This is a genomic window from Streptomyces sp. NBC_00440, assembly GCF_036014215.1.
GTDB lineage: Bacteria > Actinomycetota > Actinomycetes > Streptomycetales > Streptomycetaceae > Streptomyces.
The window spans coordinates 7,578,549-7,635,466 of the sequence record NZ_CP107921.1 but is presented as its reverse complement, the minus strand read 5'-3'; the positions used below and the strand labels follow the sequence as shown (position 1 = coordinate 7,635,466).

General features: G+C 69.3%; 52 protein-coding genes (1 of these 52 only partly in view). 20 read left to right on the top strand and 32 right to left on the bottom strand.

Features of this window, described 5'->3' with window-relative positions; genetic code table 11:
* Positions 1 to 16: 16 nt before the first annotated feature.
* Both OHB13_RS33960 and OHB13_RS33955 read right to left on the bottom strand, forming a co-directional pair.
* Entirely contained in the window at positions 17 to 382 is a 366-nt protein-coding gene (locus tag OHB13_RS33960; protein WP_266862096.1) for a peptidase M23, read from the bottom strand.
* 192 nt (positions 383 to 574) lie between these two features.
* Positions 575 to 1,471, bottom strand: a complete 897-nt coding sequence (locus OHB13_RS33955) for a helix-turn-helix domain-containing protein (RefSeq protein ID WP_328379676.1) — start codon at positions 1,469 to 1,471, stop codon at positions 575 to 577.
* Between the two features lie 201 nt (positions 1,472 to 1,672).
* Here OHB13_RS33955 and OHB13_RS33950 point away from each other — a divergent pair, with 201 nt between their 5' ends.
* Positions 1,673 to 1,921 (top strand): ribbon-helix-helix protein, CopG family, encoded by a 249-nt coding sequence (locus tag OHB13_RS33950; protein WP_266862100.1) that lies wholly within the window; start codon positions 1,673 to 1,675, stop codon positions 1,919 to 1,921.
* A gap of 1 nt (position 1,922) precedes the next feature.
* A complete protein-coding gene (locus OHB13_RS33945; RefSeq protein WP_164263198.1) occupies positions 1,923 to 2,294 on the top strand; it encodes a toxin Doc in 372 nt (123 codons plus the stop codon).
* Here the strand turns inward: OHB13_RS33945 and OHB13_RS33940 are convergent.
* Both OHB13_RS33940 and OHB13_RS33935 read right to left on the bottom strand, forming a co-directional pair.
* Entirely contained in the window at positions 2,275 to 3,036 is a 762-nt protein-coding gene (locus OHB13_RS33940; protein WP_328379675.1) for a formylglycine-generating enzyme family protein, read from the bottom strand. The genes OHB13_RS33945 and OHB13_RS33940 overlap by 20 nt on opposite strands.
* Before the next feature lie 143 nt (positions 3,037 to 3,179).
* Entirely contained in the window at positions 3,180 to 3,398 is a 219-nt protein-coding gene (locus OHB13_RS33935) for a hypothetical protein (RefSeq protein ID WP_328379674.1), read from the bottom strand.
* 427 nt (positions 3,399 to 3,825) lie between these two features.
* Between OHB13_RS33935 and OHB13_RS33930 the strand changes: the two genes are divergently transcribed.
* The gene (locus OHB13_RS33930; RefSeq protein WP_328379673.1) at positions 3,826 to 5,778 is read left to right on the top strand and encodes a helix-turn-helix domain-containing protein; all 1,953 of its coding nucleotides are present in this window, start codon (positions 3,826 to 3,828) and stop codon (positions 5,776 to 5,778) included.
* Between the two features lie 386 nt (positions 5,779 to 6,164).
* Positions 6,165 to 8,228 carry an aconitate hydratase gene (locus OHB13_RS33925; RefSeq protein ID WP_328379672.1) on the top strand — a complete coding sequence of 688 codons (2,064 nt, stop codon included), beginning with the start codon at positions 6,165 to 6,167 and terminating at the stop codon, positions 8,226 to 8,228.
* A gap of 59 nt (positions 8,229 to 8,287) precedes the next feature.
* On the opposite strand, the gene OHB13_RS33920 is transcribed toward OHB13_RS33925, so the two are convergent.
* From OHB13_RS33920 to OHB13_RS33890, 7 genes are all read right to left on the bottom strand, one after another.
* Positions 8,288 to 9,358 carry a hydroxyacid dehydrogenase gene (locus tag OHB13_RS33920; RefSeq protein WP_328379671.1) on the bottom strand — a complete coding sequence of 357 codons (1,071 nt, stop codon included), beginning with the start codon at positions 9,356 to 9,358 and terminating at the stop codon, positions 8,288 to 8,290.
* Positions 9,359 to 9,379: 21 nt separating this feature from the next.
* Positions 9,380 to 10,330, bottom strand: a complete 951-nt coding sequence (locus OHB13_RS33915) for a carbohydrate ABC transporter permease (RefSeq protein WP_328379670.1) — start codon at positions 10,328 to 10,330, stop codon at positions 9,380 to 9,382.
* Positions 10,327 to 11,223: a carbohydrate ABC transporter permease gene (locus OHB13_RS33910; protein WP_328379669.1), complete on the bottom strand. Its 897-nt coding sequence runs from the start codon at positions 11,221 to 11,223 to the stop codon at positions 10,327 to 10,329. The genes OHB13_RS33915 and OHB13_RS33910 overlap by 4 nt, the downstream gene beginning before the upstream one ends.
* Before the next feature lie 97 nt (positions 11,224 to 11,320).
* Positions 11,321 to 12,586: an ABC transporter substrate-binding protein gene (locus OHB13_RS33905; RefSeq protein WP_328379668.1), complete on the bottom strand. Its 1,266-nt coding sequence runs from the start codon at positions 12,584 to 12,586 to the stop codon at positions 11,321 to 11,323.
* A gap of 156 nt (positions 12,587 to 12,742) precedes the next feature.
* The gene (locus OHB13_RS33900; protein WP_328379667.1) at positions 12,743 to 13,843 is read right to left on the bottom strand and encodes a substrate-binding domain-containing protein; all 1,101 of its coding nucleotides are present in this window, start codon (positions 13,841 to 13,843) and stop codon (positions 12,743 to 12,745) included.
* A gap of 137 nt (positions 13,844 to 13,980) precedes the next feature.
* Positions 13,981 to 16,002 carry a PQQ-binding-like beta-propeller repeat protein gene (locus OHB13_RS33895; RefSeq protein WP_328379666.1) on the bottom strand — a complete coding sequence of 674 codons (2,022 nt, stop codon included), beginning with the start codon at positions 16,000 to 16,002 and terminating at the stop codon, positions 13,981 to 13,983.
* 36 nt (positions 16,003 to 16,038) lie between these two features.
* Positions 16,039 to 16,881, bottom strand: coding sequence for a heparin lyase I family protein (locus OHB13_RS33890; protein WP_328379665.1), 843 nt, complete (start codon positions 16,879 to 16,881; stop codon positions 16,039 to 16,041).
* 336 nt (positions 16,882 to 17,217) lie between these two features.
* Between OHB13_RS33890 and OHB13_RS33885 the strand changes: the two genes are divergently transcribed.
* From OHB13_RS33885 to OHB13_RS33845, 9 genes are all read left to right on the top strand, one after another.
* Entirely contained in the window at positions 17,218 to 18,072 is an 855-nt protein-coding gene (locus OHB13_RS33885; protein ID WP_328379664.1) for a trypsin-like serine peptidase, read from the top strand.
* 586 nt (positions 18,073 to 18,658) lie between these two features.
* Positions 18,659 to 20,914, top strand: coding sequence for a heavy metal translocating P-type ATPase (locus OHB13_RS33880; protein WP_328379663.1), 2,256 nt, complete (start codon positions 18,659 to 18,661; stop codon positions 20,912 to 20,914).
* A gap of 17 nt (positions 20,915 to 20,931) precedes the next feature.
* Positions 20,932 to 21,213, top strand: coding sequence for a metal-sensitive transcriptional regulator (locus OHB13_RS33875; protein WP_266862130.1), 282 nt, complete (start codon positions 20,932 to 20,934; stop codon positions 21,211 to 21,213).
* 156 nt (positions 21,214 to 21,369) lie between these two features.
* Complete coding sequence (locus OHB13_RS33870) at positions 21,370 to 21,750, top strand: BlaI/MecI/CopY family transcriptional regulator (protein WP_266862132.1); 381 nt, start codon at positions 21,370 to 21,372, stop codon at positions 21,748 to 21,750.
* A 62-nt stretch (positions 21,751 to 21,812) separates the two neighbouring features.
* Positions 21,813 to 22,670: a M56 family metallopeptidase gene (locus OHB13_RS33865; RefSeq protein WP_328379662.1), complete on the top strand. Its 858-nt coding sequence runs from the start codon at positions 21,813 to 21,815 to the stop codon at positions 22,668 to 22,670.
* A 118-nt stretch (positions 22,671 to 22,788) separates the two neighbouring features.
* Entirely contained in the window at positions 22,789 to 23,262 is a 474-nt protein-coding gene (locus tag OHB13_RS33860) for a GNAT family N-acetyltransferase (RefSeq protein WP_266862136.1), read from the top strand.
* A 227-nt stretch (positions 23,263 to 23,489) separates the two neighbouring features.
* The gene (locus OHB13_RS33855; RefSeq protein ID WP_328379661.1) at positions 23,490 to 24,335 is read left to right on the top strand and encodes a class I SAM-dependent methyltransferase; all 846 of its coding nucleotides are present in this window, start codon (positions 23,490 to 23,492) and stop codon (positions 24,333 to 24,335) included.
* A gap of 70 nt (positions 24,336 to 24,405) precedes the next feature.
* Positions 24,406 to 25,497 carry a helix-turn-helix transcriptional regulator gene (locus OHB13_RS33850; protein WP_266862140.1) on the top strand — a complete coding sequence of 364 codons (1,092 nt, stop codon included), beginning with the start codon at positions 24,406 to 24,408 and terminating at the stop codon, positions 25,495 to 25,497.
* A gap of 108 nt (positions 25,498 to 25,605) precedes the next feature.
* Positions 25,606 to 26,043: a Fur family transcriptional regulator gene (locus tag OHB13_RS33845; RefSeq protein WP_328379660.1), complete on the top strand. Its 438-nt coding sequence runs from the start codon at positions 25,606 to 25,608 to the stop codon at positions 26,041 to 26,043.
* Positions 26,044 to 26,895: 852 nt separating this feature from the next.
* Here the strand turns inward: OHB13_RS33845 and mshA are convergent.
* The 5 genes from mshA to asnB all read right to left on the bottom strand — a co-directional run bounded on the left by mshA (position 26,896) and on the right by asnB (position 33,504).
* Entirely contained in the window at positions 26,896 to 28,230 is a 1,335-nt protein-coding gene (gene mshA / locus OHB13_RS33840) for a D-inositol-3-phosphate glycosyltransferase (RefSeq protein ID WP_405754833.1), read from the bottom strand.
* A gap of 91 nt (positions 28,231 to 28,321) precedes the next feature.
* On the bottom strand, positions 28,322 to 29,884 hold the full coding sequence (locus tag OHB13_RS33835) for a class I tRNA ligase family protein (RefSeq protein ID WP_328379659.1): 1,563 nt from the start codon (positions 29,882 to 29,884) through the stop codon (positions 28,322 to 28,324).
* A 41-nt stretch (positions 29,885 to 29,925) separates the two neighbouring features.
* A complete protein-coding gene (locus OHB13_RS33830; protein ID WP_266862144.1) occupies positions 29,926 to 30,663 on the bottom strand; it encodes an SDR family oxidoreductase in 738 nt (245 codons plus the stop codon).
* 130 nt (positions 30,664 to 30,793) lie between these two features.
* Positions 30,794 to 31,717: a PrpF domain-containing protein gene (locus OHB13_RS33825; protein WP_328379658.1), complete on the bottom strand. Its 924-nt coding sequence runs from the start codon at positions 31,715 to 31,717 to the stop codon at positions 30,794 to 30,796.
* Positions 31,714 to 33,504 carry an asparagine synthase (glutamine-hydrolyzing) gene (gene asnB, locus OHB13_RS33820; RefSeq protein WP_328379657.1) on the bottom strand — a complete coding sequence of 597 codons (1,791 nt, stop codon included), beginning with the start codon at positions 33,502 to 33,504 and terminating at the stop codon, positions 31,714 to 31,716. The genes OHB13_RS33825 and asnB overlap by 4 nt, the downstream gene beginning before the upstream one ends.
* A gap of 156 nt (positions 33,505 to 33,660) precedes the next feature.
* Between asnB and OHB13_RS33815 the strand changes: the two genes are divergently transcribed.
* A complete protein-coding gene (locus tag OHB13_RS33815) occupies positions 33,661 to 34,401 on the top strand; it encodes a PIG-L deacetylase family protein (RefSeq protein WP_328379656.1) in 741 nt (246 codons plus the stop codon).
* Between the two features lie 24 nt (positions 34,402 to 34,425).
* On the opposite strand, the gene OHB13_RS33810 is transcribed toward OHB13_RS33815, so the two are convergent.
* A complete protein-coding gene (locus tag OHB13_RS33810) occupies positions 34,426 to 35,043 on the bottom strand; it encodes a TetR/AcrR family transcriptional regulator C-terminal domain-containing protein (RefSeq protein WP_328379655.1) in 618 nt (205 codons plus the stop codon).
* Between the two features lie 62 nt (positions 35,044 to 35,105).
* Here OHB13_RS33810 and OHB13_RS33805 point away from each other — a divergent pair, with 62 nt between their 5' ends.
* A complete protein-coding gene (locus OHB13_RS33805) occupies positions 35,106 to 36,572 on the top strand; it encodes an FAD-dependent monooxygenase (RefSeq protein WP_328379654.1) in 1,467 nt (488 codons plus the stop codon).
* A gap of 219 nt (positions 36,573 to 36,791) precedes the next feature.
* On the opposite strand, the gene OHB13_RS33800 is transcribed toward OHB13_RS33805, so the two are convergent.
* The 15 genes from OHB13_RS33800 to OHB13_RS33730 form a co-directional block, all read right to left on the bottom strand.
* Positions 36,792 to 37,454 carry a maleylpyruvate isomerase family mycothiol-dependent enzyme gene (locus OHB13_RS33800; RefSeq protein WP_328379653.1) on the bottom strand — a complete coding sequence of 221 codons (663 nt, stop codon included), beginning with the start codon at positions 37,452 to 37,454 and terminating at the stop codon, positions 36,792 to 36,794.
* A 23-nt stretch (positions 37,455 to 37,477) separates the two neighbouring features.
* A complete protein-coding gene (gene ahcY, locus OHB13_RS33795) occupies positions 37,478 to 38,881 on the bottom strand; it encodes an adenosylhomocysteinase (protein WP_328379652.1) in 1,404 nt (467 codons plus the stop codon).
* Positions 38,871 to 39,728: a methylenetetrahydrofolate reductase [NAD(P)H] gene (metF, locus tag OHB13_RS33790; RefSeq protein WP_328379651.1), complete on the bottom strand. Its 858-nt coding sequence runs from the start codon at positions 39,726 to 39,728 to the stop codon at positions 38,871 to 38,873. The genes ahcY and metF overlap by 11 nt, the downstream gene beginning before the upstream one ends.
* On the bottom strand, positions 39,725 to 43,255 hold the full coding sequence (gene metH / locus OHB13_RS33785; protein ID WP_328379650.1) for a methionine synthase: 3,531 nt from the start codon (positions 43,253 to 43,255) through the stop codon (positions 39,725 to 39,727). Before metH ends, metF begins: the two co-directional genes overlap by 4 nt.
* Positions 43,213 to 44,196, bottom strand: a complete 984-nt coding sequence (locus tag OHB13_RS33780; protein ID WP_328379649.1) for a carbohydrate kinase family protein — start codon at positions 44,194 to 44,196, stop codon at positions 43,213 to 43,215. The genes metH and OHB13_RS33780 overlap by 43 nt, the downstream gene beginning before the upstream one ends.
* A gap of 5 nt (positions 44,197 to 44,201) precedes the next feature.
* On the bottom strand, positions 44,202 to 45,395 hold the full coding sequence (metK, locus tag OHB13_RS33775) for a methionine adenosyltransferase (protein WP_266850588.1): 1,194 nt from the start codon (positions 45,393 to 45,395) through the stop codon (positions 44,202 to 44,204).
* 1 nt (position 45,396) lies between these two features.
* Positions 45,397 to 45,639, bottom strand: coding sequence for an acyl carrier protein (locus tag OHB13_RS33770; protein WP_328379648.1), 243 nt, complete (start codon positions 45,637 to 45,639; stop codon positions 45,397 to 45,399).
* Positions 45,640 to 45,750: 111 nt separating this feature from the next.
* Entirely contained in the window at positions 45,751 to 46,191 is a 441-nt protein-coding gene (locus OHB13_RS33765) for a holo-ACP synthase (protein ID WP_266850592.1), read from the bottom strand.
* A 1-nt stretch (position 46,192) separates the two neighbouring features.
* Positions 46,193 to 47,158, bottom strand: coding sequence for a hypothetical protein (locus OHB13_RS33760; protein WP_328379647.1), 966 nt, complete (start codon positions 47,156 to 47,158; stop codon positions 46,193 to 46,195).
* A gap of 21 nt (positions 47,159 to 47,179) precedes the next feature.
* Positions 47,180 to 48,070, bottom strand: coding sequence for a diiron oxygenase (locus OHB13_RS33755; RefSeq protein ID WP_328379646.1), 891 nt, complete (start codon positions 48,068 to 48,070; stop codon positions 47,180 to 47,182).
* Between the two features lie 66 nt (positions 48,071 to 48,136).
* Positions 48,137 to 49,222 carry a class I SAM-dependent methyltransferase gene (locus OHB13_RS33750; RefSeq protein ID WP_328379645.1) on the bottom strand — a complete coding sequence of 362 codons (1,086 nt, stop codon included), beginning with the start codon at positions 49,220 to 49,222 and terminating at the stop codon, positions 48,137 to 48,139.
* Positions 49,219 to 50,058: a class I SAM-dependent methyltransferase gene (locus OHB13_RS33745; protein ID WP_328379644.1), complete on the bottom strand. Its 840-nt coding sequence runs from the start codon at positions 50,056 to 50,058 to the stop codon at positions 49,219 to 49,221. The genes OHB13_RS33750 and OHB13_RS33745 overlap by 4 nt, the downstream gene beginning before the upstream one ends.
* A 42-nt stretch (positions 50,059 to 50,100) precedes the next feature.
* Positions 50,101 to 50,622, bottom strand: a complete 522-nt coding sequence (locus tag OHB13_RS33740) for a MaoC family dehydratase (protein WP_328379643.1) — start codon at positions 50,620 to 50,622, stop codon at positions 50,101 to 50,103.
* Positions 50,623 to 50,733: 111 nt separating this feature from the next.
* Complete coding sequence (locus OHB13_RS33735; RefSeq protein ID WP_328379642.1) at positions 50,734 to 51,906, bottom strand: trans-sulfuration enzyme family protein; 1,173 nt, start codon at positions 51,904 to 51,906, stop codon at positions 50,734 to 50,736.
* Between the two features lie 250 nt (positions 51,907 to 52,156).
* Positions 52,157 to 53,842: an IclR family transcriptional regulator domain-containing protein gene (locus OHB13_RS33730; RefSeq protein WP_328379641.1), complete on the bottom strand. Its 1,686-nt coding sequence runs from the start codon at positions 53,840 to 53,842 to the stop codon at positions 52,157 to 52,159.
* Between the two features lie 143 nt (positions 53,843 to 53,985).
* Between OHB13_RS33730 and OHB13_RS33725 the strand changes: the two genes are divergently transcribed.
* The 5 genes from OHB13_RS33725 to pcaB form a co-directional block, all read left to right on the top strand.
* A complete protein-coding gene (locus OHB13_RS33725) occupies positions 53,986 to 54,771 on the top strand; it encodes a CoA transferase subunit A (RefSeq protein ID WP_328379640.1) in 786 nt (261 codons plus the stop codon).
* A complete protein-coding gene (locus tag OHB13_RS33720) occupies positions 54,771 to 55,424 on the top strand; it encodes a CoA transferase subunit B (RefSeq protein WP_328379639.1) in 654 nt (217 codons plus the stop codon). Before OHB13_RS33725 ends, OHB13_RS33720 begins: the two co-directional genes overlap by 1 nt.
* An 80-nt stretch (positions 55,425 to 55,504) precedes the next feature.
* Complete coding sequence (pcaH, locus tag OHB13_RS33715; protein WP_328379638.1) at positions 55,505 to 56,257, top strand: protocatechuate 3,4-dioxygenase subunit beta; 753 nt, start codon at positions 55,505 to 55,507, stop codon at positions 56,255 to 56,257.
* Positions 56,254 to 56,814: a protocatechuate 3,4-dioxygenase subunit alpha gene (gene pcaG / locus OHB13_RS33710; protein ID WP_328379637.1), complete on the top strand. Its 561-nt coding sequence runs from the start codon at positions 56,254 to 56,256 to the stop codon at positions 56,812 to 56,814. Before pcaH ends, pcaG begins: the two co-directional genes overlap by 4 nt.
* 88 nt (positions 56,815 to 56,902) lie before the next feature.
* Positions 56,903 to 56,918 carry the beginning of a 3-carboxy-cis,cis-muconate cycloisomerase gene (pcaB, locus tag OHB13_RS33705; protein ID WP_328380455.1) on the top strand. 1,328 nt of this gene lie beyond the right edge of the window, so only the first 16 of its 1,344 coding nucleotides appear in the window; it begins with the start codon at positions 56,903 to 56,905; its stop codon lies beyond the right edge, outside the window.

The window sequence follows — 56,918 nt, the reverse complement described above, 5'->3', positions numbered from 1 at the left end:
CCGGTGCTGGGAACTCTCAGCAGTCGGGAACGCCTGCGATCTTGCGTCCGCCCTGCAGGAAGACGTTGCTGACCCAGGCGTCGTCACTGCCTGTCGTCAGCGTGACCTTGCTCCACCATGTGTTGGTCCCGCCGCTGGGGTCGGCCACCGGCGTCGTGTTCTTGTTGGTCTGGCACCAGTCGGTGAGGTGGATGTGCGAGACGGTGGCGAGAACGGTCGCGCTGGTACGCGGTGCCTCGCGCAGGTGGACACTGGTGGCGTAGACGTAGACCGTCTTCGACGCCAGCTGCGCGTCGGCCGCCTGGGCGCTGGGCGCCACGAACAGCGCTCCTGCTGTGAGTGTGACGGCTCCCGCCGCTATCAGCGCACGTCGGTACAGCATGGTGTGAACCCCCGTAGAACTGAGTGGAACTGAGTGGAACTGAGTGGGCTCAAGTCGGCGTGAGCCGACCTGGGTCGAATTGACGGGCCTGCCGGATCGCGGACCCGTACGTGCCCTCCACGGTGCCGCCGGTCCGGCCGCGCGTATTGGAGAAAATCGCACCCAGCAGGCGAACGGCGGAAAACCAGCGTCTTATCCGGCCAGGACGAGGCTGGTGCTCTCCCCCGGCAGCCGGTCCACCGGAGGCCCGCCGCGCCGGAGGGGGACGCGGCCTTCGATGAACTCCGTCGAGGTCAGCCCCGTCATGGCCTTGAACTCACGGCAGAGGTGCGCCTGGTCGTAGAAGCCGCACGCCGCCGCGACCTCTCCCGGCGGCTGCCCCCGGGAGAGCTGCCGACGGGCCCGCTGCATACGCAGCACCCGCGCCGCCGCCTTGGGACGCTGTCCGATCTGCTGCTGGAAGCGGTGTTCCAACTGTCGTACGCCCCAGCCCACTTCGTCCGCCAGACGAGGGATGGGCAGCGTTCCACCGGACCGGCTGAGCAGGGTCCAGGCCCGTACGATCTGCGGAGCGGGTCGCGGTCCGGTGGCGGCCCAGTCCGCCAGCGCCACGTCCAGCATCCTGAACCGCCGCCGCCAGCAGGGTGCTTCGGCCAGTGCATCCGTGAGGGCAGCGATCCGGCCACCCGGCAGCAGGAGCGGATCGACGGATTCGGCGGCCAGGTCGTGCTGGTCCGCGTCGAAGAGGGCGAACGCCATCCACGGGGCCAGGCTCACCTCCATCCCGTACAGCCGTCCGCCGTGCTCGGCCAGGGTGGCGCAGGTCCGCAACCCCGAGAGGACGGACATCCGGCGGAGTGGGCGCTCCGGACGGTCGGAGCGCGTGAGCGTGATCGGGTGTTCCTCGAAGGCCAGGACCAGGGTCGCGGCGCTGATCGGCGCCTCCAGGCGTATGCGCGGGTGGTCCAGTGCCAGCCGGAAACCCCGGTAGGCGAGCACCCCGGGCCGTAATCGGGGATGCGGTAACGCGTCGGCGGCCTCCCAGGTGCCCATCGGACAGGCCCGGAGGTCCATGTCTCTGCTTGTCATGCCAAAGGCGACGTGAGGGTCCGACGGAGCGGTTCCCTCCTGTTCCCGTCCGGAACGTGACCGCACAGGAGCCCCACCGTCCCCACGGTGAGCCCGCCGTAAGCCCGCTGTGAGCCCGCTGTGAGCCCGCTGTGAGCCCGCTTCCTGGCCGCATTCGACGGTCCCGTACCCGTGCTGTACGCCTTGCTGTACGGTCAGGATATGTCGAAGCCAGTGACGATCCGGGTCGATGACGAGTTGCACGCGTTGCTCAAGGAACGGGCCGAAGCCGAGGGAACAACGGTGACCGCGCTCATCACCCGCGCCGCGCACGACGCCGTCCGCGACCCCCGCCTCGAAGGCGCCGCCGAAGTCTTCCGCGCGTTCGTCACCGACAACGCCGACGCGTTCGACAGCGCGTTCCCCGAGGACGCCCCGGCCTTGCTCGACGCACCGGGGCGGGCCGCCTGAGGTGGAGCTCCATGTCGACATCCGCTGGCTGCTGGAGCGCCAGGCGGAGGCCCTGCCCAAGCATCCGCACATCCACGACTTCTCCAGCCTGGTGGCCGCCGTCGGCCGGCACCGCGTCAACACCCCGAGAGTCGGCGCCACGGTCGACAACTCCTGGCGCGCCGCCGCTCTGATGCACGCCGTCATCCGGCTGCGTCCGCTGCCCGCCCGCAACGCGTTGTTCGGCGTGGGCCTGGTCGTCGCGTACATGGACGCCGCCGGTGAAGGCATCGACGCACCCTACGGCGCACTGATCGACCTCGCCCGGGACATCGACACCGGCCGCTGCGACGCCTACGACGCGGCAGACCGCATCAGGTCGTGGCGGATCTGACCAGCGCCTGGCCGGCACGGCTCCGGGCGAGCCGGAACCCGAGGTCGTCGACGCGGAAGGTCGGGTGGCTCTTGCGGCGGCACGACGCCCTGCATCCTCGCGGATGGTCGTACGCCCCACCGCCCCGGAACACCCGGTACGGGCCGTAGACCTCGGGATCGAAGAGATCCCAGCACCACTCCCACACGTTGCCGAGCATGTCGTGGAAGCCCCACGCATTCGGCGCCCTGGTCGCGACAGGGTGCACCTGCTCCCCGGAGTTCCCGCGGTACCAGGCGATGTCGTCCAGCTCTCCGTAGCGGACACCGGAAGTCCCGGCCCGGCACGCGTACTCCCACTCCGCCTCGGACGGGAGGCGATAGCCATCGGCCTCCCAGTCGCAGTGCACGTCCCGCGAGTCCGGGTCGCGGCCCAGTACGTAACAGGGTTCGAGCCCCGTCGCTCGCGAGAGCAAGTTGCAGAAGCGGACGGCTTCTTGCCAGGACACCTCGGTCACCGGAGTACGCGGCCCTGCCTGATGCGCAGGCGCCTCCGCCCCCGAAGGCCGCTCCGCCCCTGAAGGCGCCTCGCCCACGACGGCGCGGTACAGCTCCTGGGTCACGGGGTACGGCGCCAGGCTGAAGGCATCGAGGGTGACTCTCCAGTCCGTCCTGGTGCCTTCGTCACGGAGGACGATCTCCCCGGCCGGTATGCCGATCATGCGCTCGGCCACGACCTCGTGCAGAGCCGGTTCGGACATCATCGCAGCGCCTGCCCGCAATCGACCGGGCCGCCGACCGGGCCGACAGCACCGACTGGGCCGACAAGGTCTTCAGGTTTCATGTCCTGATCATATGGGTCAACGTCCCTGCCCCACCCGCCCGTTCGCCGCGGGTGGTCCCGGCTTCAGGCGGAGGCGCCCGACCTGCCGTCCCCGGTCACGTACGACGTCAAGTCGCTGCCCAGGATCTCGGAGACGAGCCGGTGACCTGCCTCGTTCGCCTGGCCGGACGGCTTGTGCTGTCCTGACGCCGGGCCCGAGTCGGCGTCCGCTGCGGCGGCGCTTCCCAGAACGGCCTGAGCGATCAGTGCACTTGCGGCCAGAAACTTGGGGAACGTTCGCATGTGACGCGCCTTTCTCGGCAGAGGTCCGGACGACGGAGCACGACCCGTGGCCCGCCGCTGTCCGCGGGACGACGTCCAACGGCAGCCCAGGGGCGCCCGTTGGCGTCCTTTCGCCCGCGGTCTCCCTCCCAGTGTGTGCGCGTATGTCGCCGGGAGCCGTCGCTGGGATTGGTCCCGGTACGTCGTTCACTCGAACGGGGCCGCGCAGCCGGCGCACGGCCACCCCCCACCACCCCGTCAGGACCGGCACCCAAGCGACGGGGATACCCCCTCGCCTCCGGTACGTCGGGAGACATCTGGCACCCTTCGTCGTCCGGGCCGGGGCCCGGGCGGACGTACAACGGACGTACACACGGGGGCGTACACGCGGCGACGTACACGTGAGAATGAAGCAGGCGGGCGGGAAAGAAGACCGACGATCATGGTGATGGCTGTGGACAGAGCAGATTGCAGGGGCGCCCTGCCGACGCTGGGCGAGTTCCTGCGGCGCATCGGACCGCACCTGGTCGCCGGCCAGGACCATGCTGACCCGGCTGCCCTGGCCGACCCGGCTGCCCTGGCCGGCCTTGCGGACGTCGCCGGTCACAGAAGCCGGCCGGTGGCAGGGGCGGTACCCGCGAGCGAGCCGTACACCGGCGATGACATCAAGGATCTGCTGGTGGTCGCGGAAGCCGACGAGCCGTGGCTGCGGGACCCGTGCGCCGCCGGCCTCCGGCTGAGTGCGCTCGCCGGCGCGGGTGCCGCCGGCCTCCTGGTGAACGGGCCGGCCGAGGCCACCGCTCACGCGCCGGTGGTGTCCGCCGCCCGGCGCGGCGCCGTACCAGTGGTCCTCGCGTCCGGTATGCCCTGGCTCCGTGCCGCCCGGGTCATCGGCGATCTCCGCCACGACGCGGCCGGGGTCCGGGCGGCTTCGCTGAGTGACCTGCTGGAGGCCGCCCGTCCGGACCGGGGCGGCGATGCCAAGCCGCTGCTGGACTGGTTGTCCGCCGCCGTGGAGGGCACCGCCGAGATCCTCCCGCCCCACGAGGACGCCTCCCGGGTGCCCGCGCCCGACGCCGTCGACGCGCTGCGTGAGGGACGGGTCGCGGCCTCCGGGGCGAGCAGCGGCTCCACCGAGATCCGGATGTACGCGATCGGATCCTCGAAGCCGCATCCGGTGCTCGTCGTGAGCCGGCCCGTGGACTTCCCGCCCGGGGCGGTGGACGAGGTACGCCGGGTGCTCCCTTTCCTGGAGAGTGCCGTACGGCATCCGCTCACCGGACCCGAAGGCCTGGAGAGCGCTCAAGTCGCCGTGCTTCAGCTCCTGATGGGCGGGCTGGTCACCTGGGCCAGGAGGACGGCCCACGCGTTGCGGCTGAGCCGGACGGCCATGGCGGCGTCCGCGGTCCGCGTCCACATCCTCCAGTGCCCACCGGGGCTGCGCGACACCGCCGCGGGCCAGTGCAGGCAGCGGCTGCGCGAGACGGGACTGGTGGTGCGGTGCCCGGTCGACGACGGTCAGGTGATCATCATCACCGCCGCGCCGGACAGGGACCGGGACGACGACCCGGCCCGGGACGCCCTGACCTCCCTCGTGGCCGAAGCTCCGGACTACCGTCTGGGGACCAGCCGCCAGGCCCCGCTGGCGGCGACGGCGGGCGCGTACGAAGAGGCGACCCAGGCGCTCGCCGTGGCACGGAACCGGGCGGGCCGGGTCGCCGAGTACGAGGAGGAGGCGGGTCTGACGCGGCTGCTCCCGGCGGCCGCGCACTCCTGGGCGGAGCGAGTCCTCCAGCCACTCGCCCGGCTCCCGGCAGGCAGAAGGCCGGAGATCACACACTCCGTACGTCTGGGCCTCGCCTTCGGTGTCAGTGGCGCGGCGAAGCTGAGCGGACAGCACCGCAATACGGTCCGGGCGCATCTCGCACGCACCGCTCTGCTGCTCGGACTCGATCTGCAACGCCTGGGCGACCGGGCGGTACTGAGTCTGGCGCTGCGCATCCAGGACGACCTGGCGGCGGACAGCACAGCCTCCGTGCCGGACGCCGGTCTGCGCGAACTGCTGCGGCACCCGCTCTGCCGGGAGTGGGCCACCCGTTTCCTGGCCCCGCTCGATACGGCCCGGCGCCTGAGTCTCCGGCGCACGGTGACGACGTGGGTCCTCCATGGCGCCCGGACGGAGGAGACCGCAGGCCAACTCCACCTGCACTACAAAACAGTGCTGGCCCATCTGGCCACGGCGGAGCAGGTGTTGCAGCGTCCCCTCATCGAAACGCACCGGCGGATCACGGAGGGTGACGACAGCGCGAACGGATTCGACGGGCCGCACGACGTCGTACTCGCGCTGCACATCGCCTCACCCGAGCTGGGCATCATCGACAGCAGGCTGCTCGACGGCTGACCTTCCGGCTGCTCGCGTACCGGCTTGTGCAGCGGTGACAGGCGGCGGGGGAAACTTGTGCACCGGCGCCGTTCCAGGAGCCCGGAGTGAAGGCTAGCGTCCTCCGGGAGATCGCTCCCGCCTGCGGTTGTGACGTCGTCGTCGCTCCGGGCGGACCAGCGCATCGCACTTGGGCCACCGGCCCGGCCCTGACCGGTACAGGGGTTCGGTCAGGGCCTGCCGGTGGGCCGCCCCGCATCACCCGGCGGCCGCGTCCGCCCGCCCGTCCCCCGGCCCCGCCCGAGCCGAGCAGCTCCGAGGGGCACGGAACGCCGTGTCCACGGACAATGGGGTACTCGGGCCCGGAGAGGGCAGCCGGGCACGTGGCACACGCGCGGAGGTGCGGCATGGAGGCGGGCGGACAGCAGGAGCGAGCCACCGGCGACACAACGCAGACCGGGCGCACCGCGCAGACGGCGCAGTCCCGGCGGAACGGAGCCGCGCACGGCACCGTGACCCATCAGCTCATCGCGGACCACCTGGTGGAAGGGCGGATGGAACCCGGCACCGAGATCGGACTGCGGGTGGACCAGACGCTCACCCAGGACGCCACCGGCACGCTGGTCATGCAGGAGCTGGAGGCGCTCGGCCTCGACCGGGTGCGCACCGAGGCGAGTGTCCAGTACGTGGACCACAACATCATCCAGACCGACGAGCGGAACGCCGAGGACCACGCGTTCCTCCGCTCGGCGGCCCGGCGCCTCGGTGTCTGGTACTCGAAGCCGGGCAACGGTGTCTCGCACCCCGTCCACATGCAGCATTTCGGGATTCCGGGCCGGACGCTCGCCGGTTCCGACTCGCACACCTGCGCCGCCGGGGCCATGGGCATGTTCGCGGTCGGCACCGGGGGCCTGGAGGTCGCCTTGGCCATGGCGGGCCGTCCGTTGCGCATTACGATGCCGCACATCTGGGGCGTCCGGCTGACCGGATCGCTCCCCGAGTGGGTCAGCGCCAAGGACGTCGTACTGGAGATGCTGCGCCGGCACGGTGTGAAGGGCGCGGTGAACCGGGTCCTGGAGTACCACGGTCCGGGGCTGGCGTCGCTGTCGGCGATGGACCGGCATGTGATCGCCAACATGGGGGCCGAACTGGGCGCCACCACCACGGTGTTCCCCTCCGACGATGCCGTACGTGACTTCCTGCGCAGCGAGGGCCGTGAAGACGTCTGGACGCCTCTGCGGGCGGCGGACGACGCGGTCTACGACCTGGACGAGGAGATCGATCTCGCAGCGCTGGAGCCGCTCATCGCCCGGCCCACTTCGCCGGGCAACGTCATGCGGGTGCGTGAGGTCGCGGGTGAGCCGGTGGGGCAGGCGGTGATCGGTTCCTCCGCCAATCCCGGTCTGCGCGACTTCGCCATGGCGGCGGAGATGGTCCGCGGGCGGCAGACCCCGCCAGGGGTGAGTTTCGACGTCAATCCGACCTCCCGGGAGATCCTCCAGGACCTCAGCCACTCCGGCGCGGTCTTCGACCTGATCGCGGCGGGGGCCAGGATCCACCAGGCGGGCTGCCTGGGGTGTATCGGCATGGGCCAGGCACCGGCTGTCGGCCGCAATTCGCTGCGTACGTTCCCGCGCAACTTCCCCGGTCGTTCGGGTACCGCGGACGACGCGGTGTGGCTCTGTTCACCGGAGACGGCGACCGCCTCCGCGCTGAACGGTGTCATCACCGATCCGCGGGACTGGGCGGCGGAGACCGGACTCCCGTACCCGGTTGTCGGGACGCTGCGGGCGGAGCCGGTCAACACCGCGATGCTCGAACCTCCGCTGCCGCCCGAAGAGGCTTCCCGCGTGGAGCTGGAACGCGGTCCGGGCGTCTCCGCCCTGCCCGACCTGGATCCGCTTCCGGACACCGTGTCGCTGCCGGTGCTGCTGAAGATGGGCGACAACGTGTCGACCGACGAGATCTCACCGGCCGGCGCCAAGGCGCTGCCGTACCGCTCCAACATCCCGCGCCTCGCGGAGTTCACCTTCACCCGGATCGACCCCGACTACCCGTCCCGCACGGCGGATTGCCGGGACGCGGGCGGACACCTCGTCGTCGCCGGGGACAACTACGGGCAGGGGTCCTCCCGCGAGCACGCGGCGCTCACGCCCCGTTATCTGGGACTGCGGCTGGTGATCGCCAAGTCGTACGCGCGGATCCACTGGCAGAACCTCGCCAACTTCGGTGTCCTCGCTCTCGAATTCGACGATCCCGCCGACTACGACCGCATCGAGCAGGGCGACGAGATCCGGCTGGAGGGTCTGCACGCGGCCCTCGTGCCGGACGCCGATCCGTCGCTGGTCGCCGTCAACACCACGCGGGACGAGAGCTATCGGGTGCACCACCGGCTGCCGGACCACCGGCGCCGGACGGTGCTGCTCGGCGGCATCATCCCGGCGGTGGCGGCGGAGGAGGCCGGACGCTGACCCGGGCGGCCCCATCGCGTACCGTCCCGGAGCCCTCACCCCAGGGAGGAATCACCCACTCAGGCCGACGTGGTCAGTACGTCACGCGTCACAGCATGAGCGAACTCCTTTCCGGCGCAGTAGCGTTCGACCTCGTCCAGGGCGCTGCGGGTGATGCGCTGGAGCTCGCCGCCCAGCGATCCCGCGATGTGCGGTGTCAGGAGGACGTTGGGCAGCGAGTACAGCGGTGACGCCGCCGGCAGCACCTCGGGATCGGTGACGTCGAGGACCGCGTGGATACGTCCTGCCGAAGCCTCAGCGGTGAGGGCCTGGGTGTCGACGAGCGAACCCCGTGCCGTGTTGATCAGTGTCGCGCCGTCCCGCAGGAGCGACAGTCTCCGGGCATCCATCAGATGGTGGGTCTCGGGCAGCGCGGGGGCGTGCAGGGAAACGACATCGCAGACCGCCATCATCTCGTCCAGTCCGGCGAGCCGGGCTCCCAGCGACCGGGCCCGCACCGGGTCGAGGTGGGGATCTGCCACCAGGAGGTCGAAGTCGTAGGAGCCCAGCAGCTCCAGCACCCTGCGCCCCACCAGGGACGCGCCCACCACGCCGACCGTCCGGCGGTAGTTGCCGAAGCCCGGATAGCGCGCTGCCCAGTCCAGAGCGGCCCGGTGTTCCCGGTAGAGCCCACCGATCTCCCGTACGCGTTTGTTGGCGAAGAGGACAGCGGCAACCGTGTACTCGGCAACGGGCAGGGCATTGGCGGCGGCTGCCGTGGAGACGAGAAGTCCGCGGTCCCAACAGGCTTCCGTCACATGGTGTTTGACGCTTCCCGCGGCGTGTACGACCGCTTTGAGCGCCGGCATACGCTCCAGCGCGGCGTGGTCGAGCACGGGGCACCCCCAGGACGTGATCAGGAGTTCCACGGCTGCCAGGTCCGGGGCTGTCAGGTCCGGTACCCGGTCGAAGCCGTCGGTGACCAGCCAGGGAGCGATGTCGACGTGCCGGGTCAGCTCTTCCAGCACGGCCGGCGGGAAGAGTGCGTCGCGGTGCGGGCGGCCCATGGCGAACAGGGCGCGCGGGCGGGACGGAGCGGAGGGCAGCGAGGTGGAGGGCAGCGGGGTGGAGGGCAGCGGAGCGTGTGGCATGGGAATCCTCATGACGATGGCCTACTTGACGGCGCCGGCTGTCATGCCGGACTTCCAGTACCGCTGGAGCATCAGGAAGAGGACCAGCAGGGGAGCCACCGACACCAGCGATCCGACGACGGCCAGGAGATAGTCCTGCGGGTGCCCCTGGGAGAGCGCGGACGAGTACCAGACGTAGAGCCCGAGGTTGACCGGATAGAGCTTCTGGTTGGACAGCATCACCAAGGGCAGAAAGAAGCTGTTCCAGATCTGGGTGAACTGGAAGAGGAAGATGGTGACGAAGGCGGGCGCGAGCATGGGGAAGGCAATGCGGCGGAAGGCTTTGAACTCCCCGGCCCCGTCGATCCGGGCCGCCTCCAGGACCTCGTCGGGGACATAGGACGCGCTGAAGACCCGGGCCAGGTACACCCCGAACGGGAACACCAGGCCGGGGACGAACACTCCCCAGAAGGTGTTCACCAGACCGACCTTGGCAGCGATCAGGTACAGCGGAATCGCCATCGCCGTGCCGGGCACCATCACGCCCAGCAGGACGAGGGCGAAGAGCTTCTCCTTGGCGGGAAAGGCCAGTTTGTCGAAGGCGTACCCGGCGGCCACGCTGAACACCGTGGCGAGCAGCGCGCCCACCCCGGCGTAGAGGAGGGTGTTTGCCATCCAGCGCAGGTAGATGCGGTGGTCGACGTCGAAGAGGTGGTGGAGGTTGCCGATGAGAGCGAAGCCGTGTCCCGGTGCGAAGCCGTTCGTGGCGAAGAGGTCCTGGCGGCTCTTGGTGGACGACAGCACCAGCCAGAGCAACGGCAGGAGTGTGTAGAGGGTCGCAAGAGCCAGCATGGCGGTCACACCGGTCCTGGACAGCAGAGCGGAGGGCCGCCGGCGGGGGCGGCGGGGGCCGTCCTGGGACGGCCCGGCTCCGCTCCTGTGGCCCGGGGCCGGGGTGAGGACCGGGGGACTGAGTGTCGTGGACTTGATCACGACTGCCTCCTGCTGCGCGAAAGACGGGTCACGAGGAACGACAGCACTGCGGCGAACAGCGCGATGAGCACTGAGGCGGCTGCGGCCAGGCCGAAGTCGTTATGGGTGAAGGCGGCGGTCTGGACGTACATGTTGGGCGTCCAGCTGCTGCCGATCGCGCTGGAGGCGCTGTAGATGACCTTTGGCTCCGTGAAGAGCTGGACCGAGCCGATCACGGTGAACAGTACGGCCAGCGAGATGGCCGGGCGGATCATCGGCACCTTGATCGACAGGGCGGTACGGATACCGCCCGCGCCGTCGATCTTCGCCGCGTCGAGGGTCTCGCGCGGCACGGCCTGAAGCGCGGCGTAGAAGATGACCATGTTGTATCCGATCCACTCCCAGACGGCGATGTTCGCCGCGGAGAACACGGCGTTGTCCGCCGACAGGAAGCTGATGTCGAGGCCGCCGGAGTTGAGGAGATCGATCACCGGGCTCAGCCCGGGTGTGTACAGGTAGACCCAGATGAGTGCCGCGATCAGACCGGGCACCGCATGCGGCAGGAACAGGGCCAGCTGGAAGAAGACCCGCGCCCTGACCAGTGCCGAGTCCAGGAGCAGCGCGAGGACGAGTGCGCCGCCGATCATCAGCGGGATGTAGACCGCGACGTAGACGGCGATGGTGAGGAATCCGTCACGGAACGCCGGGTCCGACAGTGCGTTGGCGTAGTTGTCCAGGCCTGCGAAGACCTCTTCGGTGCCACCGAATCCGAGGCCGGAGGTATGGGTGGTGAACAGGCTCATCCGGCCCGCGTAGACCAGCGGGGCAAGGGTGACGGCGGCGAAGAGGACGAAAAACGGTGCCAGGAGCAGCGCGGCAGTACGGCGCTGTGCACGGGCTGACGGGCTTGCCATACCGGCCTTCCTCAGTGAGGGCGGGAAAGTGCGGGGTCGGGGTGCGGGTGTGTCCCTCTCCGGCGGGGCGGGGTTCGCCCCGCCGGGGGCCGGCCTGCTACGGGGCAAGCTTCATACCGCGATGCCTGATGTCCTTGACGGTGGCCTGTTGCGCGCTGTTGAGGACGTCGAGAAGCTTCACGCTGCCCTCGGCGACCTTCGGGAGCCCGTCGATGAGGGACGTGTTGGTGGTTCCCATGACGGGGCCCCAGGTCCAGCCGGGCACCACCGCCTTGTAGGACTTGCTCCCCACCGCGTAGATGTCCTGGCCGCCGAAGTAGTCCGTGGCGAAAGCCGTTCTGGCGACCGGCACGAGCCGGGGGTCGGCGGGGAACATGCTGCTGGTGCCGTCGGAGACCCACGCCTTCATGCCCGCGGGGTCAGTGGTGATCCACTTGATGAACTCCGCGGCGGCTCCGCTGTTCTTGGCGCCCTTGGGGATGACGAAGGACGAGCCGCCGTACATGGCGGAGGCCGGCTTGCCGTCCCAGGTCGGGACCGGGGCCACCGACCACTTGCCCGCCTGGTCGGGGACGGTCGCCTGCTGGGATCCGGCGCACCAGCTCGCGCAGACATAGGCGACGGTGCGGTTCTGCTGGACGCTGGTCCAGAACGGGTCGAGCGTGCTCAGCGACCGGACGAGACCCTGCCGGGCGAGACCGCCCCAGTAGTCGGCCACCTTGCGGGAGGGGGCGTCGTCGAGCGATACCTTCCAGGCGTCCTGCTGCGTGCCGAACCATCGCGATCCGGCCTGCCAGGAGAGTGCGCTCAGCAGTCCGGGGTTGTCGGTGAACATGACACCGCCGCGGGCCTTCGGATCGGCCTTCTTGACCCGTACGGTCATGTCCCGGTACTCGTTCCACGTCTTGGGAACGCCGATCTTGTGCGTCTTGAAGAAGTCCTTGCGGTAGTACAGCATCAGCGGGGCGGCGTCCCGGGGAACGCCCCACGTCCGGCCCCCCAGCTCGACCAACCGGCTTACCGACGCCGGGAAATGGGCTTTGACCAGGGAGCCGAGGGGCTTGTCCAGGCTCTCCAACTCGCCCTGGGTGGCGAACTCCGGCAGCTGCGGGTACTCGACCACCGCGACGTCGGGGACCGTGCCGGCCTTCACGGCGTTCGTGAGCTTCGAGTAGTACTCCTGGCCCGAAGGCACCGACTCGAAGTTCACTTTGATACCGGGGTGGGTCCGGTTGAATGCATCGGCCACCTTGTCGGAGCCCTTGACGAAGGACCAGAAGGTGACCTCTCCGGTCTTCTTCTCCGCCGCGGACCCCCCGTTGTCCGCGCCTCCGCATCCCGTACTGAGCAGGCCGAGTGCCATGACGGAACAGACCAGAGCTGTCAGACGTCCACGAAACATGCTGTGTCACCGATCGTTCGCTGGGGTGTCACCGCAATCATTCGATACAGACGACAGACAGTCAATACATATGCTTTCGTTTGCTTGAAACGAAAGCGATACGGCATCACATGCCGGTCACTCTCCTGTGGTGCCCGCCCGGCTACCGGCGCCACAGGACGCCCGCACCCGCAGTTCCGGACGGAGCAGGATCTCCGCCAGCGGCGTGGCAGGGTCGGACAGCCGGCGCACCGCCAGGTCGAGGGCCCAGGAACCCACCGCCTGCTTGGGGGGCGCCACCGCGGTCAGGGGCACCTCGCTCAGCTCGGCGACCTCGTCGTCGTAGGTGACCAGGGCCAGGTCCTCCGGCACCCGCACGCCCCGAGCGCGCAGGATACCGACGAGGGCAATCGCGTCGATGTCGTTGTGCACCAGCGCCGCCCGCACCTCACCGGCTTCCACGGCCCGGACCACCTCTTCGAAGCGCCCGTCGACCGGAGCCGCATCGCCGCTGGTAGTGATGCGGTACTCGGGCCCCGGCGTGAGTCCCATGGTTTTCACGGCGTCGGCGTATCCGGCGCTGAGAAGAGCCGTGTTGGGACTCTCGGCCCTGGCGACCAGCGCCACCCTGTCGTGTCCGAGCCCGGCCAGATGCCGTACCGCCAGCGCCGCCCCGTAGGCATGGTCCGAGGCCACCTGCTCCAGCCGGCCGGCCATCAGCCCGGCCCGGCGCTCCACCAGCACGACCGGCACCGCCAGGCCGCTCAGCCACCGTTCGGCTTCGTCCAGAGGGCTCAGGCCCGGGTGCGGCATCAGCAGCAGACTGTCGATGCCACCGGCCATGAGCTGGCGTACCTGCTCCTGGTGCTCCGACAGCGACTCCCCCGAAACGGCCAGCACGACACGCACACCGCGCGCCCGCGCCGCGTTCTGGACACCGCGGATCACCTCGGCGTAGTAGTAGCCGCCCGGAGGCACCACCAGGCCGACGCTGTGCCGCTCCCCCGCGTCCGGCGGGGCGGGAACAGCAGCCTCGGTCGCCGCCGGCGCCCCGGCCGTGGCCAGGGCCCTCGCTCCGCCGTGCACACGGGCCAGCAGCCCCCGGTCGGCCAGCTCCCGCACGTCCTGGCGCAAGGTGACGGCGGAGACGCCCATCTCCGCCGCCAGTTCCTTGACTGTGATCGACCCCTGGCGCTCCACAGCGCTCAGGATCGCTTGCCGCCGCTCGTCGGCCAACACCTTGGGTCCCCTCTCGGTAACGAGTGAGTCATCCTCTTTCACTCGACTACCGAAAGATATCAATCAAAGGCAGAGACCGGCTTGGATCGGCGGATGTGCTGGACAGCGGCTGTTCAGTACGACAGCGGCCTGTTGTCTCAGTACGCCGGCCGGTCGTCGACCTCGACAAGGTTGTGGCCGCGCAGTGTATAGAGCATGCCCCTGTATACGTTGACGTGCGGGCCGCTGTACCAGACGCCGTTGATGCCCGCGACGACGGTACTGACGGCAAATGTCCTCGGGTGGAAGCGGAAGAGCGTGGTGTCCGAGACGCCGTAGACCACGCCACGGTTGGTGACCATCGCGGCGAACCCCTTGCTGACACCTCCCACATCAGCGGTGTGCACCACCGCGCGGGTCCGCACATCGATGACGAACAGTCCGCCCCCTGTGGTGAGTCCGTAGAGGTGGCGGCCCTGCACCGCCAGGGCCGCCACACCCGCCTCCTGCTGCGGATCGACCCGCCACCTCTCCTTCCCTGTGACCGGATCGACGGCTACGACAGTGGCGCGCGGTCCCTGCTTGGAGGCGTTGTCGCCGCCCAGATAGGCGACGCCGTTCCGGTTGGCCACCGCCCGCACGAGCTGGACGTCATCGATCGGATTGACGTAGGAAGCCGATTTACCGCTCCTCGGGGAGTACGTCCACAGGGCGCCGCCTCCCTCGGTGTCGGACTGCACGCCGACCAGGAGCAGTTCGTTGTCCGGGTCCCACGATGTGTCCAACGGCCGGTTCTGCTCGCTGGGGAAGTGCGCGGCCTGTTGTGGTTGCCGTCGCCGGGCAGGGTCGTATCGCCAGATGCCCTGGGCGTCGTACTGGCCGGTGTACAGACAGCCTTCGATCACCTCGGCGTCCTTGGCCTCACCAGGTGCCCGCAGGTTGACGACCTCGCCGGTCTTCAGATTGCGCCGGGAGATGGCGCCATTGCCTCCGAGGTAGACGTAACCGCGTCCGGCGGCAACCCCCATACCGGCTTGCGGACTGGTGGGCGCGCCTGCTGTGTCCAGTTCGGTGACCGCCGATGTACCGGCCGACAGATCGATCTCGGCGACGAAGCCGTAGCCGGAGACGACCTCAAGCTTTCCGTCGAGTTGGTCCAGGCCCCAGATCTCACCGAGGTCCGGCCCGTCGAACTTCAGAGGGGAGACCTTCTTGTCCGTCTTCGAGTAGGCCTGCACGCCCGACTCGGAAGCGAAGTAGATTCGGTCCTCGTCGGCAGTGAACGACTTGATGGTGGTGCCCGCGGTGGATACCACGGTGTACGAGGAGAGGTCGTCCAGGTCCATCACGGCGAGCTTCGCGGGGTCGACGCCGCCCGACGTTCCGACGATCAAGTGCCCGTCCAGGACGGCCAGTTCGCGCAGACTGGGGTCCTTTTCCATCTCCTTGGGCACGACCGAAGTGAACGTGTGCTTCTTCCGGTCGAACGCGAACAGCGATGCCTTGCTCGCGCCGCCCCCGCCGGAGAGGATGCTGCCCGCCCCGAAGAAGACGGTGGTCTCCGTGGCCGCGACCGCCCTGGCCAGGGTCGCCTTCGGGTCGGGGACGCCACGGTCGGTGACGGCGCCGGTGGCCGGGTCGTACTCCCACAGAACGGGCGCCTTGTCCGGGACTCCGCCCACGGCGTACACCGTGCCGTCGGGTGCGACCGCCAGATCACGGATGTCACGGTCTCCGGTTCTGCCGATGGCCACGGCAGGCTTGTCCGGCGTCTTCAAGTCCCAGCGGTAGAGGTTCGGTTTGCCCTCATCGGCCTTGACCAGCACGCCGATATAGAGGTACTGGCCCGTGGGGTCCGCCGCGAGTGCCTGGATGGACGGCTCGGGCCCCGCGCCCAGGGCGGTGTGCGACACCACCTTCCGGCTCGGCACATGGAAGCCGCTCACGCCTGCGGGGCTCACATTGCGCGAGCCTATGTAGACGGTGTCACCGACCAGCAGCCCGCTCATCAGCGAAATCTGGGAAAGGCCCGGCCCCAGATCGGTCACCGTCGTCCGGGGAGGCCGGCCGGTTGCCGCAAGTGCCGGTGCGGCGACGAGGGATTCAGCGGCCGTCGCCAGCCCGAGCGCACCACCGGCCTGGAGCAGGCGGCGCCTGCTGAGGAACGGATAGCCCGTCATGTGTACTCCTGGAGGTATGGGTTCTGCGGGTCGGCGTCAGGACAGGTTGAAGATGCGGATGTTGTCGTGCTGGACGATCCGGGTGGGTACGTCCCCCTTGTCGATCGACTCCGAGGGGCGGTAGAGCCCCCACTTGATGTAGCCGTGGTCGGCCGGGTTCCCCGGCTGATAGGTCCGCACGTTCTCGTACGAAGCCGCCTGCCTGTAGTCGGACTGCCCGGGGAGTTGCACGGAGACCCGGAAGTATCCGGTGCCGTCGGTGGTCCAGCGCGCGTCGATGCGGAAGTTCATCCACTTGTTGATGCAGGGACGGAGGTCCGCCACCACCGTCGTCTGACGGTTCAGGTGCGGCGACCGGAACGCCACCTCGTTGCGCTTCGTCATCAGGTAGAAGGCCGGGACATTGCCCCCCGCGTACTTGCCCTGGAAGACGATGTCACCCGACTCGCTGTCTCCCGGCTTGTACGGCTGCCAGTCCTTCAGCAGCACGCTGAACTCGTAGCGCTGGGTGTCGCCCACGTTGAACTGCCCGTTCTTGAGCAGGTCCGTCGCGGTCTCGCTGCGCGGTGCGCCGTTCGACTCGTAACCCGGATCGCCGAGCGTCACCTTGTGCTGGACCGCGTACGAACTCGCTTGTCCTGGCCGCACGACACCGGACGCGTCCGGCGCCGTCGCGTGCGTGGTGGTGAGGCCCTTCACTCCCGAGTCCAGGGTTCCGCTCTCGTAATCCACCCCCAGAACCTCTTTGGCGGTCTGTGCGGTCACCGGGCTGACGTGCGGGGTCCGTTGCTGGTCTGCCGCCTGGGCTTGGGACAGCAGACAGGGAACTGCCAGCGCTGCCGCACAGAGTGAGGTCGATACCTTGCGAAGCTTGGTCATTCTGCTCCTCGACATCGTGATATTACGGGTCAAGTGGGAGGCGAAACGAAAGCACTTGAACGTCGAATGGACGGCGTTCGCGTTCGTGCATGCTGGCACGGTTCCGAACGATACCGAAAGACAGGCGACATCAATCCGTCAAATCCATGGAGAACAACCCATGTTGACCATGCGATTGATGGCCTCATGCACCCTGTGGCCAACGAAGCGGATCCCACCTTCGAGCACAGCGAGCTTCGTTCGAAAGTTTACGATGCCGAATGATGCGACCACGCAGCGCGCGGCGCGATCCATCCAATGCGCCCGCGAAGGCTCGGGCCTGCCGATAATGGCGCCGTGGCTCCGAAGGACAGGAAAATCCTGGCGCCCCTGACGTTCGCCGTCGTCGGGGCGCTCGCGCTGCTCGGTTACGCCTCTCAGGCCGAGACCAGCAGTGCACAACGGCACGCCGACAGCAGGCCCGGGATGCCGGGTGCCCAAGTGCGGGAGCAGGACCAGCCGCAGACGGCACGGGCCGCCGACGGCACCGCGTACACCCCTCTCAGAACGCAGCAGAACGCCCGCGTGGGCGCGTTGTTCGAGAAGGACGACAGGGGTGATCACTTCTGCACCGCGAGCGTCGTGACGAGTCCGGGCCGGAACATGCTGGTCACTGCTGCCCATTGCGCCTTCGACAGTGACGGGACACCCAGGGGCGACCTCGTCTTCGCGCCCGCCTACCGGGCCGGCGCGAAGCCCGCCGGGCTGTGGAAGGTCCGGAAGGTCGTCGCGGACGACCGCTGGGCCAAGAACGGGAACCCGGATGTCGACGTCGCCTTCCTGATCCTCGACAACAACGACGGCAAGCGGATCCAGGACATCCTCGGCGGCAACACACTCGGCATCAGACGGGGCTTCCACAACAAGGTGAAGGTCACCGGCTACCCCAACAACAGGGATACGCCGATCTCCTGCCGTAACCGGACCACCCGGTTCAGCAACACGCAGATGCGTATCCACTGCACGAACTTCGCCGGTGGTACGAGTGGCAGCCCCTGGGTCGTCGACGGCACAGCGAACGCCCCCGCCGACACGGTGGTCGGTGTCCTCGGCGGTTACGAACGCGGCGGTGACGAGGACGACGTTTCCTACGCCTCGTACTTCGACAAGGACATCGCCGACCTCTACCAGCAGGCCAAGACCCAGGACTGAGTCCGCCCCGGCCGGATCCACCGGAGCATCACATACCCCCCTTGGGTATAATTCCAGCAAGGAGGAGCCGATGAACCAGGAGATGGACGAGATAACGGGCCACGAACTCACCTGGCGTGAGGGGAAATGAGACCCGGAGCCCGGGACGCCCTGCGCAAGGCAGCTGCGCATCCACTGGTCAGGGTCGTCGCGGTGGCGCTTCTGCAGCATCTCGCCACACGGCTGGCAGAGCCGGGCCCGCGTCCGGCGCGGCCCGACCGCGCGTGCGGAGGCTCCGCACCGCCACCGCACAAGGCCGTCGAGAGCGGACAGTGAGAAGCACCGAAGGGGGCGGACCGAGCCGGTCCGCCCCCTTCGGTGTCGAAGTCACCGCCCCGCCCGGCCGGCCCGCCTGCCCGGCGCCGCGGCTACCGGCTGCCGCACGTCGCCATCGGGTGCGACACCCCTGAGAGAACCCATACCTCTCAGGGGTGTCGCACCCCACAGAATCACCCCTTGCGCGACATACACCCGGGGGGTATATATGGAGGCGACTTACTGATACCCCCCAGGGGTATGAATCGCCGCCAAGCCCGAGGAGCAAGCCATGGGTACCCCAACGACGACAGCGGGCACCGCCGCGGTCGAGCTCGCGATCGGCGGGATGACCTGCGCCTCGTGCGCGGCCCGGATCGAGAAGAAGCTCAACCGCATGGACGGCGTCGAGGCCACCGTCAACTACGCGACCGAGAAGGCGAAGGTCACCTTCGCCGAGCACGTCGATGTCACGGACCTCATCGCCACCGTCGAGGCGACCGGCTACACCGCACAGGAACCGGCTCCGCCTTCGGCCGCCGGTGCGTCCGCTGCCGCAGCGGAGCAGGAGAGCGACACGCTCGCCCCGCTGCGGCAGCGCCTCATCACCGCGGCGGTCCTCGCCGTCCCCGTGATCGCCATGGCGATGATCCCCGCGCTGCAGTTCGACTACTGGCAGTGGCTGAGTCTCACCCTGGCCGCGCCGGTGGTCACCTATGCGGCCTGGCCCTTCCACCGCGCCGCGTTCACCAACGCACGGCACGGCGCTGCGACGATGGACACGCTGATCTCGGTCGGCACGTCGGCCGCGTTCCTGTGGTCGCTGTGGGCGCTGTTCTTCGGCACCGCCGGCACCCCCGGAATGACGCACCCCTTTGAATTCACCATCGCCCGCAGCGACGGCGCCGGGAACATCTATCTGGAGGCCGCCGCCGGTGTCACCGCGTTCATCCTCGCCGGGCGCTACTTCGAGGCCCGCTCCAAGCGCAGGGCCGGTGCCGCGCTCAAGGCCCTTCTCGAACTCGGTGCCAAGGAGGTCACGGTCCTGCGCAACGGCCGGCAGGAGACCATCCCGACCGCCGAACTGCAGGTAGGGGACCGGTTCCTGGTACGTCCCGGGGAGAAGATCGCCACGGACGGCACGGTCGTCGAAGGCGCATCCGCCGTTGACGCGTCAATGCTCACCGGCGAGTCCGTCCCGGTCGAGGTCGCCGTCGGCGACGCCGTCACCGGCGCGACCCTGAACGCCGGCGGCCGTCTCGTCATCGAAGCCACCCGGGTCGGCGCCGACACCCAGCTCGCCAGGATGGCGAAGCTGGTCGAGGACGCGCAGAACGGCAAGGCCGCCGCCCAGCGCCTCGCCGACAAGATCTCCGCCGTCTTCGTCCCGGTCGTCATCGCGCTCGCGCTCGGCACCCTCGGCTTCTGGCTGGGCACGGGCTCCGGTCTGGCAGCCGCGTTCACCGCCGCGGTCGCCGTACTGATCATCGCCTGCCCGTGCGCCCTGGGCCTCGCCACACCGACCGCCCTCATGGTGGGTACGGGACGCGGCGCCCAGCTCGGCATTCTGATCAAGGGGCCCGAAGTCCTGGAGACCACCCGCAAGGTCGACACGATCGTCCTGGACAAGACCGGCACCGTCACCACCGGCCGGATGACCCTGCTCGCCGTGCACACCACCGACAGCACCACCGAGTCCGAAGTACTGCGGCTGGCGGGCGCGCTGGAGAACGCGTCCGAGCATCCCATCGCCCAGGCCGTCGCCACCGGAGCCACCGAGAAGACCGGCCCACTGGCCACTCCCGAGGACTTCGCGAACGTCCCCGGCCTCGGCGTCCAGGGCGTCGTGGACGGCCATGCCGTCCTCGTCGGCCGGGAGCAGCTGCTCAAGGACTGGGCCATGGAGCTGCCCACCGGACTGGCCCGCGCCAAGCACGCGGCCGAGGCTGCCGGCCGTACGGCGATCGCCGTCGCCTGGGACGGCGAGGCCCGGGGCGTCCTCGAAGTGGCCGACGCCGTCAAGGAGACCAGCGCCGAGGCCATCCGCCGGCTGCGCGCGCTCGGCCTCACCCCGATCCTGCTCACCGGGGACAACAAGGCCGTCGCACAGTCCGTGGCCGCCGAGGTAGGCATCGACGAGATCATCGCTGAGGTGATGCCCGAGGACAAGGTCGCCGTCGTCAAGAGGCTGCAGGCGGAGGGCCGCAGCGTCGCCATGGTGGGTGACGGGGTGAACGACGCCGCCGCCCTCGCCCAGGCCGATCTGGGCCTCGCCATGGGCACCGGCACGGACGCCGCGATCGAGGCCGGCGACCTCACTCTCGTACGGGGCGATCTCAACGCCGCCGCCGACGCCATCCGCCTCTCCCGCCGCACCCTGGGGACCATCAGGTCCAACCTGTTCTGGGCCTTCGCCTACAACGTGGCCGCCCTCCCCCTCGCGGCCACCGGTCTCCTCAACCCGATGATCGCCGGAGCGGCCATGGCCTTCTCCTCCGTCTTCGTCGTCGGCAACTCCCTGCGGCTGCGCCGCTTCCAGGCCGCGTGAACGGGGCGTGACGGAAGATGGCCGGATACCAGCACCAGAAGGAAGACGTCCTCAGACGCCTCAAGCGCATCGAGGGCCAGGTACGCGGACTGCACCGCATGGTCGAGGACGACACCTACTGCATCGATGTGCTGACCCAGATCTCCGCGACGGCCGCCGCGCTGCGGGCCTGTGCGCTGACGCTCCTCGACGAGCACCTCAACTGCTGTGTCGCGGAGGCCGTCTCCGCGGGCGGTGACCAGGCGACGGCGAAGGTGAGTGAGGCGTCGCAGGCCATCGCACGGCTCGTGAAGGCCTGAACTCCGGAAAGGGCAGCCGGACGGCAGTGGGACACGGCAGGCCCTGCCCCAGCGGGTATTGAGGCAGGGCACCGTGGAAACCAACGTCTACGATGTGACGCATCGTGAACGGTTCAGTGCGGCAACTGAGGCGACCAAGGCGACTAAGGGGACAGAGTGCGACGGCTGGGGGATCTGGAAGCCGAGATCATGGACCGTCTCTGGCGGTGGCAGACACCGTCGACCGTTCGCCGGATCGTCGATGACCTCAACCTGACCCGGCCGGTCGCGTACACCACGGTCATGACGGTCGCCGACATACTGCACACCAAGGGCTGGCTGAGCCGGGAGAAGATCAGCCGCGCCTGGGTCTACGAGGCGAAGCAGAGCCGTGAGGAGTACACGGCCGGGCTGATGCAGGACGCCCTCGGAGCCACCGAGAACAGGCAGGGGGCCCTGCTGCGCTTCGTGGAGCACATGTCCGTGGAGGACGTCTCGGCGCTGGACGCCGCTCTCCGCGCGGTCCAGCGGCCCGGCGCCGACGGCGGCTCCAGATGAACCACCACGTGGTGCCGCCGCTGGTGCTGGCACTCGCCGCGGGCGCGGTACTCCCGGTGGGGATGTCCCGCAGCCACTGGCCCCATCAGGCACCCAGACTGGCGCTCGCCACGTGGAGCGCGCTCGCGGCTGTCTTCATCGCGGCTTCGTCCTGCGCCGCACTGCTGCTTCTGCTGCCGTACCGGAGCAGCGTCCATCTCTCCGACCTTGCCGAAGCCTGCCTGCCCTGGGCTGCGCAGGCCTGCGTCGCACCGCACCTCGCGGGAGTACGCCCCACGGACTTACCGGCAATTGCCGTCGCACTGGCATTGCTTCTTCTTCCGGCGGCGCTCTTTCTGCGTGAGGCAATCCGTACGCGACGTCTACGGGTCCGGCACACCGAATTGCTGAACCTCGTCGGCCGATGGGAACCCGCCCTGGATGCCACACTGTTCGAGCACAAAACACCGGCAATCTATTGCGTTCCCGGGCGGTCGTCGCAAGTGGTCGTGAGCACCGGTGCACTCCGTGCGCTCACCGTCGTCCAGCTGGACGCCGCGCTCCGGCACGAGCGGGCCCACATTGCCGGCCGTCACCATCTGCTGACCGTCGCGGCGCAGTCGCTCAGCCACTCCTTTCCCCCGATACCGCTGATTCGCCGGATAACGTCAGAAGTGCCGCTTCTGGTCGAGATGACCGCCGACGACCGGGCCCTGCGCGCATGTTCCAGGGAAGCACTCGCGACCGCCCTGTACTCGGTGGCGACCGGGCGCGCCCCGCAGTGGACGATGTCGGCCGGCGGGCCTTCCGCCGTTCTGCGGGTACGTCGCATACTGACGCAGGAGTCCGGACGTCCGGTACTGCTCGGCCTGCTGACGTCCGCGGCGGTCATCTGCGCGGTCACACCGATCGCCCTCGCCTGCTGTTTAATCCAAGGCTGAATCATTTACTGAATTACTTAGTACGTTCGTAAATACTCGGAGCGTGACTGCGCGGGTCAATTGGCGGCTATTCTTGGGGCGTTGGAGAAAGCGACCCACCCCTGGAGGCCCGGAGCTCATGCACCACACAGAGGTGCGGTCCGCAACCCCTGCCGAAGCAACCGCCATTTCACACCTTCTGGCAGAGGCAATACGCGACACCTATACCGGCACCCTGCGCGATCCGGCCATTCAGCAGCTGATAAGTACCAATTGCTCACTGACCCGGATCAGGGCGGAGATCGGCATCCCTGGCGGCGCTCCGGGCTGGCTCGGATGGCTGGTCGCCGTCGAGGGCGACGCGGTGGTCGGCGCTGCGGCGGGTGGCGTTCCGGCTGCGGGCGAGGGCGAGTTGTACTCCCTGTGTACGGCGCTGAGCGGGCGCGGCCGGGGCCTCGGCACCGCACTGCTCGCCGCCGTGACGCAACGCATGCTCGACCATGACGCCCGGCAGCAGGCCGTGACCCTGCACTGCGAACAGGACCCGACCGAAGGGTTCTTCCGCCGCCACGGGTTCGACGGGCCGGGCAGCCGGCTGACGCGCCCCGTGTAACCGCACCCGCACGGTTTCGGCCGCTCGGCGTAACCGCCCTCGCTCTGTCGACTGCTCGGCACGGCGCGCCCCGAGGGCCGGATGTGTGGCGCATCCACGCTATGGCATGGACGCGCAACCGCTGGCGCTGGCCCCGCCCGAAGGGTTCCGGACACCATGGTCCTCGCGGGGTTCCAGTGGGGGCCCGCGTGAAGGGCAGGACCAGGCCGAGCGCCCGCGGAGGAGCCATGCAGACACAGACCGAGCCCTTGCGTGCCGTACTCGACACCCTTCCGGCCCGCACTCCGGCCACCCGCGCCGCGCCGCCCCGGCTGCCGGGTCTTGAGTCGGTCTCCCCCGTCGGCCCGCAGGACATCTGGCTGCACGAAGCGCTGCTCGGGCCGTACAGCGAGGACATCCTGGCGTATCTGAACCTGGTCCGGCGCAGAGGCGGCACCGTGCTCGATCTGGGTTCCGGTGCCGGGCGGCTGGCGGTCCCCTTCGCCCGGCACGGCTTCCGCGTCGACGCCGTGGACCGGGACGCCGCGAGCCTCGACCGCCTCCACGCGTGGGCGGCCCGCATCGGGCCCCGCACCCGGCAGTCCGTCACCACGGTCCAGGCCGATCTCAACCTCCTGAAACTGCGGCGGAGTTACGATCTGGTCCTGCTCGCCGGGACGATGGTGTCGGCCGTCTCTCCCGCCGCCCGCCCGGGCCTGCTGCACGAGGTCGCCTCCCATCTGGAGGAGGGCGGCACACTGGCGCTCGACTACACCTCGCACGAGACCGGCGAACTCGCCCGGTGCCCCCGCCGCACCCACCGCTTCCAGGTGCCGCGCTGCGACGGCGTGGTCGAATGGGCCGTCGTGCAGCAGGTGTTCGACACCGGGGCCATGACCGAGCGGATCACGTACCGCACCGAACGCCCCGCTGACGCACGGGCCCGCAGCTCAGCCACCACGACCCTCAAGTGGGTGGTGGACCAGGACGCCCTGCGCGACGAACTCCGCGCGGCGGGCCTCCACATCACCGAACGTCGGCAACAGCGCCTGGATCGGCGCACGTTGAGCGTCTTCCTGGCCTGTCGCACGTGACGTGACACGCGTCACATCATCGATCAAGGGTGCGAAATCCGTACCACCTCTGTGTCTAAGGTGTGACGGGGTGCGATGTATCCAGTTGGGCCAGGGGGCGCTGCGCATGGGCAAGACCGACAAGGCACGTACGCAGTCGGCCGATCCGACACTTTCGCTGTACCAGGAGCTGCGTGCCCGGGGGGCGGGCAGTTACGAGAAGGTGGTCACCGATCTTGAGCTGGAGACCGAGGAGCGGGAGCGATGTCGGTCCGAACTGCTCGACCTGGGCTTGATCATTCCCACCGGATCGAAGCACGCCAGCCGTCTGGACGTCGAGAACGGCACACCGGCGGAAGCCGAGACCGACGGCGTCGCGGTCATCGATCCGGAGATCGCGTTACTCCGGCTGCTCCAGCGCGAGCAGCAGCGCCTCCGGACCCACCTCGCCGAGGCCGACGCCTCGTACAGCGCTCTTGAGTCGCTGGTCGGCCGTTTTCTGCGGCCGGGCGCGGTGACCAAGGGAACCGACGTGGAGGTGGAGGTCCTCACCGACTACCGGCGCATTCAGCAGGTGCTGGAGGACATGAGCCATGTCGTCCAGCACGAGGAAGCACTGATGCATCCCGGCACCCTGCAGAGGGAGTTCCCGGAGCGTGTACTGGAGCGGGACCGGCGCCAGCTCGACAAGGGCGTACGGATCCGGGCGATCTTCAACCAGCGGTTCGTCTCCGTACCCGAGCAGGCCGAGTACTTCCGGCGCAAGGCCGAGCAGGGCGCCGAGATCCGCATGTCCCCGGTGGTCCCCATGAACATGGTCATCGCGGACCACCACTTCGCCCTGATCCCGCTGGACCCTTCCAATCCGACGCTGGGCGCGATCCTCGCCCGCGGCGCCGCGCTCGTCCGCTCGTACCTGGCGCTGTACGAGTACTGCTGGCACACCGCGGCCCCCTACGGTGAAGTGCTCAACTCCGAGCAGGGCGGCGACGGGCTCACGGAACAGCAGCGTGCGGCACTGCAGATGCTCGCGTCCGGGATGAAGGACGAGAAGATCGCTCGCAGCATGGGCGTGTCCCTGCGGACCGTCAGCCGGATGCTTTCCGAGGTGATGGCCGAGCTCGGCGCGTCCAGTCGCTTCGAGGCCGGCGTACGGGCCGCCCGGCTCGGCTGGCTCGACTGAGCAGCCCCGGCCGGGCCGCTCCCGAGCGGCTCCCGACGGCCATCTCGCTTCTTACCGCCCAAGAGGTAAGATATCTCCAAAGTTTTGGTCGAACCAGGTGGCGGAGACATGACTCGCGAGGTAGCGACGACCGAGCGCGACGCGGCGATCCAGCAACTCCGTGACGTGGGGCTGCGCGTGACGGCTCCACGTCTGGAGATCCTGCACATCCTCACGGGCGGCGGCCACATGGACGTGGAGACCCTGGCGGCCGCGGCGCGTGAGAAATTGGGCGCGCTCACCAGTCAGGCCGTTTATGAAATGCTCCGGCATTTCCTTGAAACGGGACTGGTGACGAAGTTCGACCGACCGGGCCTTCCCGCCGTCTTCGAAATCGCGGGTACACCTCACCACCATGCGCTCTGCTCTCTGTGCGGGCGCGTCGACAATGTGACCAGCGCTCCCCTGAAAAAGCCGGGGAATGACTTGTCCGGGTGGGATGTCCATGGCTCGGAGATCGTCTTCAAGGGAATCTGCCCCGACTGCAGCGCCACAGCTCGGAACTGAGCACTTCCGAATAGACGAATCGGGCGGACGAAGGGCCCGGAGAGAGCTGCCGCCAGCCTCTCCGGGCCCTTCCGTTCGTCGGTCAGGCCTGCACCGGCGCCGGCCACTCACCGTTCGACAGCGGGACCGCTGCCGACGTGGGTGCAGGCCACTCACCGTCGCCGGCAGGTCGCACAGCAGCACCAGCGGGTGCAGGCCACTCACCGTCGCCGGCAGGCGTCACAGCAGCACCGGTGGGCGCAGGCCACTCACCATCAGCAGGCGTCACAGCAGGAGCAGTGGGCGCAGGCCACTCACCATCAGCAGGCCGCACAGCAGCGGGGGGAGGCGTCGGCCACTCGCCGTCGGCCGACACCGTGGCGGGGCCCGGGGCGGGCCACTCGCCGCCCCCGGCGGGCGTCTCCACGGCAACCGCCTGGGTGGCCGCCAGCACAGGCGGAATGGCTATTCCGCAACAGAGAATGGTGGCTACGGCGAACTGCCTGGCGACCTTGCGAATTCCGGAATTGCGAACGTGAGCAGACATGATTCCTCCAGGATGTGATTTCGATAGTCACCTCAGGGGGTCCGTGCCGCCGGGCCCCTCGAAGACATCTAAATAATCGCTCACCGGAAGCCACACAGCCAGAGTTTTCAACGTCGTGGACCTGCCATGGCGTTGATGCGTCACCTGCGGAATCCTCATTTCCGCGGGAGGGATCTTCTCCGGATATCCGCGATCTTGCACACCACTTCAGTGGTTCAGGCTCACCGATGAGCGCATTGCCCTTTCCGGCGCCTGGATTTCCCCGGGCCCACGACAAGAGGCGGGACCCCAACGGGCCCCGCCTCTTGAATACGCCGGTCTTTTGGTCAGACCAAAACAGATGGTAGCATCGGGCTACGGCTCCCCTGTTCCTCCAGGAGGGGGTTGCCGACGGGGCAGGGGCATGCCGCTGCCCCTGCCCCACCCAACGGCCCGGTGCGCAGGGCCCGTTCGTACACGGCGAGGGTCCTGTCCGCAGCGGACTGCCAGTTCATGCCCTGCGCACGACGGACCGCCGCCCGTCCCATCGACCGCGATGTGCCACGGCTCCGCGCGAACCACAGCAGCCGCTCGGCATAGTCGGCGGGGTTGTGTCCGCGTACGAGGAGTCCTGTTACGCCGTCCTGGACGGCGGTCGGCAGGCCGCCGACCGCCGATGCCAGCACCGGAGTGCCGCAGGCCTGGGCCTCAAGGGCCACCAGGCCGAAGGACTCGCTGCGCGAGGGAACGACGAGAACGTCCGCCGCCCGGTACCAGTCGGCCAACTCCCCCTGCGATGTGGCGGGGACGAAGCGCATCACATCGAGTACCCCCTGATCCCGGCAGAGGTTGTGCAGCGCATCAGGGGCAGCTGCACCGGCGCCGCTCAGGCCGCCGACGACCGGGACCACCATGCGGCCTCGCAGTCCTGGAGCGGAACGGAGCGCTTCGCCGACCGCCCGCACCAGGACGTCCGGAGCCTTGAGTGGCTGGAGGCGGCCGGCGAAGAGCGGCACGAACGCGCCGTGCGGCAGCCCGAGACGGGACCGGGCCGGCTGCTGCCCCCCTCCGGGGCGGAAGATCCGGGTGTTCACTCCCGGGCTCACCACATCGGTGCGCAGCTGATCGGCGCCGTACATGCCGACCAGGGCCGCCGCCTCGTCAGCGGTGTTCGCGATGAGGCGGTCGGCGATGCGCACCACACCCGCCTCGCCGCTGATACGCCACTCCGGTTCGGGTGTGTCGGTCGGCGCGAGGCAGGAGTTCTTGACCTTCGCGAGCGTGTGCATGGTGTGCACGAGAGGGACCCGCCAGTGCCCGGCCGCCGGCCCTCCCACCTGCCCGGAGAGCCAGTAGTGGGAGTGGACGAGGTCGTACGGGCGCTCGGCCCCGGCTCTGATCAGGGCCAGCGAGAACTCCAGCAGCAGGTCCCGCATGGACTCCTTGGGGAGCGGCTCGCAGGGGCCCGCGTGCAGATGCCGGACCCGGACCCCCTCGTCCAGCTGGACGTCGTCGGAGTGCCCCTCTCCGCGACACCGGGTGAAGAGGTCGACGGAGACGTCCCGCCGGGCGAGCGCCCGGGCCAGTTCGACCATGTAGACGTTCATGCCACCGGCGTCTCCGGTGCCGGGCCGGTGCAGTGGCGAGGTGTGGACACTGAGCATGGCGACGCGAAGGGACACGGCAGCTCCTCGGTTGGGAACGCGTGCCCCGTCGCCGCCTCGGATCGCCGGCGCCCGGCCACGCGGCGGATCGCTGGAAGGGACAAGCCGGTCAGAACCCGAAGACGGGTCCTGAGGGCCGTAAGAGCCGGGTGCCCGGCGAGGGCACAGCCAGCGCGTCGGTGGTGACCGGCCGCCCCGGCTCGATGTGGAGAGCCGACGCCAGCCGCCTGGAACCCTCCGGCATCACGGGTGCGGCCCAGGCGCAGAGCGCCGACGCGATGCTCAACTGCGCCGTCAGGGAAGGCAGATGACGTCCGCCGGCACTCGGGCGCCGCCGCTGGTGGGCGTTGACGTACCCGAAGTCGGCTGCCGAGAGCACGACTTCGTCGAGGAGGAGCACCACGCGGCGCGGGTCGAACGACTCCGGCGAGTAAGCATCACGCAGGTCGTCGGCCGCCCGGTGAAGGCGCCGCAGCTGGGTGCCCCATCCGGCGCCTCCCGGGGCCGCGTCGGGGATGACGCCGCCGTTCTCCTCGTACACGGCGTCGAACAGGCGGTTCAGCCACCCGTTCCACGTGCCGGTGAGGATCCGCAGCGTCGCGGCCGGCTCGTCCAGCCGGAAGTCGGGCCGCCGCGCCGCGGTGCGCCCTTCGAGTACGTGCCGGCGCAGCGTGTCGGAGCCGTACTCGATCAGCAGGTCGAGCGCCCACGCCCCGTCGTGCCCTTCCGCGCCCGTACGGGTCTCGTTGACGTAGAAGTCCTGCGGGAGTTTGACGCCCTTCGCGAGCAGGATCGCCGGCAGGAGGACGGCATGGCAGAAGGTGTGGCCGAAGCCGCCGAAGTGCGCGGTGCGTTCCGGCAGCGGCTGCTTGTCGAAGCCCTGGCCGAACAGGTGCATGGCCGCCGCCTCGAAGCATCCGTCGATGCGGTGCCCGTCGAGTCCGTCGACGGGCACCGGGATTCCCCAGTCGCCGGGATGGCCCACGGCCACGTCGGGCAGCCCGTCCTCGACGAGGGTTTCGCACAGGACCGCCAGCGAGGGCGGGAGCTCCGACGCGGCCCAGTAGTCGGCGAGAGGGCCGCGGAACTGCTCCAGGGCGAAGTAGGGCCGCCGGGAGCGGCGAAGCTGCGCAGGTGTGCCGCACAGCGTGCAGGAGGGGTCGGTCAGTGTGCCACCGTCGTTCGGCAGGGCGCAGACACGGCACACACCGCCTTCGCTCGCCGCGGCGCAGTGCGGGCAGCCGCCGGTCACCAGCGCTCCGTGCAGCCGGCGTTCGCAGGGTACGCAGTAGGGCATCGGCCGGGAGCGCACCACGATGGCTCCGTCCGCGTGGAGGCTGCGGAAGAGTGCCCTGGTCCAGCGGGCGTATCCGCGGTCGCGTCGTGGGTGGACGATGTGGTCGAACTCGATCCCGGCGTGCTGCCAGTCGGCTCTGATCGTGGTGCGGTAGCCGTCGGCGACGTCCTCCGGCGTCCGCTGCGCGCGGAGCGCTCTGGCTGCCACGGATGCGGTGTGGTCGGCAGTTCCGGTGGTGAACAGCACGCGTTCGCCGTCCGCCCGCAGAAAGCGGGCCAGGACGTCGGCGGCTACGTAGGGGCCGGCCAGATGTCCGATGTCGAGTTCGGCGCAGGGGGCGGGCGGGGTCGCGGTGATCCAGAGCGGCGTACTCATGGGTGGACCTCCTTGACGCTGGAGTGACGCGGGTGCGGTGCTCAGCGCGGTTCGAAGTGGAAGGAGCGGATGAAGCAGTCGCGCGGTTGCTCGACCGCGTAGACGACGCATTCGAAGAGTGCCTGGGTGGTGAGCTTCTCCTCGACGCCCCGGTTCCCGGCCCCCATTCCCTCCCATTCGGCGGAGCGCGGGTCGGAGGTGGAGAAGTCCGGTGGATAGAGCGAGAAGACACGGACGCCGGAAGGGCCGAGCCGTCGGGAGAGAATGTCGGCGAATCCGGCCTGGGCGCCTTTTGCCGCGTAGAAGGCTTCGTGCGCGTGGGAATCAGCTGTCGACCGGCCGGCGCACACGGCCACCATGTTGATGATGTCCGGGCGGTTCGACGCACGGAGCAACGGCAGGAAGTGTTTGACCATCAGCACGGTGCCGCCGGCCGTCGATTCGATCGTCTCCACGATCTCTTCGTCCGACGCGTCGTCGAGTTCCAGGCCGTCCAGCCACCGGGCCCCGTTGTTGACCAGGAGATCCACCCGGTCCGTCCGCTCGCCGACACGGCGTGCGAATTCCCGGATGTCGGCCGGCTTGCTCAGGTCGCATCCGAAGGCGTGAATGCGGTCCCGGGCTGAGCCCATGACTTCGGTCCGGGTGCGTTCGGCGGCCTCGACCGTGCGCGCGGATACGTAGACCTCGGCGCCCAGGTGGGCGAATCCGATGGCAAGCGCACGGCCGAAGTGCCGGGACGCACCGGTCACCACGACGTTCAGGTTCTGGAATGTCATCCTCTGCTGCGCTCCTCACACAGGACGGAAAAGGGCAGAACTCCCCCACGTCGAAAGGGCGGTGGGAAGTTCTTCGGAATCCAGCCTGACAGAGCGGAGGGGCCCGAAGGCGGTCAGAAGGGCTGCGTATTCACGCCGTGACGCGGATACGCCAGGGCATCGGCACCGCGCGTTCCAGGACGTACGCGCGCTTGCCGTGCACCGCCACGCTGCCGAGGCACGGCCCGTCCACCGCGGCCGACACGTGCGCCGTCCCGCCCGGGGTGGCGATGCTGAGGGCCGGGCCCTGCGCGAGGCGGTGCGGGACAGTACCGGAGATGGCAGCGGCCGCCGCGACGCACGCGGCTCCGGTGAGAGCGAGGCTGGGATGCCAGCCGTTGACGGTGATACCGCGGGCGAACAGCAGGCCGCTGGGGTCGGCGCCGATCACGGCGATCCTGGGCAGCCCCGACCGGGGTGCGCAGCCGAGCAGCCGAGCAGCGGCCGCTCTGATCCTCAGCAGGGGAAGCAGCAACTCGATTCCGGCGGCGAACAGTTCGGCCGCCGAGTGCACTCCGAGCGCTGCGGCGTCGACGAACACACAGGGATTGCCGAAACGTACGAGCGACACATCCAGGCCGCCCAGCCGCTGCAGGGGCAGACCCGTGGGGAGCAGTCCCGCGGCGGGCCAGGGGCCGGTGAACCTGACGATGTGGCCGCCGTGCGGGTCGGGCTCGCAGACGACGGTGTCGCCGGTCGTCAGGGCCCGTACCCGGACCGGCCCCGGCAGCCGCGCGGCGACGACGCAGGCGAGCAGCGAATGACCGCAGCCGCTGCGGAAGTTGAAACCGTCCGGCAGTCTCTGCACGAAGCGGTACTCCAGGTCGAAACCGGGATGGGGCGACGGCTGGTGGAACGCGATCTTCTGGATCTGTGCACGCCCTGTCGAGTCGAGCCACCGGCGGACGCCCAGGAGCTCCTTCCCCAGTGCGAGTGCGCCCCGGGGAAGCCCGTCGCCCGGCAGCACGAGCGTCGGACTCGGCGCTCCCTCCACCCGGACGATGTCCGCCCTCATGCCGCGCAGTCGACAGGCCGCCGCAGCCCCTGCACGACTTCCGTCCACAGCTCATGGACGGCGATGGCCCAGAGGGCCAGTGCGTCCGATGCGGAGGGGTGATCGATGTGCCGGGCGAGCAGCGCCTGCACCCGGTCGGGGCGCAGACGTCCGTCCCGCGCCAGCTTCGCGGGTGACAGCAGTTCCCGTACGGATTCCAGGAGGGGGCTGCCCGGGGCCAGCATGGCTGCCAGCGGCAGCGTGAACGGCTGTTTGGGCCGCCGCAGAACCGTGGCCGGCAGCAGCCCACGGCCCGCTTCGTACAGCGCGCGCTTCCCCGTCCGCTCCCCGGCGCTCCGGGACCTGGCCATGGCCACGGTGGCCGGCTGGCAGAACGGCATACGGGCCTCCACCGCGCAGGCCATGCTCAGATGGTCGACGCGCCGCAGGTGGTAGGCGGGAAGCCGGCAACCGGTCTCGAACTCGCTGAGCGTGGAGAGCCGGTCCCCTGTGGAGCGGCGCAGCCGGGCCGCGATGCGGTCGCTGTCGGAGCCCAGGTCGTTGATGAAGGCGCGGTAGGCCGGTGTGTACAGGTGGTGCCGGAGCAGCCGGGGCGCGGCCGCGAGCGCGTCGACGTAGGCAGCGGTCCAGTCCTGGCCGTCCGGTACCTCCATCGCGCGGCGGACCCGGTCGTAACCGCCGAAGAGTTCGTCGGCCCCGTCCCCGGTGAGCGCCACCGTGAATCCGGCCTCCCGCACGGCCCGGAACAGGGCGTAGGTGCTCAGCGCGATCGGGTCGGCGTTGGGCTGGCCGAGGTGGCGGACCGTACGGGTGAGGAGCGAGGCGAGCTCTGCCGGGTCGATGTCGACGCGGTGGTGCACGGTGCCCGCCCGGTTGGCGACGGCGCGCGCGTACGTGTGCTCGGCGTCCGGCCAGCGGCCCTGGTAGCCGAGGTGGAAGGTGTGCAACTGCCGGTCCTCACCGTGCAGTTCCTCGGCCGCGAGCGCCGTGACCAGTCCGGAGTCGAGCCCACCGCTGGTGACGGCGCACACCGGGACATCGGCGGCGGTCAGGCGGGCGGTCTCGTGTCGCAGGGTTTCCAGTACCCCCGTACCGGCGTGCGGTGAACGGCCGTCCGCCCCCGCACGGCGGCCTATCCGCAGGACGGAGCCGGGGGACGCGACCGCCGTGGCACCCGGCGGCAGGACGTGCACGCCGCGCAGCGCCGTCTCGGTGCCCAGGGGCGTCTTGGTGGCCAGCACCGAGTCGAGCGACTCCTCCCTGATGTCGGCCGGTACCGCGTCGAAGGCGAGGAGCGCGGGGATCTCCGACGCGAAGCGCACGGATCCGTCCCCGGAGACGTGGTAGTGGATGGGTTTCATCCCCATGTCGTCCACCGCCAGCACGAGTCGGGGCCGCGGCCGCCCGAGGTCGAGTACCGCGACCGCGAACATCCCGTCGAGATGCGCGGCGAACTCGGGGCCGTACTCCATGTAGAGGGCCGGCAGGATGCTGCCGTCGCAGAGATCGTCGAAGCGGTGCCCACGGGCGGACAGCCGTCGCCGCAGCTCGCGGTGGTTGTAGATCTCCCCGTTCAGCACGGCGAGCACACCGGGGGCGGTACGCAGCCGGTACGGCTGGCTGCCGTGCCCGGGATCCGTGACGGCGAGCCGGTCGCACCCCAGCGACCAGCCGCGGCCGCTGAGCACTCCATGCTCGTCGGGTCCGCCGTGACGCTGCCGACCCGACACAGCGTCCAGCTCGGGGGCGGTCACCCCAGCGGCGAATGAACCGAGAATCCTGCACATGCCAGCGCCTCCGGCTGTCAAATTCCCTGACGGCTTCTCTTAACTGCACCAATGATTTGAAGCTACCAAATTTTAGGGTGGCGCGTAAGTGCCATGTCTCGGACGCGCCACCCGGTGCGCCTTGCCCCCGGCCGGAGCAGGCAACAGGCTGAACACATGGACGAGTTGAGGACCGACAGCCCCGACCGCAGCGCGCCGGAGAGCCTGCTGGTCGTCGCCGCACACCCGGACGACATCGAGTTCTGTGTCAGCGGAACCGTGATGCAGTGGATCGCCCGGGGCACCCGCGCGACGTACTGCATCGTCACGGACGGAGACGCCGGCGGTTACGACGACCGGCTCCCCCGGCAGGCGATGGCGGACCTGCGCCGTGCCGAACAGGTCCATTCGGCGAAGCTCAGCGGCATCCAGGACGTCCGGTTCCTCGGATACCCGGACAGCCTTGTCGAGCCGAGCGTGGCTCTGAGGCGTGATCTGTGCCGTGTCATCCGCGAGGTCAGGCCGCAGCGCGCGATCATCCCCAGCCCCGAGATCAACTGGAAGAGACTCGCCGATCTGCACCCCGACCACCGGGCCGTCGGCGAGGCCGCACTGCGCGCCGTCTATCCCGAAGCGCGTAATCCGTTCGCCTACCCCGAACTCCTCGGAGGGGAAGGGCTCGAACCGTGGATCGTGCCGGAACTCTGGCTGATGACCGGCCCCACACCCAACCAGTATGTCGATGTCACCAGCGTCTTCAGCCGCAAGGTCGATGCCTTGCGCATTCACACGTCGCAGACCGCGCACTTCGATGATCTGGCGGGCCTGCTGCACGACTGGCTGTCGGAGCACGCGCAGGCGGCCGGCCTGCCCCCGGGGCGTCTGGCCGAAGCGTTCCAGATCGTGGCCACCGGCTAGGAGTTGTCTGGGCGCCGCTCCGTTTCACACCCCCAGGATGCGGGAGAGCCCGTAGTCGAAGCGCTCGTCGAAGGAGGTGTCCTCGAAGTACGCGGCGGCTCGGGACAGTGAGGGGTATGCGCCCATGTCCAGCTGTCGTGCGAACGCCGGACCCATCGCGTCAGGAAGCGCCTGTTCCTCCTGAGTCAGCCCCAAGGCGAAGTAGACGAGGCTCCAGCCGGTCCAGACCGCCTCGCGTTCCGCCAGCCCGCCGGCCAGCAGCGCCTCGGTCATCAGGTCGGCGAAGCGGAGTGTGGCGGGTTCGGCGGCGTACGTACCGGCCACGATCCTGGCCCCGTCCCGGTGGGCCAGCAGGGCGCGGCGGTAGCGGTGGAGCAGTTCGCGGACCCGTGGTTCCCAGGGCTCGGGCAGTCCGTCCACCGGCGCCCCGGCCACGATCGCATCCGCCATCAACTCCGACAGCCGCGCCTTGGTCTTCGCATGCCAGAGCACTGTGTTCATCCGGACGCCGAGCCGGTCCGCGATGCCGCGGATCGAGAGCCCGTCCGCACCTTTCTCCTCCAGCAGCTCCAGGGCCGTTCGCACCACCGTTGCGGGGTCGAGCCGTGTCCGGGCGAGATCCTCCGCTTGCTTCTTGGTCACCGACCTAGTCTACTGGGCGCACCCACCTTGGTCACTGACCAAGAGATTCCTGAGGAGCTGCCATGGAGCACGAGCACGTAGTCATCGCAGGAGGCGGCCCCACCGGGCTGTGGCTGGCCGCCGAACTGCGGCTGGGCGGGACACCCGTCACCGTCCTGGAAACTCGCCGCGAGCGGGATCCCCACTCCAAGGCCCTCACTATCCATCCGCGCACACTGGAGGCCCTGGCCACCCGGGGCGTGCTGGAGCCCTTCCTCACGGAGGGGCGGCGCATCCCCAGTGGCCACTTCGGCGGGCTCGACGACCGGATGGACTTCGGGGTCCTCGACACCCCCTACCCCTTCACACTCGCCCTGCCGCAGGCCCGCACCGAGGAGCTGCTGGAGGAACACGGGAATGCGGCCGGAGCCAAAATCCGGCGCGGGCACCACGTGACCGGACTTACCCAGGACGAAGACGGGGTGAGCGTCGAGGCAACCGGCCCCGACGGCCCGTACACACTGCGCGCCGACTACGTCGTCGGTTGCGACGGCACCCGAAGCACCGTGCGCGAAGCGGCGGGCATCGACTTCCCCGGCAACGACGCCACCACCTGGGGCTTCCTGGGCGACGTCGTCCTGGACAACCCGCCACAGGAAGCGGTGGCGGCCGTGTCGGGCCCGACCGGCGGCGTCATGATTGTCCCGATGCCGGGCGGCATCCACCGGATCGTCGGCGGTGACCCGGACAGTGCCGGTACCGGCTACCCCGGCGAACTCACCCTCGACGTGCTGCGCGCCAAGGTGACCCGGATCGCCGGCACCGACTTCGGCATGCGCGACCCGAGCTGGCTCTCCCGGTTCGGCAACGCCACCCGGCAGGCCGCCGAGTACCGCAGGGGCCGCGTCCTCCTCGCGGGCGACGCGGCGCACATGCACTACCCGGCCGGAGGTGTGGGCCTCAACGTCGGCATCCAGGACGCCACGAACCTCGGCTGGAAACTGGCCGCCACAGTGGCGGGCACCGCCCCCGCCGGGCTCCTGGACAGCTACCACACCGAACGCCACCCGGTCGGCGCCGACCTACTGCTCAGCACCCGCGCCCAGACGGCACTGATGAACGCCTACTCGGCGGAGGGCCAGGATCTGCGTGCACTCCTGAGCCAACTCATCGCCACCGTCCCCGAGTTCTCCCGAAGCCTGGCCGAAAGACTCTCGGCACTGGCCGTCACCTACCCGGGCCCCGCACACCACCACCCCCTGACCGGTCACCGCGCACCCAACCTCGAACTCTCCAACAGCACCAACCTCTTCACGCTGCTCCGGACCGGCCGCCACGTCCTGCTGCACTTCACCGGCACCCCGGCACCGCCCTCCACCTCCCACATCATCACGCACACAGCACACCGGCCCGACCCACGCCCCGCCTGGTCCACCGTGCGTGCCGCGCTCATCCGCCCCGACGGCCATGTCGCCTGGGCGAGCGAACAGCCCGACACCGACGTTCTGCGGGCCGAGGCGCACGCGGCGGTATCCGCGACTCACCGCTGACCAGGACGCCGTCGATGCCCACGGCCCCCGGCCGTCGGCAGCCGGACTGTTCGTACCGGCCGCCTCCCGGACCCGCTTCCGCACTTCGGCCCCTGCTGTGCGACTCGCGGTGAGGAGCTTCGGCGCCCGGAGGCGGCAGGGGCATCAATGAGCAGCGACGAGGGATCACCACCCGCTACGGCAGGACCGCCGAGTTAGGTCTGAGACTGACGGTCGCGGTCAGCGGTATATGACCAACTCGCGCTCGTCCGCACCTTCCAGTTCGTACTGTGTGCCGACCAGGGGCCGGCCGGAGTAGAGCCGGATCAGCGTCGGCACATCGGCGACCAGCCGGGCGGGCGGCCGTCCGTCGATCTTGTTCCCGAGCGCCATGGTGCGGTTGCCGTCGTCGAGTACCGCATGGACGAGTGGGGTGCCCCGTTTCCGGCTGGCGACCGACAGAAGCACCAGCTCCGACGCCTCGCCCGCTACGGCGTAGGCACCTGCCGCGCCCCATGCGTCGCGTACATCGCCTGCGTGGACCCACTCTCCGAAGGCCACGGTGTCGAGCAGGCCGTCCTCGTGCAGGGCGATCACCGGGCCGGCCTCGCTGAGGCCGCGCTCCAACTCGTCCAGCACGCGCCGGAGTGGCCAGCAGGCACGCTCAGCCACATCGGCGGCGTTGGATCCGGGTGAGAAGACGCCTTCTTCGAGCCGCCCTTCCACGATCCGGACCAGCGCCGCCGCACAGTGGGCGACCACCTCACGAACCGTCCAGCCCGGACAGGCCGTACGGAACGCGAACAACTCCTCGGGTGCCGACCGGAGCAGCGGCATGAGCGCGTCCCGCTCCGTCAACAGGAGACGGCCCGGCAACGCGGGATCACGACGCTCCTCGGACATTCTGGTTTCCCCCTTGGACGGGATCAGTAGCGGTAGTGGTCCGGCTTGTACGGGCCCGAGACGTCGACACCGATGTAGGCGGCCTGCTCGGGACGGAGCGTCGTGAGCTTCACGCCGAGGGCGTCGAGGTGGAGGCGGGCGACCTTCTCGTCCAGGTGCTTGGGCAGCACATACACGTCGGTCGGGTACTCGGCGGGCTTGGTGAACAGCTCGATCTGGGCCAGCGTCTGGTCCGCGAAGCTGTTGGACATCACGAACGAGGGGTGACCCGTCGCGTTGCCCAGGTTCAGCAGACGCCCCTCCGACAGCACGATCAGCACCTTGCCGTCGGCGAACGTCCAGGTGTGGACCTGCGGCTTGACCTCGTCCCGCACGACCCCGGGGATCCTGGCCAGGCCGGCCATGTCGATCTCGTTGTCGAAGTGGCCGATGTTCCCCACGATCGCCTGGTGCTTCATCTTGGCCATGTCGGCGGCCATGATGATGTCCTTGTTGCCCGTCGTGGTCACGAAAATGTCCGCGATCGACACGACGTCGTCCAGGGTCGAGACCTGGAAGCCGTCCATCGCCGCCTGCAAAGCACAGATCGGGTCGATCTCGGTAATGATCACCCGGGCACCCTGACCGCGCAGCGACTCCGCGCAGCCCTTGCCCACGTCGCCGTAACCGCAGACCACCGCGACCTTCCCACCGATCAGGACATCGGTGGCACGGTTGATACCGTCGATCAGCGAGTGCCGACACCCGTACTTGTTGTCGAACTTCGACTTGGTGACAGCATCATTGACGTTGATCGCCGGGAACAGGAGCGTGCCGTCGCGGTGCATCTCGTACAACCGGTGCACACCGGTCGTGGTCTCCTCCGTCACACCCCGGATCTCCGATGCGATCTTCGTCCAGTCGAGCGTACTGCGCTCCAACAGGGCTCGTACGACGGCGAGTTCGTCGTTCGCGGCCTCGGGGAGTTCACCTGTTTTCTGGTACTCGACGCCCTTGTGGACCAGGAGGGTGGCATCCCCGCCGTCGTCGAGGATCATGTTCGGGCCGCCGGTAGGGGCATCCGGCCAGGTCAGTGCCTGCTCCGTGCACCACCAGTACTCCTCCAGGCTCTCGCCCTTCCACGCGAACACCGGGATCCCCGCGGCAGCAATCGCCGCCGCCGCGTGATCCTGGGTGGAGAAGATATTGCAGGAGACCCACCGCACCTGCGCGCCCAGAGCCACCAGCGTCTCGATCAGCACAGCCGTCTGCACCGTCATATGCAGGGACCCGGTGATCCGCGCACCCGCCAGCGGCCGGGCCTGCGCATACTCCGCACGGATCGACATCAGACCCGGCATCTCATGCTCGGCCAGCGTGATCTCCTTACGGCCGAACGCGGCCAGCGACAGATCAGCAACCCTGAAATCGGTGAACTCAGCGGACATGAAGGCTCCTTGAAGACAGAACATTGCGATGAATGTCGACGGCCGCCGTCGAACGGTTGAGCGTGATGTAGTGCAAACCCGGCGCACCCTCGACAAGCAACCGGTCCGCCATGGCCGTGGCATGGTCAACCCCGATCCGGTACGAGGTGGCAGGATCGTGGCGGGCGCGTTCCAGGCGGTGCGCCAGATCTTCGGGGAAGGCCGCGTCGCTCAGCTCGGCGAAGCGGCAGATCTGGCGGTAGTCGGTCGCAGGCATGATCTCCGGGATGACCGGTGTCGAGCAGCCGGCCGCGGCGACACGATCACGGAACCTCAGATAGGTCTCCACGTCGAAGAACATCTGGGTGATGGCGTAGTCCGCCCCGGCCCGGCACTTGGCCACGAAGTGGCGAACGTCCTCGTCCAGAGACGTGGCACGCGGGTGGCCCTCCGGGAAGGCGGCCACGCCGGTGGTGAAGTCGCCGAGCGACCTGACCAGCTCGACCAACTCGATCGCGTAGCTGAGACCGCGAGGATGAGCCTGCCACCCCCCTCTCGGATCTCCCGGCGGATCGCCCCGCAGGGCAAGCACATCGCAGATACCGGCGTCGGCGTACTGGCCGATGATGTGCCGCAGTTCGGCCACCGAGTGCCCGACCGCGGTGAGATGTGCGACCGGGCGCAGCGTCGTCTCGGCCGCGATCCGCTTGGTCACGGCGACGGTACGGTCCCGGGAGGAGCCACCGGCCCCGTACGTGACGGAGACGAAGTCCGGGCCGAGCGCCTCGACACGCCGGATCGCCTCCCAGAGAGTCGTCTCGCCGGCAGGTGTCTTCGGCGGGAAGAACTCGAACGAGAAGGTCGTCATCGACGGCCCCCAGCGTTGAAGTACGTGGCAGCGGGGTGGTGGACGACGATCGCGTCGGTGGACTGCTCGGGGTGCAGCTGGAACTCCTCGGACAACTGGATCCCGATCCGCTCGGGCTGGAGCAGTTCGGCGATCTTCGCCCGGTCCTCCAGATCCGGACACGCCGGGTACCCGAGCGAGTAGCGACAGCCCTGGTACTCGGTACGGAGCACGGCATCCAGCGAGTCCGGGTCGCCCGCTTCGATGCCGAGTTCGGAGCGGACTCGTGCGTGCCAGTACTCGGCGAGGGCTTCGGCCAACTGGACGGAGAGGCCGTGGAGTTCGAGGTAGTCGCGGTAGGAGTTGGCCTCGAACAGCTCGGCGGTGGCCTCACCGATCCGCGAGCCGACCGTGACCACCTGGAGACCGATCACATCGGTCTCGCCGGACTCCTCGGGGCGGAAGAAATCCGCCAGACAGAGCCTGCGGCCACGGCGCTGACGCGGGAAGGAGAAACGGGTCCGCTCACTGCCGTCCTCATTCAGGAGGATCAGGTCGTCGCCCTTGGAGACACAAGGAAAGTAGCCGTAGACCACTGCCGCTTCGAGCATGTTCTTGGTGTGCAGCTGGTCCAGCCACCCCCGCAGATGCGGCCGGCCCTCGGTCTCCACCAGCTCCTCATACGTGGGACCCTCACCCTTACGGGCCTCCTTCAGACCCCACTGCCCCTTGAACAGCGCGCCCTCGTCCAGCCAGGACGCATACTCCTTGAGCTGGATCCCCTTGACGACACGGGTACCCCAGAACGGCGGCTCCGGGACCGGATTGTCGGTGGCCACATCCGAGCGGACAGGCCCCTGCGCCTCCTCCACCTCCAGAACAGCAGCCGTATCCCGCTTCGGCACCCGCCGCTGCTTGAGCTCGGGCAGCACCACACCCGGCACACCCCGCTTGACACCGATCAGCGCATCCATCAACCGCAGACCCTCGAAAGCATCCCGCGCATAGCGGACCTCGCCCTCGTAGATCTCATGAAGATCCTGCTCGACATACGCCCTGGTCAGGGCCGCGCCGCCGAGGATGACGGGGAAATCGGCAGCCATCTTGCGCTGGTTGAGCTCCTGGAGGTTCTCCTTCATGATCACAGTCGACTTCACCAGGAGACCGGACATACCGATGACGTCGGCCTTGTGCTCCTCCGCCGCTTCCAGGATCGCCGAGACAGGCTGCTTGATACCGAGGTTGACGACGTTGTAGCCATTGTTCGTCAGAATGATGTCGACGAGGTTCTTACCGATGTCATGCACGTCACCACGGACGGTGGCCAGGACGATCGTGCCCTTGCCGTCATCATCGGTCTTCTCCATGTGCGGCTCCAGATGAGCCACCGCACTCTTCATCACCTCAGCCGACTGGAGCACGAACGGCAACTGCATCTGCCCCGACCCGAAAAGCTCACCGACAACCTTCATACCCTCCAGCAAGGTGTCATTGACGATCTCCAGAGCCGGCCGGGTCTGCAACGCCTCATCCAGGTCGGCCTCCAGACCGTTCTTCTCCCCGTCGATGATCCTGCGCTGCAACCGCTTGTCCAGCGGGAGAGCCATGAGTTCCTCGGCCCTGCCCTGCTTCATGGACTTCATGTTGACGCCCTCGAAAAGCTCCATGAGCTTCTGCAACGGGTCATAGCCCTCAGCCCGCCGGTCGTAGATCAGGTCGAGGGCGACCTTGACCTGCTCCTCCTCCAGCCGGGCGATCGGCAGGATCTTCGACGCATGCACGATCGCCGAATCCAGCCCCGCCTTCACACACTCGTCCAGGAACACCGAGTTCAGCACCACCCGGGCAGCCGGGTTGAGACCGAAGGAAATGTTCGACAGACCCAGCGTGGTCTGGACCTCCGGGTGACGGCGCTTGAGCTCGCGGATGGCCTCGATGGTGGCGACGCCGTCGCCCCTCGACTCCTCCTGACCCGTGCAGATCGTGAAGGTCAGCGTGTCGATGAGAATGTCCGACTCGCGCACCCCCCAGTTACCGGTCAGGTCCTCGATCAGCCGCTCCGCGACAGCGACCTTGTGCTCGACCGTGCGCGCCTGACCCTCCTCATCGATCGTCAGCGCGATCAGCGCGGCACCGTGCTCGACCGCCAGCGCGGTCACCTTCGCGAAACGGGACTCCGGCCCGTCACCGTCCTCGTAATTGACCGAGTTCAGAACCGCCCGACCGCCCAGCTTCTCCAAACCCGCCCGCAGCACAGGCAGTTCCGTGGAGTCCAGCACGATCGGCAACGTCGAGGCGGTGGCGAAACGGCCCGCCAGCTCGCTCATGTCGGCCACACCATCACGGCCCACATAGTCGACACACAGATCCAGCATGTGCGCGCCCTCACGGATCTGATCGCGCGCCATCTCCACACAGTCGTCCCAACGCGCCTCCAGCATCGCCTCGCGGAACTTCTTACTGCCGTTGGCATTCGTCCGCTCACCGATCGCCATATACGCCGTGTCCTGACGGAACGGCACCGTCTGATACAGCGACGCGGCACCCGGCTCAGGACGCGGCTCGCGAGCGGTGGGCTGGGTGCCACGTACTCGCTCCACCACCTGACGCAGATGCTCCGGCGTCGTACCGCAACAGCCACCGATCAGCGACAACCCGTACGCTCCGGCGAACGTCGCCTGCGCTTCGGCCAGTTGCTCCGGCGTGAGCGGATAGTGCGCGCCGTCCTTGCCGAGCACCGGAAGCCCCGCGTTCGGCATACAGGACAGCGGGATGCGGGAGTGGCGCGCCAGATAGCGCAGGTGCTCGCTCATCTCGGCCGGGCCCGTCGCACAGTTCAGGCCGATCAGGTCGATACCCAGGGGCTCCAGCGCGGTCAGCGCGGCGCCGATCTCCGAGCCGAGCAGCATCGTGCCGGTGGCCTCCACCGTGACCGAGCAGATCACGGGAAGATCGGCACCCGTCGCCTCCAGCGCACGCCGTGCACCGATCACGGCGGCCTTCGCCTGGAGCAGGTCCTGCGACGTCTCCACGAGCAAGGCGTCCGCCCCGCCGCGTATCAGGCCTTCGGCGTTCTGCTCGTACGCGTCCCGCAGGGCGCCGTACCGCACATGCCCCAGCGTCGGCAGTTTCGTACCCGGGCCCATAGAACCCAGCACCCACCGCGGCCGCCCGTCGCGGGCCGCATACGCATCAGCGGTCTCCCGTGCGATGCGGGCCCCTGCCTCGGACAGTTCGTGGACGCGGTCGGGGATGTCGTACTCCCCCAGCGCGGCCAGATTCGCACCGAAGGTGTTCGTCTCCACACAGTCGACGCCGACAGCGAAGTACTCCTCGTGCACCGAGCGGACGATGTCGGGACGGGTGATGTTGAGTACCTCGTTGCAGCCCTCCAGCTGCAGGAAGTCATCCAGCGTGGGGTCCTGGGCCTGAATCATGGTCCCCATGGCTCCGTCCGCGATCACCACCTGCCCGGTGAGCGCTTCGCGCAGACCCCTCGTGCCCCTCACGTCAACTCCCGCAGGTGTGCTGTCAGATGGGCCACGCATTCAGGGCCGTAGGACATCCTGAGCCGGGAGACGAGGGAGTCGCGGTACAGGCGGTACTCCTGTGTTCCCACGTAGTCGAGCACCGTCGCCGCCACCGCACAGCCGAGCTGGGCGGCGTGCTGCTCGGGGACTCCCCATGCCAGGCCGGCGAGGAAGCCCGCGCGGAAGCCGTCGCCGACTCCTGTGGGATCGACGGCGCCGGGCACCTCGACTGCGGGGACGGCCAGCGGGTCGTGACCGGTGCGCTCAAGGCGGACGCCCTGAGCGCCGTGTGTGGTGACCCAGCAGCCGACCTTGTTGAGGATCTGCTGCTGGGTGAGACCGGTCCGTTCCTGCAGGAGCGCTGCCTCGTACTCGTTGGTGAAGAGCCAGCGCGCGCCGCTGATCAGTTCCAGGGCCTCGGGCCCGTCGAGCCTTGCCAGTTGCTGCGAGGGGTCGGCGGCGAAAGGGATCCCCAGCTTTCGGCATGCTCTGGTGTGCCTCGTCATGGCCTCCGGGTCGTCCGGGGAGATCATGACGAGGCTCAGCCGGCCGGTCCGGCGGATGACCGAACCCAGGTCGATTTCCCTGGCTTCCGCCATCGCTCCGGCGTAGAAAGTGGCGATCTGGTTCTGCGCCCGGTCCGTCGTACAGAGGAATCTGGCCGTGTGCAGTTCCGTGCTGACCCGGACGGAGTCCGTGTCGACCCCATGCTGCTTGAGCCAGACACGGTACGGCTCGAAGTCGCTTCCCACCGCGCCGATCAGTACGGGGCGCAGTCCGAGCAGTCCGAGCCCGAAGGAGATGTTTGCTGCCACTCCCCCTCGCCGTATCTCCAGCTGGTCCACGAGGAACGACAAGGACACCCGGTCGAGCCGGTCGGCCAGGAGCTGGTCGGTGAACCTCCCGGGGAACGTCATCAGATGGTCGGTGGCGATGGAACCTGTGACAGCAATACCCATCTCAGTCAGTCCTCCGCTGCCAGACGCAGGGCGGCCACCCGGTCGGTGCGCTCCCAGGTGAAGTCCGGCAGCTCGCGGCCGAAGTGGCCGTACGCGGCGGTCCGGGCGTAGATGGGACGCAGCAGATCGAGGTCTCGGATGATCGCGGCGGGGCGCAGATCGAAGACCTGGTCGATGGCGTTCTCGATACGGGACACGGGTACGGTCTCGGTGCCGAAGGTCTCGACGAACAGGCCGACCGGTTCGGCCTTGCCGATGGCGTACGCGACCTGCACCTCGCAGCGCTCCGCCAGACCGGCCGCGACGACGTTCTTGGCCACCCAGCGCATCGCGTACGCCGCCGAACGGTCCACCTTGGACGGGTCCTTGCCGGAGAACGCGCCGCCGCCGTGCCGGGCCATCCCCCCGTACGTATCGATGATGATCTTGCGACCGGTCAGACCCGCGTCACCCATCGGGCCACCGATCTCGAAACGGCCGGTCGGGTTCACCAGCAGCCGGTATCCGTCGCTTTCGAGGCTGACGCCCTGCTCCGCGAGCGCCTTGAGTTCGGCCTCCACCACGTGTTCGCGGATGTCCGGGGCGAGCAGCCCAGCCAGGCTGATGTCGGCCGCGTGCTGGGTGGAGACGACGACGGTGTCCAGCCGGACCGGCCGGTCCCCCTCGTACTCGATGGTGACCTGGGTCTTGCCGTCGGGGCGCAGATACGGGACGGTCCCGTCCTTGCGTACCTCGCTCAGCCGGCGGGAGAGCCGGTGGGCCAGATGGATGGGCAGGGGCATCAGCTCGGCCGTGTCGGTGCAGGCGTAGCCGAACATCAGCCCCTGGTCCCCGGCGCCCTGCTGGTCCAGCGCCTCACCGTCCTTGTCGGCGGTGTCGACGCCCTGCGCGATGTCGGGTGACTGGGCACCGATCGACACGGACACCCCGCAGGAGGCGCCATCGAAGCCCTTGGCCGAGGAGTCGTAGCCGATGTCGAGTACGGCCTTGCGGACGAGTTCGGCTATGGGTACATAGGCGGCGGTGGTCACCTCGCCCGCGATATGGACCTGCCCTGTGGTGATCAGGGTCTCGACGGCCACGCGGGATGCCGGGTCCTGGGCCAGGAGCGCGTCGAGGATCGTGTCGCTGATCCGGTCAGCGATCTTGTCCGGGTGTCCCTCGGTGACGGATTCGGAGGTGAAGAGCCGTCGGCTCACGTCACTTCACCTCCGCGCGGAAGAAGTTGTCCGCGATGGCGTCGAGCGTGCGGATGGCGTCGACCTCAAGCGTCTCCATCTCGATCGAACGGCCGCTCAGCTGCTCCAGCAGGAAGACGAACTCGACGAACGACAGCGAGTCGATGAGACGGTTCTCGATGAGGTCCAGGTCGGGTGCGATGTCGGCCCGGTCCTCGTGGCGCTTGAGGATCCAGTCCTTGACCTGCTGCAGGCCCTCGCTCATGGCTGTGCTCCTAACTGTGTCTGTGGGCATGACGATGTGTGCGTGACGATGTGTGCGTGACGATGTGTGCGTGACGATGTGTGCGTGACGATGTGCGGGCCGGTGGCCCTGTCACGGCTGCGGTGCGACAGGTGGGTCACCGAGGATCGGCGCTGCCACCGCGACGGCGTAGTCGACGTCGTGGCTGATGCTCACGGTGATCTCGCAGATGCCGGAGGCGGCGGCCATGTCGGCTGCGGAACGGCGGAGTTCGACGAGGGGCCAGCCGCCGTCCGACCGCCGCACGACGATGTCGAGCCACGGCAGGAACCGGTTCTGGACGCGGAGTGTCTTGAAGGCCGCCTCCTTGGCCGCGATACGGCCGCAGAGGCTCAGGATGTCCAGTCCGGTCGATGTCCGGCAGTCCGCCAGTTCGCGGGCGTCGAGCATCCGGCCGAAGAAGGCTTCGCCGTGGTCGGCCATGAGGCGGCGGACGCGGTTGACGGACACGATGTCCATGCCGAGATTCGCCCCGCCCAGGCCGCCCGCTGCGACAGTGGGGCGGGCCGGCACGTCAGGTCACCGGCCCGGCCGGCGCCAGTCGTGCCACGGCGGTGCGTACGGCGTCGGTGGCGGCCGCCCAGTTCCCGTGGCGCCGTGTGAGCGCCGAGAGCCAGCGTTCGAGGCCGAAGGCGACGCAGATGGTGAAGGCGGGGCCGCCGTCCGCGAGGCTGATGGAGCAGCGGTCACCGAAGAAGTTGCGGTGGGTGTTGACCGAGGCGATCGCCAGGTCCTCGTAGAGGAATTCGTGCTTGACCGGCGACAGCCGTTGCAGGAGCGCCTTGGAGCCGCCCTTGTCGAAGAACGGGTCGCAGGCCGCTTCCCTCCGCAGTGGCAGGTCGAGCGCCTCGGCGAAGGCCGTCACCCGCTCGGTGAACCCGCGGAGATGGTTCTCGGCGTGCTCCTGGCTGCCGATGGCCACGATCTCCCGCATCCGGAAGCCGAGTTGGCGGCGCAGACCCTCGTAGTGCTCCTCCTTGCGGAAGCACCAGCCGACGACGGTCACCAGGGTGTCATCGGGCACCTGCTGTCCTTCGTGGTGGAGATACACCGCATAGCAGGAGGCCGATGGCAGCCCGAGTCCGGCCGGCTGGAGGGCGTCGCACGGAAAGGAGCCGGATTCGGTGCAGAACGGCGCCTCGTCGCGGCGGTCCAGGTCGAGGGGTGCGGCCAGCACCGCCTGGTGCGGGAAGTTCTCGTAGTAGTCCAGACGTGCCAGGTCGGCGGCGGGGAGCAGTGGTGCCATGGTCATGGCCCGTGCGCCGGCGTCGGTCCCCCAGGACTCGAAGGTGTCGTCGAGCAGCCGGAGCAGCGCGGTGCCTTCGGGGCCGAGTGCGGGGAGCCCCTGCGGGGCTGCTGGAGCGGGGCGGGGCACGGTGACGCCTGACGCGGTGGTACGGGACGCAGCCGTGCGGGTGACGGTGGCGTGTGTGGCGGTGGTGTGTGTGGCGGTGGTGTGTGTGGCGGTGGTTCGGGACACGGTGAAGATCCACCTCTCGGTTCAGACGACCGGCAGGGTCTCGTCGGAGAAGATCCCGGTCTTCAGGAAGAAGGCGAGCGGCTTGCGGATGGCCTTGCGCTCGTAGGGGCGCCGGCGCTCGTCCTCGATGAGCGCGGTACGCAGGGCCAGCGGGTCGGCGATCCCCGCGTCGCGGTAGACATGCGGGTTGTACAGGGAGTTGACGCTGAAGACGACATAGCGCTTCAGGTACGCCTCCACCTCGGCGAGCCGCTCCGGGCCGACCGCCTCACGCATCCGCAGGTGCAGCAGCGAGACCAGTTCCCGGCCGAAGGCGATGTGGCGGGACTCGTCCTGGTGGTGGATGCGGTTGACCTCGCGGATGGTGTCGCAGAGCGCGGTGTCCTGCGCCATCCGGCTGTTGTAGTGGTCGACCAGTTCCTCGAAGAAGAGGATGCGGGCGAAGACGAGGAAGTTCTCGACCTCGGGCTCCCACACGGAGTCCGCGCGCATCGGCGTGGAGCCGTAGATCTTGTTGCCGTACCTCCGGCAGAACTCGGCGAAGAACCACATGTGTTCGTTCTCCTCACCGATGAAGTGGTGGAAGAAGTCCGACGGGACCTCGAAGCCGGGCATGTGGATGCGGCCGACGACCTCGATGAGCAGTTCACGGATGCCGTGCACATTGAGGCTGTAGAAGTTGATGGACTCCCACTTGGCCAGCCGGTGCAGTGTCTTCTCGTCCAGCTCGTCGAAGTGGGGGGTGCCGTACGGGGTGAGCAGCTCGGGGCTCATCCACAGGCAGTCCTCCTCAAGCCGGTCGGGCCACTGGAACTGCTGGTAGGGGTTGTAGTAGTCCTCGATGGACTTCTCGCTGAGCCGCCCCAGGACTTCGAGGAAGCGGTCGGTCACGGGCAGGGCTGTTGTGGCCATGGGCATCTCCTGTTGCGTACGTGGGTGGCGCACGGACCGGGGTCGTGCGCGGGGTGGGTCCGGGCGTCAGGGCCTGACCTCGTAGACGGCGTTGACGGGCGTCTCGGCGGCCCGGCGCCAGCGGGTGAATCCGGCCTCTTCGGCGATGGCGCGGAACGCCCGCTCTCCGGAGTGGTTGCCGAGGGCGTGCGGGCCGCGCTGGGCGACGGCGACCGGCAGGCACATGACGGCGGACAGCGCCATGAACATCCGGGCGGCCGGGGTACCGGAGTCGACGTCCGCGGGCGACACATTGGATTCGACCAGCATCCAGGTGCCGTCGGCGTCGAGGGACTTGTGGACGTGCTGGGCCGCTGCGACCGGATCCCCCATGTCGTGCAGGCAGTTGAAGAAGGTCACCAGGTCGTAGCCGGAGCCGGGGTAGTCGTCGGCGGACGCGGTCTCGAAGATCACACGCTCGGACAGGCCCGCGTCGTCGGCGAGCTGGCGGGCAATGGTGATGGCCTCTTCCGAGTAGTCGAAGCCGTGGACGGTCGCCTCGGGGTAGGCCTTGGCGATGAGGAGCGTGGTGTGCCCGACCCCGCAGCCCACGTCGGCGATCCGGCCGCCCGCGGTGAGTTTGCCGGTCACGTCGTGGAGGGCGGGGAGCCAGTCCGGCAGCAGCCGGTGCTGGTAGGTGGGCTCGAAGAAGCTGCCCATGCCGGTGTCGAGCGCCGGGTCGTGCTCGGCCCAACCGACGCCGTCCCCGGTGCGGTACGCGTCGACCAGGAGGTCTTCGGTGGCGTAGAGCGCCTTCAGCGCCGTGAAGAACCCGGCCGCGTAGGTGACGGCCGAGGGGTCGGCGAGCACCGGCGCGTGGCCGGCGGGCAGGGTGTACGTCCCGGCGGAGGGGTGCCGTTCGACGTACTCCGCGCTGAGCTGGGCGTGCAGCCATTCCTCCACGTACCGCTCGCTGGTGCCGGTGCGGCCGGCCAGCTGGGCGGGGGTGAGCGGGCCGTGCTCCGCGAGCGCCCGGTACAGGCCGAGCCGCTCGCCGACGGCCACTGTGAGACCGCGGACGGCGGCGGCCGCGTCACCGATGATCCGCTGGTGGAAGTCGGTGGCGGGAGTGCCGGACGTGACCCGGGTGCCGGGAGCGGGGTTCTCGGTCATGCCGCCTTCTCCTCGCCGGTCGACAGGTCGCAGGTGAACAGGAAGGACCGGGGTATGCGGGGCATCTCGCGCGCCGGCACCGGGTACGGCCAGCGCCCGAAGTCGGCGCCCTCCTCGCCGGGCTGCCTGACCTCGCGTGGCGACCAGCCGCAGTCGGTGAGCAGCTGCTCGGGCTCCTCGGTGCCGAACAGCCAGGGGTTGCCGTCCTCCTCAAGGGCTTTGAGGAAGGTGCGGGACAGCGGGTTCTGCAGCGCGGAGCGGCTGATGACGTCGCCCAGGAGGACGGATCCGGGGGCGCTGTGCGCGGACAGGGTGGTGATCAGCGCCCGGACCGCTTCCTCGGGCAGGAAGAAGAGCAGCCCTTCCACGACCCAGAGTGTGGTCTCGTCGGACCGCCAGCCCGCTTCCTTCAGCGGGCCCGTCCAGTCCTGCGTGAGGTCGACGGCGACGGTGCGCCGTTCGCGGCCGGGCGGTGCGGGCTCACCGGCGAGCATGTCCGCCTTCGCCGCGAGCAGTGCGGGGCGGTCGAGTTCGTAGACGGTGACGCCGGCCGGCCAGCCGAGCCGGTAGAAGCGGGTGTCCATGCCCGCGGCCAGGAAGACGACCTGGCGGATGCCCTGGTCCCCGACGGCCCGGCCGATGGCGCGGTCCAGATAGGTGGTGCGGATGGCCAGGAACGGGACGGTGCCTGCGCCCGCGTACCGTTCCAGCAGTTCGAACCCGATGCCGTCGGCAACGGTACGCGCGTAGGGATCGGCGAACAGCCGGTCGTCGCGTTCGGTCTCCAGGGCGCGCGCTGCGGCGGTCCACTGGGCGGTGCGGGATACGGCCTCCACGGAAGGCCCCCTTCACTGGATGGGATGAGAGGACGGTCGTGCTCAGCCGGCCTTCACACAGGCCACCGGGTCCTGTGCCGCGGGCAGCGATGCGGGGGCCGCGGAGGACGCCGTACGGGGCGCGGCAGGGCGCCGCCGGAAGATGCTGTGCAGGACCATGCTGAACACGACCGTCCCGTCGGACGCCACCAGCTCGCATCGCGGCTCGACGATGCCGGTGGCCGGACTCATGAGCGAGGGGCGCGAGGCGAGGACCTCAAGTCGCGCGGTGAGTACGTCGCCGGGGCGCACGGGCCGGTGGTACCGGATCTTGTCGATGCCCGGTGAACCGGCGCCCGCGCTGTCGGCGAGCAGGCCGTCCACGTACAGCCGCATGAAGAGCGCGGCGGTGTGGAAGCCGCTGGCGATGAGGCCCCCGAAGGGCGACCGCTCGGCCAGCTCGGTATCGGTGTGGAACGGCTGCGGGTCGAAGCGCCTGGCGAACTCCAGCACCTCCTCCTCGGTGACGGTGACCGTGCCCAGATGGTGGACGTCACCGGTACGGAAGTCCTCGAAGTAGCGCATGGAGCGCCCCCCTTGAGCCGAGAGTGGATGGTTCCGAGCTGCTTCGAATATACGAACGTGCCGTTTATTTTGTCAATCCAAATAAACGATCCATCCTTGAATGTTGGACCGTCAGGAGGCGTCGAGCGCCTGCTCGATGTCCGCCCAGAGGTCCTCGGCGTGCTCGATGCCCACAGAGATGCGCACGGTGCCCTCCCCCACACCCGCGGCCGCCAGGGCCTGGCTGTCGAGCTCGCGGTGCGAGGTGGAGGCAGGGTGCGAGATCAGGGTCTCGACACCTCCGAGGGACAGGGCGAGCCGGGCCAGCCGCACCCTCTCGATGAAGCCCCGGCCCGCCGCACGGCCACCTGTCAGCTCGCAGGTGACCATGCCGCCCCCGCCGGAGAGGACCGTGCGGGCCGTGGCGTACGAGGGGTTTCCGGGAAGCCACGGCCAGTGCACGGCCCGCACGGCCGGGTGCCGGGCGAGCCGTTCGGCGATCACCTCGGCGTTGGAGCAGTGCTGGCGCATCCGCAGCGGCAGCGTCGCCAGCCCCCGGAGTGTCAGCCAGGCGGCGAACGGGTCGGCGGTCGCACCCAGTTCGACCGTGCGCCCCCACACCCTGCGGTGCAGCCCCCCGTCCGCGAAGACGGCGACACCGCCCAGGACGTCGGAGTGACCGGCCAGATACTTGGTGGTCGAGTGCACGACGATGTCGGCCCCGTGCTCGATCGGGCGGCACAGCACGGGTGAGGCGAGGGAGTTGTCCACCAGGCTGAGGACACCGCACCGGCGGGCGGCCGCCGTGAGCACGGGGAGGTCCGGCACCTGCCCGGTCGGGTTGGCGATCGTCTCCAGAAGCAGCAGACGCGTCTTGGGCCGCATCAGCGCCTTCACGTCAGCGGCGTCACCCCCGGGCAGATACTCGACCTCGACCCCGAACCGCCGGGCCAGATCGGACAGCACCGAGTAGGTCCCGCCGTACAGGCAGCGCTGGGCCAGAACATGATCGCCGGGCTTCAGCAGGGACAGCAGCATCCCGCTGAGCGCGCCCATCCCGGACGCGAAGGCGATGGCGGCCGCGCCACTCTCAAGTCCGGCGACCGTGCGCTCCAGCGCCCGGACGGTGGGGTTGCCGCGCCGCGTGTAGACGTACTGGCCGTCCGGGCCACCCATGGCGTCCGCCAGCGCGTCGGCCGAGCCGAAGCCGAAGGCCGACGACTGGACGATGGGCACACTCAGCGGCCAACTCCCTTCCCCGAAGGGTTCGTTCACGACGTGCACGGCGCGTGTCCGTATGTCCATTCCCGTTCTCCTGCCAGGTGGTGTCGGATGCGGTGCCGGGGGGCGGTGCGGGGTGCGGTTGCGATACGGAGAGGGGCCGCCCGATGTCCGCGTCGAGACATCGGGCGGCCCCTGTGTCCACCTCTTCCGTACTTACCCCCGGGGGGTATGTATCAAGCGCAACGCAACATACTCCCGGCAGGCAGGAGAGAACAAGGGAGTCACGCCGGCAGTCGGCGTGTGCGGTGAACGCCCTTCCGCACCAGGGCAGTCAGTTCACGGAGATGTGCTGCCGCTCGGATGCGACAGCCAGGTCCGCCTCGATCCGTGCGACCGCCGCCGCCAGGGGCGGCAGCACAGTGTCGAGGAACTCCTGGCGTGTGGCGCGGCCTGCGTGCTGTGAGACATTGACGGCCGCGACGGTGCGCCCCAGGCGGTCCCGCAGCGGCATCGCCGCCGAACGCAGGCCCTCCTCCAGCTCCTCGTCGACCAGGGCATGTCCGTCACACCTGACGGATTCGAGGATGCCCGCCAGGGCGTCGGCCGTCGTCACGGTGTGCCGGGTGAGCGGCTCGAACCTGATGCGCGCCAGCCGGGCGGCCTGCTCCGGTGCGGGCAGGTCCGCGAGGAGGACCCGGCCCATCGAGGTCGCGTAGGCGGCGAACCGGGTGCCCACGGTGATGTCCACGCTCATGATCCGGGCCGTGGGGACCCGCTCCACATAGCGGATGTCATCGCCGTCGAGGACCGCGATGGACGCCGACTCACGGACCTGACGGGTGAGTTCGGCGAGGTGGGGCCGGACGATCTCGCCGAAGGACAGGCGGGACAGCCGGGCATAGCCGAGTTCGAGCACACGCGGAAGAAGGGTGAAGACACCCTCGTCGGCACGCACATAGCCGAGGTACTGAAGGGTGATCAGTGCGCGGCGCGCGCTGGCGCGCGGGAGGCCTGCGGCCTCGGCGACCGCGGTCAGACCCAGTCCGTCCCGGGCCGAGCCGAGCGCGCGCAGGACGGTGAGCCCCCTGGCCAGCGACTGGAGGAATTCCGGCCCCAGTTCCGCCTTGAGCCCGCTGTCCACGGCTTCGGGCGCGGGGGCGGCGACCGGCGATCCCGGACGGGGCGGCGTACGCAGCGCCTCTTCCATGGCTGCCGCGGCCCGCCGCAGGCGCGGCAGGGCGTACTCGCGGAGCGACCGCGCGCTGTGGCGGCTGGTGTGGCTGACGACGCTGAGAGCGCAGACCACCGTCCCGGCCGGATCACGGACGGAGTGGGCGACCGCGACCAGACCGGGTTCGATGAACTGGTCGTCCAGCGACCAGCCGAGGCCGGCCGCCTCCCGGACGCGCACGTCGAACTCCGCCTCGACCAGCTCCGGAGCGGACGGCTCGACGCGGGGCGGAACGGCCGGGAACCCGCTGTCCAGCGGGTCCTCCCGGCGGCGGGCCAGCCAGCGCCCGCGGTCGGCCTCGTCCCACCCGCCGGCGAAGAGCGCGCCGGGCGCGCAGCGCTCGGCCGGCAGCAGATCGCCGATCCGGAAGGCGAGCGACATGGCGCGTCTGCGGGTGGCCTGGGTGATGAAGCGGACCCCGTCACCGTCGGGTACGGCGATCGAGACGGACTCGTCCAGCTCGTCGGCGAGGGCGTCCGCGTACGGCTCCAGCGCGTCGGGCAGGCCGCAGGAGGCCAGGTAGGCGTTGCCGAGCTCCATCAGCCGGGGGGCGAGCAGCAGATCACGGCCCTCGGAGCGGAGGTGGCCGAGCCGGGCCAGCGTGATCGCGATCCGGTCGACGGTGGAGCGCGCGAGGCCGGTCGCGCGGGCCAGATCGCTGGCGCGCTGGCGGGAATCCGGGTCGCCCGCCATCACGCGCAGCACGGTCAGCCCGCGTTCCAGCGGGCCGAGCACCTCGCCGGGCGCGGCCAGTGCCGCGGCGGACTCCCGCATGGCCTGCGGCATGGGCCTTACCTCCTTGGAGCGGCCACCGGGCCGGTGACGCTGGGAAAACCGTACCCGGAGGCGTTGACAGGGCCGACGGCTCGACGGACACTCAAGCTCAGGCAATTATGAACGAAAGTTCAGTGGGCGAACAGAGGCTTTGCATGGACAAGTTGGCAGCCACCGCCGGCGAGGCGGTGGCGGACATCCCGGACGGCGCGTCCCTCGCCGTCGGCGGATTCGGCCTGAGCGGGGTTCCCGATGTGCTGATCCAGGCCCTGTACGCGAGAGGGTCGACCGGGCTCAGCGTCGTCTCCAACAACTGCGGCGTGGACGGCGGAGGGCTCGGCACGCTGCTCGCGGCCGGGCGGATCGCCCGGGTGACCGGCAGCTACGTAGGCGGGAACAAGGAGTTCGCCCGCCGCTATCTCGGCGGTGAGCTGGAGCTCGAACTCACCCCTCAGGGCACCCTGGCCGAGCGGCTGCGCGCCGGCGGCTGCGGCATCCCGGCCTTCTACACCCCGGCGGGCGTCGGCACTCAGGTCGCGGACGGCGGTCTGCCCTGGCGGTACGCCCCCGACGGCGGCGTCGCGGTGGCCTCCCCGCCGAAGGAAGTGCGTACCTACGACGGCCGCGACTACGTACTGGAACGCGCCATCACCACCGACTTCGCCCTGGTGCGCGCGGCCAGGGGCGACCGGCACGGCAACCTCGTCTTCAACAAGGCGGCCCGCAACTTCAACCCGCTCGCCGCGATGGCCGGGGGGATCACCATCGCCGAGGTCGAGCAGCTGGTCGAGCCGGGCGGGATCGACCCCGACGAGGTCCATGTGCCCGGGGTGTTCGTCCAGCGAGTCGTCGCGCTGACCCCGGCGCAGGCGGCCGACAAGGGCATAGAACGGCGGACGCTCCTGGCGTCCACGACGGCACAGGGGACGGTGCGCGGCTGATGGCCTGGACACGGAACGAGATGGCGGCGCGCGCCGCGCGCGAACTCCGGGACGGCTCCTACGCCAACCTCGGCATCGGCCTTCCGACGCTGGTGCCCAACTTCCTCCCCGCCGGGGTCGATGTGGTGCTCCAGTCGGAGAACGGGCTGCTGGGCGTGGGCCCGTACCCGACCGACGAGGAGGTCGACCCCGACCTCATCAACGCGGGCAAGGAGACCGTCACCGCGCTGCCCGGAGCGAGTTTCTTCGACTCCGCGCTCTCCTTCGGCATGATCCGCGGCGGCCACATCGACGCCGCGATCCTCGGCGCGATGCAGGTCTCCGCCACGGGAGACCTCGCGAACTGGGCCATTCCCGGAAAGATGATCAGGGGGATGGGCGGTGCGATGGACCTCGTCCACGGCGCCCGCACGGTCATCGTCCTGATGGAGCACACGGCCAGGGACGGCTCACCGAAGATCCTCCAGGAGTGCACGCTGCCGCTGACCGGCCGCCACTGCGTCGACCGGATCATCACCGATCTGGCCGTCATCGACGTGACAGGAGACGGCCTCGTCCTGGCCGAGACGGCCCCCGGCGTGAGTCCCGACGAGGTCCTGGCCCGCACGGCCGCGCCCGTACGCCTCCCGTCCGACCGTACGGCCACCCGCTGATGGCCGGCACGGGCACCGCCGCCGGGCCGGGCCCGACGGCCGTCCCTCCCTCCCCGGTACCGGAAAGGCAACCGTCGCCCATGCCGCTCACCCAGCCCGACATCTCCCGCGAGATCACCCAGGAGTACGAGGCGTACGTCAGCGCCGGCACCGTCCGGCACCACCCCTCCCGCGGCTACGCGCCCTACCGCAGCACCGTCCTGCGCCACCCGCAGCAGCCCCTGACCACCGTGCGGGACCCGGAGGCGGTGGAGCTGTCGGGTCCGGCCTTCGGCGTCACGGACGTCACGCAGCTGGACGCCGACCTGACACGGCAGCACACCGGCGAGCCGCTGGGTGAGCGGATCACCGTCACCGGCCGCGTCCTCGACCGTTCCGGCCGCCCGGTGTGCGGCCAGCTGGTGGAGATATGGCAGGCCAACGCCTCGGGCCGCTACGCCCACCAGGGCGACCAGCACCCGGCGCCGCTCGACCCGCACTTCACCGGGGTGGGCCGCTGCCTGACGACCGGCCAGGGCTGGTACTCCTTCACCACCGTCAAACCCGGCGCCTACCCCTGGCGGAACCATGCCAACGCGTGGCGCCCGGCGCACATCCACTTCTCACTCTTCGGCCGGGCCTTCACCCAGCGCCTGGTCACCCAGATGTACTTCCCCGGCGACCCGCTCTTCGCCTACGACCCCATCCTCCAGTCCGTCACCGACGACGACGCCCGGGAGCGCCTGGTCGCCCGGTACGACCACGAACTGTCCTGCCCCGAGCGGTCGTTGGGCTACCGCTGGGACATCGTCCTCGACGGCCCCGCCGCCACCTGGACCGAGGAGGGCCGATGACCGGGCTCCCCACCCCCTCCCAGACCGTGGGCCCCTTCTACGGTTACGCGCTGCCCTTCCCCGGCGGCCCCGAGATCGCCCCCGCCGGACACCCCGGCGCCATCACCGTCCACGGCCGGGTATTCGACGGCGCCGGGGAGCCGGTCCCCGACGCGGTACTGGAGTTCTGGCAGCCCGCACCCGACGGCTCAAGGACCGGGGCACCCGGCTCGATGCGGCGCGACCCGGTGACCGGCGGCCACCTCGGCCGCGACGGCCTCACGTTCACCGGCTTCGGCCGGGTCGCCACCGACGCGGACGGCCGCTGGGTGGTGCGTACACTGCCGCCCGGCGGCGTGCCGTACCTGTCCGTCTGCGTCTTCGCCCGCGGACTGCTGCACCACCTCTACACCCGGGTCTACCTCCCGGGGGAGCCGGCCGACTCCGACCCGCTGCTCACCTCGCTCGCCCCGGACCGCCGGCGGACCCTGGTCGCCGTCGAATCGGAGCCGCGCACCTACCGCTTCGACATCCGCCTGCAGGGCGCCGAGGAGACGGTCTTCCTTGACTTCCGCTGACGACCCCACCGCTGAGCACCCCACGGCTGACCACCCCACCGAAGCGGCCCGCCCGTACGAGGACGGGGGCGCGCGGGCGGCGGCCGATGTGGGCCTGCTCGACC

What these genes read in the sequence shown, in the direction of transcription:
- pcaG (WP_328379637.1), top strand. Translation starts at nt 56,254, where the DNA reads ATGACCGGGCTCCCCACCCCCTCCCAGACCGTGGGCCCCTTCTACGGT.
- OHB13_RS33855 (WP_328379661.1), top strand. Translation starts at nt 23,490, where the DNA reads ATGCAGACACAGACCGAGCCCTTGCGTGCCGTACTCGACACCCTTCCG.
- OHB13_RS33960 (WP_266862096.1), bottom strand. Translation starts at nt 382, where the DNA reads ATGCTGTACCGACGTGCGCTGATAGCGGCGGGAGCCGTCACACTCACA.
- OHB13_RS33720 (WP_328379639.1), top strand. Translation starts at nt 54,771, where the DNA reads ATGGCCTGGACACGGAACGAGATGGCGGCGCGCGCCGCGCGCGAACTC.
- OHB13_RS33880 (WP_328379663.1), top strand. Translation starts at nt 18,659, where the DNA reads ATGGGTACCCCAACGACGACAGCGGGCACCGCCGCGGTCGAGCTCGCG.
- OHB13_RS33780 (WP_328379649.1), bottom strand. Translation starts at nt 44,196, where the DNA reads ATGGGTATTGCTGTCACAGGTTCCATCGCCACCGACCATCTGATGACG.
- pcaH (WP_328379638.1), top strand. Translation starts at nt 55,505, where the DNA reads ATGCCGCTCACCCAGCCCGACATCTCCCGCGAGATCACCCAGGAGTAC.
- OHB13_RS33755 (WP_328379646.1), bottom strand. Translation starts at nt 48,070, where the DNA reads ATGGCCACAACAGCCCTGCCCGTGACCGACCGCTTCCTCGAAGTCCTG.
- OHB13_RS33940 (WP_328379675.1), bottom strand. Translation starts at nt 3,036, where the DNA reads ATGATGTCCGAACCGGCTCTGCACGAGGTCGTGGCCGAGCGCATGATC.
- ahcY (WP_328379652.1), bottom strand. Translation starts at nt 38,881, where the DNA reads ATGTCCGCTGAGTTCACCGATTTCAGGGTTGCTGATCTGTCGCTGGCC.
- OHB13_RS33935 (WP_328379674.1), bottom strand. Translation starts at nt 3,398, where the DNA reads ATGCGAACGTTCCCCAAGTTTCTGGCCGCAAGTGCACTGATCGCTCAG.
- OHB13_RS33875 (WP_266862130.1), top strand. Translation starts at nt 20,932, where the DNA reads ATGGCCGGATACCAGCACCAGAAGGAAGACGTCCTCAGACGCCTCAAG.
- OHB13_RS33925 (WP_328379672.1), top strand. Translation starts at nt 6,165, where the DNA reads ATGGAGGCGGGCGGACAGCAGGAGCGAGCCACCGGCGACACAACGCAG.
- OHB13_RS33815 (WP_328379656.1), top strand. Translation starts at nt 33,661, where the DNA reads ATGGACGAGTTGAGGACCGACAGCCCCGACCGCAGCGCGCCGGAGAGC.
- OHB13_RS33770 (WP_328379648.1), bottom strand. Translation starts at nt 45,639, where the DNA reads ATGAGCGAGGGCCTGCAGCAGGTCAAGGACTGGATCCTCAAGCGCCAC.
- OHB13_RS33860 (WP_266862136.1), top strand. Translation starts at nt 22,789, where the DNA reads ATGCACCACACAGAGGTGCGGTCCGCAACCCCTGCCGAAGCAACCGCC.
- OHB13_RS33845 (WP_328379660.1), top strand. Translation starts at nt 25,606, where the DNA reads ATGACTCGCGAGGTAGCGACGACCGAGCGCGACGCGGCGATCCAGCAA.
- OHB13_RS33725 (WP_328379640.1), top strand. Translation starts at nt 53,986, where the DNA reads ATGGACAAGTTGGCAGCCACCGCCGGCGAGGCGGTGGCGGACATCCCG.
- OHB13_RS33890 (WP_328379665.1), bottom strand. Translation starts at nt 16,881, where the DNA reads ATGACCAAGCTTCGCAAGGTATCGACCTCACTCTGTGCGGCAGCGCTG.
- metH (WP_328379650.1), bottom strand. Translation starts at nt 43,255, where the DNA reads ATGCGTGGCCCATCTGACAGCACACCTGCGGGAGTTGACGTGAGGGGC.
- OHB13_RS33955 (WP_328379676.1), bottom strand. Translation starts at nt 1,471, where the DNA reads ATGACAAGCAGAGACATGGACCTCCGGGCCTGTCCGATGGGCACCTGG.
- OHB13_RS33830 (WP_266862144.1), bottom strand. Translation starts at nt 30,663, where the DNA reads ATGACATTCCAGAACCTGAACGTCGTGGTGACCGGTGCGTCCCGGCAC.
- OHB13_RS33865 (WP_328379662.1), top strand. Translation starts at nt 21,813, where the DNA reads ATGTCCCGCAGCCACTGGCCCCATCAGGCACCCAGACTGGCGCTCGCC.
- OHB13_RS33930 (WP_328379673.1), top strand. Translation starts at nt 3,826, where the DNA reads ATGGCTGTGGACAGAGCAGATTGCAGGGGCGCCCTGCCGACGCTGGGC.
- metF (WP_328379651.1), bottom strand. Translation starts at nt 39,728, where the DNA reads ATGACGACCTTCTCGTTCGAGTTCTTCCCGCCGAAGACACCTGCCGGC.
- OHB13_RS33950 (WP_266862100.1), top strand. Translation starts at nt 1,673, where the DNA reads ATGTCGAAGCCAGTGACGATCCGGGTCGATGACGAGTTGCACGCGTTG.
- OHB13_RS33835 (WP_328379659.1), bottom strand. Translation starts at nt 29,884, where the DNA reads ATGAGTACGCCGCTCTGGATCACCGCGACCCCGCCCGCCCCCTGCGCC.
- OHB13_RS33910 (WP_328379669.1), bottom strand. Translation starts at nt 11,223, where the DNA reads ATGGCAAGCCCGTCAGCCCGTGCACAGCGCCGTACTGCCGCGCTGCTC.
- OHB13_RS33905 (WP_328379668.1), bottom strand. Translation starts at nt 12,586, where the DNA reads ATGGCACTCGGCCTGCTCAGTACGGGATGCGGAGGCGCGGACAACGGG.
- OHB13_RS33740 (WP_328379643.1), bottom strand. Translation starts at nt 50,622, where the DNA reads ATGCGCTACTTCGAGGACTTCCGTACCGGTGACGTCCACCATCTGGGC.
- OHB13_RS33805 (WP_328379654.1), top strand. Translation starts at nt 35,106, where the DNA reads ATGGAGCACGAGCACGTAGTCATCGCAGGAGGCGGCCCCACCGGGCTG.
- OHB13_RS33920 (WP_328379671.1), bottom strand. Translation starts at nt 9,358, where the DNA reads ATGCCACACGCTCCGCTGCCCTCCACCCCGCTGCCCTCCACCTCGCTG.
- OHB13_RS33730 (WP_328379641.1), bottom strand. Translation starts at nt 53,842, where the DNA reads ATGCCGCAGGCCATGCGGGAGTCCGCCGCGGCACTGGCCGCGCCCGGC.
- asnB (WP_328379657.1), bottom strand. Translation starts at nt 33,504, where the DNA reads ATGTGCAGGATTCTCGGTTCATTCGCCGCTGGGGTGACCGCCCCCGAG.
- OHB13_RS33895 (WP_328379666.1), bottom strand. Translation starts at nt 16,002, where the DNA reads ATGACGGGCTATCCGTTCCTCAGCAGGCGCCGCCTGCTCCAGGCCGGT.
- OHB13_RS33800 (WP_328379653.1), bottom strand. Translation starts at nt 37,454, where the DNA reads ATGTCCGAGGAGCGTCGTGATCCCGCGTTGCCGGGCCGTCTCCTGTTG.
- OHB13_RS33735 (WP_328379642.1), bottom strand. Translation starts at nt 51,906, where the DNA reads ATGGACATACGGACACGCGCCGTGCACGTCGTGAACGAACCCTTCGGG.
- OHB13_RS33750 (WP_328379645.1), bottom strand. Translation starts at nt 49,222, where the DNA reads ATGACCGAGAACCCCGCTCCCGGCACCCGGGTCACGTCCGGCACTCCC.
- OHB13_RS33825 (WP_328379658.1), bottom strand. Translation starts at nt 31,717, where the DNA reads ATGAGGGCGGACATCGTCCGGGTGGAGGGAGCGCCGAGTCCGACGCTC.